The 53,180-nt window shown below is 37.9% G+C and carries 52 protein-coding genes, 2 tRNA genes and 3 pseudogenes; 12 read left to right on the top strand and 45 right to left on the bottom strand.

Translation table 11 applies throughout. The annotated features are described in order from the left end of the window. A partial coding sequence (locus BHECKSOX2_RS05575; RefSeq protein ID WP_139682826.1) for a helix-turn-helix domain-containing protein occupies positions 1-371 on the bottom strand: 371 nt, incomplete at its 3' end. Between the two features lie 223 nt (positions 372-594). Between BHECKSOX2_RS05575 and BHECKSOX2_RS05570 the strand changes: the two genes are divergently transcribed. The 7 genes from BHECKSOX2_RS05570 (at position 595) to BHECKSOX2_RS05545 (ending at position 3,934) form a co-directional block, all read left to right on the top strand. Beyond that, the gene (locus BHECKSOX2_RS05570) at positions 595-789 is read left to right on the top strand and encodes an NAD-dependent epimerase/dehydratase family protein (RefSeq protein WP_139682809.1); all 195 of its coding nucleotides are present in this window, start codon (positions 595-597) and stop codon (positions 787-789) included. 27 nt (positions 790-816) lie between these two features. Next, a complete protein-coding gene (locus BHECKSOX2_RS05565) occupies positions 817-1,713 on the top strand; it encodes a TIGR01777 family oxidoreductase (protein WP_139682808.1) in 897 nt (298 codons plus the stop codon). Positions 1,714-1,767: 54 nt separating this feature from the next. Further along, the gene (locus tag BHECKSOX2_RS10440; RefSeq protein ID WP_280953236.1) at positions 1,768-1,896 is read left to right on the top strand and encodes a hypothetical protein; all 129 of its coding nucleotides are present in this window, start codon (positions 1,768-1,770) and stop codon (positions 1,894-1,896) included. A 474-nt stretch (positions 1,897-2,370) separates the two neighbouring features. After that, on the top strand, positions 2,371-2,586 hold the full coding sequence (locus BHECKSOX2_RS05560; RefSeq protein ID WP_245391327.1) for a hypothetical protein: 216 nt from the start codon (positions 2,371-2,373) through the stop codon (positions 2,584-2,586). Between the two features lie 472 nt (positions 2,587-3,058). Next, positions 3,059-3,280, top strand: a complete 222-nt coding sequence (locus tag BHECKSOX2_RS05555) for a hypothetical protein (RefSeq protein WP_139682807.1) — start codon at positions 3,059-3,061, stop codon at positions 3,278-3,280. Beyond that, positions 3,277-3,471: a hypothetical protein gene (locus tag BHECKSOX2_RS05550; RefSeq protein ID WP_139682806.1), complete on the top strand. Its 195-nt coding sequence runs from the start codon at positions 3,277-3,279 to the stop codon at positions 3,469-3,471. Before BHECKSOX2_RS05555 ends, BHECKSOX2_RS05550 begins: the two co-directional genes overlap by 4 nt. Positions 3,472-3,481: 10 nt before the next feature. Further along, positions 3,482-3,934, top strand: coding sequence for an MORN repeat-containing protein (locus BHECKSOX2_RS05545; RefSeq protein ID WP_180323679.1), 453 nt, complete (start codon positions 3,482-3,484; stop codon positions 3,932-3,934). Between the two features lie 314 nt (positions 3,935-4,248). On the opposite strand, the gene tpx is transcribed toward BHECKSOX2_RS05545, so the two are convergent. From tpx to lptC, 10 genes are all read right to left on the bottom strand, one after another. Further along, positions 4,249-4,836: a thiol peroxidase gene (tpx, locus tag BHECKSOX2_RS05540; protein WP_139682804.1), complete on the bottom strand. Its 588-nt coding sequence runs from the start codon at positions 4,834-4,836 to the stop codon at positions 4,249-4,251. A gap of 153 nt (positions 4,837-4,989) precedes the next feature. Continuing rightward, complete coding sequence (locus BHECKSOX2_RS05535; protein ID WP_139682803.1) at positions 4,990-5,334, bottom strand: hypothetical protein; 345 nt, start codon at positions 5,332-5,334, stop codon at positions 4,990-4,992. Between the two features lie 20 nt (positions 5,335-5,354). Continuing rightward, the gene (locus BHECKSOX2_RS05530) at positions 5,355-5,870 is read right to left on the bottom strand and encodes an FKBP-type peptidyl-prolyl cis-trans isomerase (RefSeq protein ID WP_139682802.1); all 516 of its coding nucleotides are present in this window, start codon (positions 5,868-5,870) and stop codon (positions 5,355-5,357) included. Positions 5,871-5,872: 2 nt separating this feature from the next. After that, positions 5,873-6,229: a hypothetical protein gene (locus BHECKSOX2_RS05525; RefSeq protein ID WP_139682801.1), complete on the bottom strand. Its 357-nt coding sequence runs from the start codon at positions 6,227-6,229 to the stop codon at positions 5,873-5,875. 336 nt (positions 6,230-6,565) lie between these two features. Beyond that, complete coding sequence (gene aprA / locus BHECKSOX2_RS05520; protein ID WP_090715530.1) at positions 6,566-8,443, bottom strand: adenylyl-sulfate reductase subunit alpha; 1,878 nt, start codon at positions 8,441-8,443, stop codon at positions 6,566-6,568. Further along, positions 8,443-8,922, bottom strand: a complete 480-nt coding sequence (gene aprB, locus BHECKSOX2_RS05515; protein WP_090715528.1) for an adenylyl-sulfate reductase subunit beta — start codon at positions 8,920-8,922, stop codon at positions 8,443-8,445. Before aprB ends, aprA begins: the two co-directional genes overlap by 1 nt. 35 nt (positions 8,923-8,957) lie before the next feature. Continuing rightward, entirely contained in the window at positions 8,958-9,722 is a 765-nt protein-coding gene (locus BHECKSOX2_RS05510; RefSeq protein ID WP_090715544.1) for an adenylyl-sulfate reductase, read from the bottom strand. A gap of 185 nt (positions 9,723-9,907) precedes the next feature. Then, a complete protein-coding gene (gene sat / locus BHECKSOX2_RS05505) occupies positions 9,908-11,116 on the bottom strand; it encodes a sulfate adenylyltransferase (RefSeq protein WP_139682800.1) in 1,209 nt (402 codons plus the stop codon). A 108-nt stretch (positions 11,117-11,224) separates the two neighbouring features. Next, positions 11,225-11,710 (bottom strand): lipopolysaccharide transport periplasmic protein LptA, encoded by a 486-nt coding sequence (gene lptA, locus BHECKSOX2_RS05500; RefSeq protein WP_139682799.1) that lies wholly within the window; start codon positions 11,708-11,710, stop codon positions 11,225-11,227. Beyond that, positions 11,703-12,635, bottom strand: a complete 933-nt coding sequence (lptC, locus tag BHECKSOX2_RS05495) for an LPS export ABC transporter periplasmic protein LptC (RefSeq protein WP_139682798.1) — start codon at positions 12,633-12,635, stop codon at positions 11,703-11,705. The genes lptA and lptC overlap by 8 nt, the downstream gene beginning before the upstream one ends. Between lptC and thiE the strand changes: the two genes are divergently transcribed. Beyond that, positions 12,621-13,199, top strand: coding sequence for a thiamine phosphate synthase (gene thiE / locus BHECKSOX2_RS05490; protein WP_280953235.1), 579 nt, complete (start codon positions 12,621-12,623; stop codon positions 13,197-13,199). The two genes, lptC and thiE, sit on opposite strands and share 15 nt — an antisense overlap. Here the strand turns inward: thiE and BHECKSOX2_RS05485 are convergent. The 7 genes from BHECKSOX2_RS05485 to polA all read right to left on the bottom strand — a co-directional run bounded on the left by BHECKSOX2_RS05485 (position 13,196) and on the right by polA (position 24,486). Beyond that, entirely contained in the window at positions 13,196-16,318 is a 3,123-nt protein-coding gene (locus BHECKSOX2_RS05485; protein WP_139682797.1) for a UvrD-helicase domain-containing protein, read from the bottom strand. The two genes, thiE and BHECKSOX2_RS05485, sit on opposite strands and share 4 nt — an antisense overlap. 2 nt (positions 16,319-16,320) lie before the next feature. Then, on the bottom strand, positions 16,321-16,917 hold the full coding sequence (locus tag BHECKSOX2_RS05480; protein ID WP_139682796.1) for an RloB family protein: 597 nt from the start codon (positions 16,915-16,917) through the stop codon (positions 16,321-16,323). Positions 16,918-16,921: 4 nt separating this feature from the next. Next, positions 16,922-18,163 carry an AAA family ATPase gene (locus tag BHECKSOX2_RS05475; RefSeq protein WP_139682795.1) on the bottom strand — a complete coding sequence of 414 codons (1,242 nt, stop codon included), beginning with the start codon at positions 18,161-18,163 and terminating at the stop codon, positions 16,922-16,924. Positions 18,164-18,215: 52 nt separating this feature from the next. Further along, a complete protein-coding gene (locus BHECKSOX2_RS05470; RefSeq protein WP_139682794.1) occupies positions 18,216-18,815 on the bottom strand; it encodes a DUF4276 family protein in 600 nt (199 codons plus the stop codon). Beyond that, positions 18,809-19,897: an AAA family ATPase gene (locus BHECKSOX2_RS05465; RefSeq protein WP_139682793.1), complete on the bottom strand. Its 1,089-nt coding sequence runs from the start codon at positions 19,895-19,897 to the stop codon at positions 18,809-18,811. The genes BHECKSOX2_RS05470 and BHECKSOX2_RS05465 overlap by 7 nt, the downstream gene beginning before the upstream one ends. Positions 19,898-19,906: 9 nt before the next feature. Next, positions 19,907-21,607 (bottom strand): arginine--tRNA ligase, encoded by a 1,701-nt coding sequence (gene argS, locus BHECKSOX2_RS05460; RefSeq protein WP_139682792.1) that lies wholly within the window; start codon positions 21,605-21,607, stop codon positions 19,907-19,909. Positions 21,608-21,720: 113 nt separating this feature from the next. After that, positions 21,721-24,486 (bottom strand): DNA polymerase I, encoded by a 2,766-nt coding sequence (gene polA, locus BHECKSOX2_RS05455; protein ID WP_139682791.1) that lies wholly within the window; start codon positions 24,484-24,486, stop codon positions 21,721-21,723. 53 nt (positions 24,487-24,539) lie between these two features. Between polA and BHECKSOX2_RS05450 the strand changes: the two genes are divergently transcribed. Together BHECKSOX2_RS05450 and dapD are read left to right on the top strand one after the other, a co-directional pair. Beyond that, on the top strand, positions 24,540-25,268 hold the full coding sequence (locus BHECKSOX2_RS05450) for an ATP-binding cassette domain-containing protein (RefSeq protein ID WP_139682790.1): 729 nt from the start codon (positions 24,540-24,542) through the stop codon (positions 25,266-25,268). A 46-nt stretch (positions 25,269-25,314) separates the two neighbouring features. Then, complete coding sequence (gene dapD / locus BHECKSOX2_RS05445) at positions 25,315-26,130, top strand: 2,3,4,5-tetrahydropyridine-2,6-dicarboxylate N-succinyltransferase (RefSeq protein ID WP_139682789.1); 816 nt, start codon at positions 25,315-25,317, stop codon at positions 26,128-26,130. Between the two features lie 61 nt (positions 26,131-26,191). On the opposite strand, the gene BHECKSOX2_RS05440 is transcribed toward dapD, so the two are convergent. The 27 genes and pseudogenes from BHECKSOX2_RS05440 to BHECKSOX2_RS05310 all read right to left on the bottom strand — a co-directional run bounded on the left by BHECKSOX2_RS05440 (position 26,192) and on the right by BHECKSOX2_RS05310 (position 51,893). Next, complete coding sequence (locus BHECKSOX2_RS05440) at positions 26,192-27,427, bottom strand: metallophosphoesterase (protein WP_139682788.1); 1,236 nt, start codon at positions 27,425-27,427, stop codon at positions 26,192-26,194. 12 nt (positions 27,428-27,439) lie between these two features. Next, on the bottom strand, positions 27,440-28,276 hold the full coding sequence (gene ubiA / locus BHECKSOX2_RS05435; RefSeq protein ID WP_139682787.1) for a 4-hydroxybenzoate octaprenyltransferase: 837 nt from the start codon (positions 28,274-28,276) through the stop codon (positions 27,440-27,442). Then, a complete protein-coding gene (locus tag BHECKSOX2_RS05430; RefSeq protein ID WP_139682786.1) occupies positions 28,273-29,178 on the bottom strand; it encodes an RluA family pseudouridine synthase in 906 nt (301 codons plus the stop codon). Before BHECKSOX2_RS05430 ends, ubiA begins: the two co-directional genes overlap by 4 nt. Then, positions 29,178-29,945: a TatD family hydrolase gene (locus tag BHECKSOX2_RS05425; RefSeq protein ID WP_139682785.1), complete on the bottom strand. Its 768-nt coding sequence runs from the start codon at positions 29,943-29,945 to the stop codon at positions 29,178-29,180. Before BHECKSOX2_RS05425 ends, BHECKSOX2_RS05430 begins: the two co-directional genes overlap by 1 nt. 9 nt (positions 29,946-29,954) lie before the next feature. After that, a complete protein-coding gene (locus BHECKSOX2_RS05420; protein ID WP_139682784.1) occupies positions 29,955-30,227 on the bottom strand; it encodes a TatD family hydrolase in 273 nt (90 codons plus the stop codon). Between the two features lie 57 nt (positions 30,228-30,284). Continuing rightward, complete coding sequence (locus BHECKSOX2_RS05415; protein ID WP_139682783.1) at positions 30,285-31,178, bottom strand: HNH endonuclease; 894 nt, start codon at positions 31,176-31,178, stop codon at positions 30,285-30,287. Between the two features lie 599 nt (positions 31,179-31,777). Beyond that, positions 31,778-33,430, bottom strand: coding sequence for an ATP-binding protein (locus BHECKSOX2_RS05410; RefSeq protein WP_139682781.1), 1,653 nt, complete (start codon positions 33,428-33,430; stop codon positions 31,778-31,780). Beyond that, entirely contained in the window at positions 33,427-34,473 is a 1,047-nt protein-coding gene (locus tag BHECKSOX2_RS05405) for a DNA cytosine methyltransferase (RefSeq protein WP_139682780.1), read from the bottom strand. The genes BHECKSOX2_RS05410 and BHECKSOX2_RS05405 overlap by 4 nt, the downstream gene beginning before the upstream one ends. 560 nt (positions 34,474-35,033) lie before the next feature. Then, positions 35,034-36,854: a coiled-coil domain-containing protein gene (locus BHECKSOX2_RS05400; RefSeq protein ID WP_139682779.1), complete on the bottom strand. Its 1,821-nt coding sequence runs from the start codon at positions 36,852-36,854 to the stop codon at positions 35,034-35,036. Positions 36,855-37,433: 579 nt separating this feature from the next. Next, entirely contained in the window at positions 37,434-38,186 is a 753-nt protein-coding gene (locus BHECKSOX2_RS05395) for a hypothetical protein (RefSeq protein WP_139682778.1), read from the bottom strand. After that, the gene (rsmG, locus tag BHECKSOX2_RS05390; protein ID WP_180323678.1) at positions 38,183-38,794 is read right to left on the bottom strand and encodes a 16S rRNA (guanine(527)-N(7))-methyltransferase RsmG; all 612 of its coding nucleotides are present in this window, start codon (positions 38,792-38,794) and stop codon (positions 38,183-38,185) included. Before rsmG ends, BHECKSOX2_RS05395 begins: the two co-directional genes overlap by 4 nt. Beyond that, positions 38,791-40,659: a tRNA uridine-5-carboxymethylaminomethyl(34) synthesis enzyme MnmG gene (mnmG, locus tag BHECKSOX2_RS05385; RefSeq protein ID WP_139682776.1), complete on the bottom strand. Its 1,869-nt coding sequence runs from the start codon at positions 40,657-40,659 to the stop codon at positions 38,791-38,793. The genes rsmG and mnmG overlap by 4 nt, the downstream gene beginning before the upstream one ends. Before the next feature lie 10 nt (positions 40,660-40,669). Beyond that, positions 40,670-41,161: a DUF2207 domain-containing protein gene (locus tag BHECKSOX2_RS05380; RefSeq protein ID WP_139682775.1), complete on the bottom strand. Its 492-nt coding sequence runs from the start codon at positions 41,159-41,161 to the stop codon at positions 40,670-40,672. Positions 41,162-41,163: 2 nt separating this feature from the next. Beyond that, the gene (locus BHECKSOX2_RS05375; RefSeq protein ID WP_139682774.1) at positions 41,164-41,646 is read right to left on the bottom strand and encodes a hypothetical protein; all 483 of its coding nucleotides are present in this window, start codon (positions 41,644-41,646) and stop codon (positions 41,164-41,166) included. Positions 41,647-41,723: 77 nt separating this feature from the next. Further along, positions 41,724-41,978 (bottom strand): annotated as a pseudogene (locus BHECKSOX2_RS05370) (class II fructose-bisphosphate aldolase); the annotation flags it as partial. A 5-nt stretch (positions 41,979-41,983) separates the two neighbouring features. Continuing rightward, a pseudogene (locus BHECKSOX2_RS05365) lies at positions 41,984-42,376 on the bottom strand (FAD-dependent oxidoreductase); the annotation flags it as partial. Between the two features lie 198 nt (positions 42,377-42,574). Further along, entirely contained in the window at positions 42,575-42,928 is a 354-nt protein-coding gene (locus tag BHECKSOX2_RS05360) for a hypothetical protein (protein ID WP_139682773.1), read from the bottom strand. Positions 42,929-42,937: 9 nt separating this feature from the next. Further along, entirely contained in the window at positions 42,938-43,378 is a 441-nt protein-coding gene (locus BHECKSOX2_RS05355; RefSeq protein ID WP_139682772.1) for a Panacea domain-containing protein, read from the bottom strand. A gap of 262 nt (positions 43,379-43,640) precedes the next feature. After that, positions 43,641-43,805, bottom strand: a pseudogene (locus BHECKSOX2_RS05350) (fructose-1,6-bisphosphate aldolase); the annotation flags it as partial. Between the two features lie 22 nt (positions 43,806-43,827). Further along, positions 43,828-44,889 carry a class II fructose-bisphosphate aldolase gene (gene fba, locus BHECKSOX2_RS05345; RefSeq protein WP_139682771.1) on the bottom strand — a complete coding sequence of 354 codons (1,062 nt, stop codon included), beginning with the start codon at positions 44,887-44,889 and terminating at the stop codon, positions 43,828-43,830. 180 nt (positions 44,890-45,069) lie between these two features. Further along, entirely contained in the window at positions 45,070-46,521 is a 1,452-nt protein-coding gene (pyk, locus tag BHECKSOX2_RS05340; protein ID WP_139682770.1) for a pyruvate kinase, read from the bottom strand. Positions 46,522-46,524: 3 nt separating this feature from the next. Then, a complete protein-coding gene (locus tag BHECKSOX2_RS05335; RefSeq protein WP_139682769.1) occupies positions 46,525-47,688 on the bottom strand; it encodes a phosphoglycerate kinase in 1,164 nt (387 codons plus the stop codon). Continuing rightward, complete coding sequence (locus BHECKSOX2_RS05330) at positions 47,685-48,488, bottom strand: HNH endonuclease signature motif containing protein (RefSeq protein ID WP_180323677.1); 804 nt, start codon at positions 48,486-48,488, stop codon at positions 47,685-47,687. The genes BHECKSOX2_RS05335 and BHECKSOX2_RS05330 overlap by 4 nt, the downstream gene beginning before the upstream one ends. Before the next feature lie 4 nt (positions 48,489-48,492). Continuing rightward, positions 48,493-49,488: a type I glyceraldehyde-3-phosphate dehydrogenase gene (gene gap, locus BHECKSOX2_RS05325; RefSeq protein ID WP_139682768.1), complete on the bottom strand. Its 996-nt coding sequence runs from the start codon at positions 49,486-49,488 to the stop codon at positions 48,493-48,495. A gap of 32 nt (positions 49,489-49,520) precedes the next feature. After that, on the bottom strand, positions 49,521-51,506 hold the full coding sequence (tkt, locus tag BHECKSOX2_RS05320) for a transketolase (RefSeq protein ID WP_139682767.1): 1,986 nt from the start codon (positions 51,504-51,506) through the stop codon (positions 49,521-49,523). A gap of 157 nt (positions 51,507-51,663) precedes the next feature. Next, positions 51,664-51,739, bottom strand: a tRNA-Thr gene (locus BHECKSOX2_RS05315). A 77-nt stretch (positions 51,740-51,816) separates the two neighbouring features. After that, positions 51,817-51,893, bottom strand: a tRNA-Met gene (locus tag BHECKSOX2_RS05310). A gap of 85 nt (positions 51,894-51,978) precedes the next feature. Between BHECKSOX2_RS05310 and coaE the strand changes: the two genes are divergently transcribed. Both coaE and BHECKSOX2_RS05300 read left to right on the top strand, forming a co-directional pair. After that, complete coding sequence (gene coaE / locus BHECKSOX2_RS05305; protein ID WP_139682766.1) at positions 51,979-52,593, top strand: dephospho-CoA kinase; 615 nt, start codon at positions 51,979-51,981, stop codon at positions 52,591-52,593. Positions 52,594-52,747: 154 nt separating this feature from the next. Further along, positions 52,748-53,180, top strand: a 433-nt coding sequence (locus BHECKSOX2_RS05300; RefSeq protein WP_139682531.1) for a transposase, incomplete at its 3' end; no start/stop codon positions are given.

Below are 53,180 nucleotides of genomic sequence, written 5' to 3'. Positions count from 1 at the left end.
CCGCCTACCGCTTTGTCTTGCAAGACAAAGCGGTAGGCGGTTTCAGTGCTAATTTTAATCTTTTTATCTAATTCCAAGCGTCCCATGATTTGTTCAGGACTCCAATATTCTTTTAGCTTTTCACTAATGTAATTTTTAACACAATCTGTGAGTTTAATGGCTTTATTTTTCTTTTGATGTCGTTCGTCAGCAAGCCTGTTGGCTTGCTTATGGCGATAGCCTCTTTTGCCAGTGTTGCGAGATAATTCTCTAGAAATAGTTGATTTGTTTCTACCCATTGATTTGGCAATAAAAGTTTGGTTGAATCCTTGTTTGTTTAGCAGGTAAATATGGTATCTTTGTTCGTAGGTCAATTGTGTATATTTTTGCATGTTTCACTCCTTTTTCTTGTCGGATTAAAGAGTGGTTAATATACCCTTTGGCCGACTAATTGAGTGTTGCACTTATGATGTGAATCTAAGTAATATTAGGTGTTATTAACAGTTTTTATTAAAAACTAAGCGATTGTACTTGGTATTATTTTTAATACAGCGTATCAAGGCAATAATGCCTTATACTAATAGTTAAATTTTTCAATAACATTAAGGAGGAAAAATGAACATACTAATTACTGGTGGCACTGGCTTTATTGGCTCTGCTCTGTGTTCTCGTTTATTAGAAGAAGAAAATAATAAAATTGTAATACTTAGTAGACATCCTGAAAAAATCAAATCTCCCATTCAAGCAATTGCTGACTTAAGCGATCTAAAAGNGCGTATCAAGGCAATAATGCCTTATACTAATAGTTAAATTTTTCAATAACATTAAGGAGGAAAAATGAACATACTAATTACTGGTGGCACTGGCTTTATTGGCTCTGCTCTGTGTTCTCGTTTATTAGAAGAAGAAAATAATAAAATTGTAATACTTAGTAGACATCCTGAAAAAATCAAATCTCCCATTCAAGCAATTGCTGACTTAAGCGATCTAAAAGATAATGATGCATTTGATGTTGTCATTAATTTAGCTGGCGAACCTATTGCGAATAAACGGTGGAATGATAAGCAAAAACATCAAATTTTTAGTAGTCGCATTGACATCACAGAAAAACTTATTTCATACTTTGAAACATTAGAAAATAAACCTAAATTGTTAATTAGTGGTTCAGCTATTGGCTACTACGGTATTGATAAAACGGATAATGCTATCGAAGAAAAAGACAATGGCGACAATAGCTTTTCTAGTGAGTTATGTCAAAAGTGGGAAGATGTTGCTTTAAAAGCAGAAAAGCTTGGTATTCGTACTTGCTTACTACGAACAGGGATCGTTTTAGGTAAAAACGGTGGAGCATTAAACAAAATGTTACCGCTTTTTAAAATGTATCTTGGGGGAAGAATCGGTAATGGTAAGCAATGGATGTCTTGGATTCATATTAATGATTTAATTGGAATTATTTTGTACTGTATAAACCATGATAATTTAAAAGGGGCTGTTAATGGAACATCGCCTAACCCAGTAACAAATCAAGTGTTCACCAAAACCCTTGGTATGATCTTAAAGCGACCCACTATTTTTCCAATGCCTGCATTGGCTGTAAAACTATTAATGGGAAAGATGGGAGAAGAACTATTATTAGCAGGTAAGAAAATTAGACCCAAAAAGGCTTTAGATGCAGGCTATATTTTCAAGTATAAAACACTAGAAGAAGCTTTAATAAATGTAGTATGGAAATAAGGGGGCGCCTGAGATTCAACTTTCAAGCGCAACACATTCATGGAGAATGTGCTTATGAACAACTACCACTGCCTAAGTCCAGAAGAGCGTGCATTAATTATGATTGAGCGTGACCAAGGATCGTCTATTTGCTCCATTAGCTCTTTACTTAATCATTCACTATCTATCGTCTATAGAGGATAAAACGCAATTTAGGCGCTGAAATATCAAGATATTGTGCCACTACTGTAGCAAGGCAATACAAAGACAGGCGTAAGCATTTGTATAAAACCTCAAAAATATCAAGTTAAATACACTACTGTATAATCAAATCAAGGAATGGATTATTCACAAACAATGGTCGCTTGAACAAATATTAGGCGCATTAAAGCGGTATTACCCAAAACAAAAATACATGCAGGTTAGTCATGAAACAATCTATAGTTATATTTATACCCACCCTAAAGGTGGACTTAAAAAAATAATAATTCATTCTTTACGACAAAGTAAATCTAAGCGTGGACCACGAGGATCAAAAAATAGCAACTACCATACTATGCAACCAGAACAAAGCCAGCTGTTCATCATTGACCAGAGGATATCAATGGCAGGAAGATTGCTGGCCATTAGGAGGGTGATTTAATTGTAGGTGCTCAAAATAAGTCTTGTGTTGGAACTTTGGTTGAGCGTAAAACTGGCTACCTAATACCAAGTAAAATGAAAAGTAAATCAACACTTGATGTACGCCAAGGTTTTGAACAAAGAATGAGAAAAATATCTGAGTTTTTACGTCTGTCTATGACTTATGATAGGGGTTCTGAGATGGCGCAACACACTACTATGTCAGACAACTTAAAGATGAATATATATTTTGTAGGCCTTCATGCATCCTAGCAACGAGGCTCTAATGAAAACACCAGCGGTTTAATATATCAGTATTCACAGATTTATCTCATTACATACAGAATGATTTAGATGATATCGCGCAGCCACTTAATGCTCGACCTAGAAAAAGGTTTGACTTTAAAATCCCTCAAGATATAATGAGAGAAATTTTAACTGAGAATATTAAATAGTATTGCATTTGGATTTTGAGTCTAAGGCGTTCCCTTTTTTTCTTTATTCTTATTCTGGTGGTAACTTTAAAGAAGGGTTTTAGAGGGCATTCTCTTCATATGCTGGGGATGCTTGGTTAGACACAAATTCAGGTGATGTGTTTACCAATACAATGATTAGTTCAGTGTTAGGCGGTATTGCCGCAAAACTGAGTGGGGTAAGTTTGCGAATGGGGCAAGGAGTGCGGCGTTTGTGAGTTTGTATAAGTAGGTATGGAAGAAGATTTTTTAACTCTAGAGTAACTGGAAATGTGGATTTTTTAGGCAGAAACAAACAACAACAAGCACATGAGAAATATTTGTTTAGGGAAAACCAAATGAGGTGGAATAAATTTAGAAATTTTAGAAGAGACATTTTAAATATTGATACGAGGCAGTTGCATAATACTATGGAAAATTTAATAGATTATCGGGATTTATTTCCAGTTCGTCCTGCTGAGTGTTATTTTTATGAAGGTGATAAATACCAATGAAAAATACAGCGCCAATATTATTCCTGTCTTCCCTATTATTCTCTTCATTTTTGATGGCATCTGATTTAAATATTAATGTTGGACTTCCTGATGGATCGGTTTATTATGGAAAGATTAAAAATAATAAATTTAACGATACTCAGGGTTTTTTAAATTGGACTAATGGTGCGGCATATGTTGGGGGGGTTTAAAAACGGTTTAATGTGTGGCGTTGGAAAAATGAGATTTGCCAATGGTGTAGAATACAAAGGACAATTTGAGAATGGTATGGCCAATGGCTTAGGGTTTCTTAAATTTATTAATGGTGATAAATATGAGGGAGGTTTTAAAAATGATCTTTTTGACGGAGATGGAAAATTAACTTATAAGAACTCAGATTTTTATCGTGGAAAGTTTAAAAAAGACAATTTTCATGGAAAAGGTCTTTTGTATTTTTCTTCTGGAGGGATTATTGCATTTGAAGGGGAATTTATAAATAATGACGCTAAATTTGGAACGATAACCTTTGTAAATGGAGATATATATAATGGTGAAGTTGATAAGGCGTTATTTCCTCACGGAAAAGGAGAGTATATTTTCAAAGATGAAAGTGAAAAATTAAGAAAAGGACTTTTTAAACATGGAAGATACCAGGAATTAAAGGAATTGAATTAGAATAAGGTGATAGGCACAAAACCTTATTCACAAGTTTAAAAACTTATTGGGACGCACTGTGTCACTATCTCCTTATCCAATCGCCATTGGATAGTGTAATCAAAAACGGTTTTGGTGTTGATGATTGACACGATTGTTATGATACGAGGCGAGGGGACGCTACCCTTTATTATTCTATAGGGGGTTTATTCTTTTTAGAGGCCTAGTACGCCCATTCAAATTCTAAGTGCAACCTTTACCCCTAAAAAGAACCAACACAAACACCTCGCTCAAGAGCGAAGATACCATATTTACCAATGCTTACAACAGTGGGTCTACTTAATGTCTTTAAGTGCTGCAAGAATGTCCTTGTAATTAGGCTCTTTTTCTATATGACCAATAACTTGCTTGTAGGCAATTTTCCCCTTTGTATTCACTATATATACAGTTCTAGCAAAAAATCCTTCTAAGAATTTAGGTGAAACAATAACAGAACCATATTTTCTTGCATTGCTTGCTCCTTTGTAGTCTGAAAGTGTGTTGATATTTTTTATATCATTTGCCTTACAAAACCTAGAGAATGCAAAAGGAGTGTCCTTAGAAATAATATTTATTTCAACATTGTTCATTTTGGCAACGCGCTTATTAAAATAAACTGTTTCTAATGCGCAAGTATCGGTATCAATAGAAGGAACAAATGCAATAATTTGAACCTTGTCTTTGGTGCCACCAACCGTAACTTCTTTAAGATCATTTGACACTACAACAAATGCTGGTGCGTTATCTCCAATCTTCAACCCTTGACTATTTGTAACGACCTTATGCTCTAAAAACATTGTTTCTAAGCCTTTAGAAGCATAGCTTCCAGTAACACTTAAGATTGCCAGTAGTGCCAAAAGTATTGATTTGTTTAATGATTTCATTTTTTTGTCCTTTGCTCTAATTTTAATAAAAAGCGATTATACCTTGTATTTTTTTAAAAACAACCTACTAATTGTCGCCGGTTGTTTTTTTTGATTTTCAGGATATTGCTACACCTTATCAAGGCTATTTTTTTACATTAAAAATATAGTCAATTATTCTTTATTGATTTCTACTTTTAAGCCTTTGGTGTTTTTTGAAAGTGAAAAATCAGCCTGCGCTTTCATAAGAGAATCAACGCACTCATCCAAATCACTATATTCGTCAGTGCCTGTGTCAAAACGCTTGTCACGCATAAAATAAAACATATTTTTATACTTATCCTTTGCTATTTTGAGCACAACAAAAGTGTAGTAACCGTCTTCCCAAACTGCCGCTGGTTTCTCTTCGCCCCCCACTTCAATATCCCCCATATGCACGCCATGGTCTTTCTTTTGCCAGCGCCCATCAATGTGTTTTTTAATGATGTCAATTTCAGATTGAGTAAAGTCTATTGCCATAATAATTAAATGCCTTAAAATTAGTGAATTTTACGAGTATTTGGCATATCAAACACTGGCGTATCTTCAATTGGGCCACCAGCACTGGCTTCTTCATCGGTTGGTTCGCGCACCGTAACAACTTGTAAAATAAAAACCACTTCTCTGCCACACATTGGATTGTTACCATCAACGGTAACTGAATTTGCATCAACACGAGTAACGATAAAATCTTTAGGCTCGCCGGCTTCATTTTCCATGGTAACGCTCATACCAATTTTTCTGTATTCCTCTGGCACATTATCAATGTGATCAGTGAAAACCAATGACTCGTCTCTAGGACCATAAATTTCATCACAATGAATGGGTAACTCAATCACATCGCCTTGCTCTTGACCTACTAATTCTGCTGTTACCTCAGATGACAAGACTTCGCTAATCCCTTGTATGTAACCAAGTGGAAACTCCACTTCAGATAAAACTTCTTTGGTTTTTTTATCAATGACTTTATAAGTCAATTCAACAAATTTACCATCTTCAATGACCATTTTACTCATTGCTAAAAAATAGTAGCACCAAAGATTTTAATCTCATTGTCTTCGTTATAGCCCAACACTAAACGACCGAGATATTCATTGCCCGTCATATTCTTATTGGTTTGCTTGTAAAGCACAGTGACATGCTCACCACGACGAATCATACCTAAATACTCAGGATCTTTTTCCAAGCCTTTGGTTAGCTTACTGCGAGCAAATTGTTTACCCATTTCAATTTCATTGGCGCCACGAAGCATTGCTTCAGAAAAATTTCGAGTGAACGCACTATAATTTTTATTGTTAGAGTATTTAACCAAATCATTCCAAAATGGATTAGCAACTGCCAATATCTCTTTATCTGTTTTTTCAATAATATTCATTTTTTTTATTTTTAGCTAAATTATTTTTTTTGAGACCGCTATATACACTGAGCATCCACTCAATGCATATAAAGGTCTCTTTTAAACAAAATAAAAAACCAACATAAAAATGTTGGTTTTTTATCGTTTCCAACAAAAACTTATTAAAAGAGACCTTTGCATAAATAGGAGTAATCATCAGAAACCCACTTTTCACCCACTTGACGATTTTTTAAACCCAGCCTTAGTTCTGGCTAGGACAAGGTTTAAAGAAATCGCCAATTGGGCAAAAATTGGGTTTTGCCAATCATCCCTATTTATACAAAGGTTTCTAAAAGTCTTTGTTAAGCAAGATTTCTACTTCTCGCTATCACCCACTAAGTGATACAAGGGTTGTTTCTCCATCTTGTATTCACCGGTAGTGCGATTACGCTGTGAAGTCGTCAAAACATGCCAATTTTTATCGTCAAGTTTCATCTTATCACCACGATAGTAGTAACCAGGCCAGCGAGTTTCCTCACGGAACAAAGTATGCTGAACCACACACTCAGAAGTACGGTGACGGTGCTTAAGCTCCCAAGCACGCAACAACTGGTGAATGTCTTCTGCACCCACTTTTTCTAAATCTTCTTCTAAAATCTTCAACTTATGAAGGCCCATATTTAAAAGCTTGTCATTGGTCATATACTGTACTGTTACGCCACCAGCATACTCGTCCATCAACTTCTGTAGACGCTGTAAGCCAGGCATTGGTAATATATAACTTGGAGACACAGTGCCACCAACGATTTCGTTACGACCCACTGTGTAAGTCTCTAATGGTTTATAAATTTCAGCTTTACGGTCATCAATTTGCTTCTGTGAAATGCCAATACCTTCTGCCTTACCATCATCAATATATTTACAAGCAGCTTTCGCAGACAAACGACCTTCAGTAAATGAACCTGAAGAGAATGCGTGTGGCGTACCACCAACTGCATCACCTGCACCAAATAAACCATTCACAGTCATCATGCGGTTATAGCCCCAGAAATACTCAGGAATATTACCTGAAATATCCTCAGGACCTGAACACCATGCACCACAGCCTGTAGCATGTGAACCCATTACATACGGCTCAGATGTTGTTAATTCAGGGTTGATGTATTTAGGGTCAATGTCTGTTGCAGCCCATAATACCGCTTGACCAACAGTCATACCTAGGAAGTTTTCCCATCCTACTTCTTCTAAATGAGGGTCTTGGAAAGCTTCTACAGTTACCATATGAATCGGACCACGACCAGCAGCTACTTCTGAAATAAAGGCATGGTTACGCAAACAAGTTGGAATTGGCTTATGAGAGAAATGTTGATTTTCAGTATCAAGATACGCCTTGCCTACTCTTTCTGCTAATTCTGGGAACCACTTTGACTCATACTCATCGCCATAGGCATTTTGCGTATAAGTCTTAAGGTGTAAGAAATATGCACCAACGGGGCCATAACCGTCTTTGAATCGAGCAAGAACGATACGGTTTTCCATTTGTGTCATCTTAGCACCAGCCTCAATGAGCAATGCATAAGCAGAACCTGAAGACCATGGCGCATACCATACACGACCTGCACCTTCACCCACTGAACGCGGTTTAAAGATGTTAGACGCACCACCAGCACCAACGATTACTGTTTTAGATTTGAATACATGGTAGTTACCTGTACGCACATTAAAACCAACAGCGCCTGCAACACGATTTTCTTGAACATCGTCCATTAATAAGTGTGTTACCATGATACGGTTAAATGTCTTGTCAGCATTCACTTTTGCAGCTTCTGCAACGATAGGCTTATAAGATTCACCATGAATCATAATCTGCCAGCGACCTTCACGCATATATGAGCCTGTTTCAGGATTTTTCATTAGTGGTAAACCCCACTCTTCAAACTTATGTACTGCAGAGTCAACATGACGCGCCATATCAAAAGCTAAGTCTTCACGAACCATACCCATCAAGTCCATACGCGCATAGCGCACATGGTCTTCAGGATTGTTTTCACCCCAACGAGTACCCATATAACAGTTAATCGCATATAGACCTTGAGCAACCGCACCAGAACGGTCAATGTTTGCTTTCTCAGCAATTATAACCTTCTTGTCACGACCCCAGTATCTTGCTTCATAAGCGGCACCTGTACCACCTAAACCTGCACCAACAACTAAAATATCAATGTTGTCTTCAATAATTGTCTTGTAGCTCATTAGTAGTACACTCCTTCTTTAAGTTTCAAACCGTTAGACTCTAACGTGTGTAAGCCACCATCATCCAAACGAATTGACTCCGGCTCAAATGATAATAACTCTGAGCGTCGCATTTCATCGCTAGGCTCTGCTTCGTTTCTGAAGTCAGGAATTGCTGAACCCCATGGCTTAGTCGTGATTGGTGATAAGAAGTTCTTCTCACGACCATCTCTAAATTTAATCTTCCATGCAATCGTGCCTTTTTCTTCATCACGGATTACACGAACACTGTGTCCTAGCGGTGCAAAATCTGCATAGCCACGAACATCAATCGCTTGGTGTGGACATGCTTTAACACATGAGTAGCACTCCCAACACATATTAGGTTCAATGTTTAGTGCACGACGATATTTCTTATCGATATGCATAATGTCAGATGGGCAGATATCTACACAATGTCCACAACCATCACAACGAGTCATATATACAAAAGTTGGCATATTATTTCTCCTTTCTTTTAAGTTAGTTTATAAAATTAGTAATGGTTTGGCTTTTCGCGCTTAATGCCAAGACCCATATCCATTGGAGCGTCTACTAACAACTCCATAGAATGTCTTTTTTGTTGTTCAGGCTCATCTCTGCTCAACGTTGGTAAGTTCTCAGCAGAACCGTCTGCCTTTCTAATACGCTTATCATAAGCAGCAAATGGCTTGAAGAACATGTGTGAAAACTTAGACCAGTAAACACCACCAAATAACGAAACAGTAGAAAGGATAACGAGTAAAAACTCCCAACCCACTGAATTACCATTGTAAGACCAAATTAACGCAGTAATAGAAGTTGCCATTAATGACAAACTAAATGCGTCTCTTTTAAGGTCAATGTTAAAGGGTGAGTTACCTTCGGCGGCAACATCAACTTTAAATACAAACCAAAACCAAACGCTACCAACAGCTAGCATAATCGCACCAATATGCCATACTTGTGTCAATGTTGCATCAGCGCCATTTGCGCCAAAGATCATGACAGCTGTTGCTGCATTGAATAAAATAAAACCATACATAGTCAACAAGTGAACAAGACGGCGTACTGGATTTTTAAATTCACCAGCTGAAACAACATCTGTTACGATTGTTGAAGTTGCAATGCCGATTTTATCGCCAGCACTCAACTTATTTACTGCATCTGCTTTTGCTTTATTTGCACTTTCAAAGAAGAACTTTGCGCTCTTTTTGTGCAACATATCCATTATTGTCATAACGATGACAAGTGCAACCATTATCATGACATAAGTTTGCATTGTTTCGTACGGCATACCGGCCGCATTTAGCGCGGCGATTGGTGTGTTGGTGATCATAGTTTCATTCCTCCTTTAGGTTTGTATAATCAGTTGTGTAATCACATTAAAAAATCATCAAGTTTAAAACTCAACAAGCAAACAATTATATACTAATATTTACTTATTTTAAAAAATAAATTTATTTCTTACTTCGCTGAGTGTCCACTCAATTTAATTTCTACCTTATCTTCATCCTTAATGCTAGCATAGTAAGCTTGCAGAACCTTAGCCACTTCAGGACGCGAAAACTCTTCTGGTAAATCTTCACCATCTGAAAGCATCTTACGAACTTTAGTGCCCGACAATAAAACACGATCCTTCGCTTCATGTGGGCAAGTCTTCATTGAAGACATACCGCCACATTCATGACACCAAAAAGTCCAGTCAATTTTAAGTGGTTGTGTCACCAATGCATCACTTGGAATCTCGTCAAAGATATTATGCGCATCAAATGGACCATAGTAGTCATCAACACCTGCGTGGTCACGACCCACAATTAGATGTGAACAGCCATAGTTTTGTCTAAATAATGCATGTAATAACGCTTCACGCGGACCTGCATAACGCATATCTAATGGATAGCCAGATTGTAATATCGTGTTATCAACAAAATAGTTATCAATTAATACTGAAATTGCTTCTGAACGCACATCGGCTGGAATATCGCCTGCCTTAAGTCCGCCTAACACTGAATGAATCATGACGCCATCACAAATCTCTACAGCAATTTTCGCTAAGTATTCGTGTGAACGGTGCATTGGGTTGCGCGTTTGAAAGGCTGCGATTGTTTTCCAACCCTTGTTATCAAAATAAGCACGCGTCTCAGCGGGTGTCATATATAAGTCACCAAATTTTGCTGGGAAGCCACCGTCTGACAATACTTTAATCGGTCCTGCAAGGTTGTATTCACCCTGTGCCATAACCATTACAACACCTGGGTGTGCATCTTCAGTTGTTTTAAAAACTGTTTCACACTCATGCGCCTTGTCAATTGAATACTTCTCAGTTACCTGCATTGTTGCAAGAATATCGCCAGACTTACCACTTACAATAGCGACCTCATCACCAGCTTTTACATTTTCATCGTTAGTAGACAAAGTCACAGGGATTGGCCAAAATAAACCATTTGTCATTGTCATATTGTCACAAACACCTTTCCAATCGGCTTTACCCATAAAACCATCTAATGGATTGAAACCGCCAATACCCAACATAACAATATCACCTTCCTCTCTAGAAGAGCAAGTAATTTTTGGTAGTGACTGCGCTCTTGCTAACTCTGCTGTTAAAGCATCGCCTGATAGTGCTAATTCGTTGATTGTATCGCTACCATGTGGTGGGACTAATTTTGACATGTCTAATCCTATATTGAATTTAAAAAGAGAATTATACCAATAGCGATTTTTAACGCTTTCGTTTATAGTAATATTACTTCATACCTCCTAAGAGGTATATGAAAAGCATTACAACTTAATTTTAAATTTAACGCGCTGAGTGCCGTTCTTAGATTTCTTGGCAACTATTTTATCTTTCTTAATGTCGTAACTCAAAGTGCCGCCACTAAAAGAATCAAAGCCTTGAACGAAATGTGCATTACCCTCAAGGCGCACAAGTTGCTTGTCGATAAAATAGGTAATAGTCTGGGCATTCGCCTCAACAGAACGCGCTTGATTAGGTTGGTTCTGTTTGTAATGCGCCAATTTTTGCTTATTGCCTCTAGCAATTATCTTACTGATTACTTGTTTAACACTAAAAATTTGTATTTCTTCAGCGCTTAGCGCTAAAGAACCTTTTGTTACTTTAGCATTGCCTGTATAAGTACTAAACCCACGGGGTTCATCAATGAGCACAGTTTGTGCTTTCACATCAACAGGCGCTTTATAGTCACCAATTAATGCATGCAATGCAAAAGACAGCAATGACAAAAATAGGAAAATGAGCTTATTCATAATGTCCTATTACGCCACCTGTTAACTTAACTTTTTTAGCTTTGGCATTAAAATGCATCCCTGTTGAATGAATATCTACTGTCCTAGATTGATAATGTACCTTTTCTTTGGTGCTATAAATTTCTTTATTATTTGATTGGTTAATGACTAAATTTTTAGTGTTAATTATTGACCCCGATTTTTGCAAGATTTTTACCGTGTTAAGCAACTTCACAAGATTCTTATTCATATCCATATCAACGCCCTGTGCATGAATTTTATTACCATCTGCTACATAGGTAGTATCTCTTTTAGAGTAATAATGCTTTTGAGCGTTTGACTGGTCAATCGTTAAATCACGAGTAAATATCTCTTGCCCGCCGTCCTGACTGATACTGATTTTTCCCCACAACTGCATTTTATCTTTTGTCTCTATCATAGTCATACCTTCTGCAAGAACTTTGCTATGTTCATCAAAATAAGTGATTTCTCTTTGACTAATCAAGTCACTGGTTTTGGTGTTTACCGACAGTTCTTTAGCATGCATTTTATAAACAATCCCTGTATTGGATTTAATATCAACTTTGCCCTTAAACTTGATGTCACCATTGCCTAGATAATTAGCGCGCTTGGAAGTCATGGTGTAGGATTCTTCACCTTTTTCATTATAGGTGGTAACTGTTGGCTCTATTAGTAAGGCAGGGGCTTGTTTAAAATTAAAATAGTTTTTGGCTTCAACAAAATGCACAAGTTGTTGTTTGCTATTAAATTCTTGCAAGGCAAAATTATCAATTTTTTCAATATAGTTAGTGATTTTATCTGTGTTTATATTATCATCAGATGTGAACATAGATGAAACCAGCGTTATAAAAAGCCAGACAATACCAATAGGCACTATAATAAAAACCACAACTAATAAATTTCGTCTTAAGTGAAAATTAATCATAACAATAAAATAAGTGGTGTCTACGCCATAACACCAAACCATGCCTTGAACATTGAAACTGTTGAAAAAATTATCGTGCAACATAATATTAAACTATTGCAATACCGACACAAAACAGCTGATGTACAAACACAACTTAACGAAAGCGTACAACTACAACAACTCTGCTTAAAACATCATACTTTATTTATCATCAATGATGATATTAACCTAGCGAAAAAAATCTCTGCCGATGGCGTGCATTTAGGTAAAAACGATGACTCAATCCAGCAAGCACGCGAACAATTAGGGGTAAACGCTGTTATTGGTGTGTCATGCTACAACGATATTAACTTAGCACAAAGCGCACAAAATCAAGGTGCAAACTATGTGGCGTTTGGTGCATTATTCCCATCAGCCACCAAACCTGATGCCCCGCAATGTATGCTAAACATTATCACCCAAGCAAAACAACAGTTAAATATTCCCATTGTTGGCATTGGTGGTATTGACTTTGATAATCAACAACAAGCTTTCAACGCAGGCTGCAATGCAGTGGCCATGATTGCTGCTTTGTGGGATTAGGCTATTTCAATCAACTGACTAACACTAGGGCAATACAAAGCACAACGCACTGGACAGGCATAAATCTCAGACATTGCTTGTTTGTAAAATAGCAATTGCTTTGCGTGTTGTTTTTGTTGGCGTTTAATAAAACTTGCTAACGGTTCATTCTGCGCAGGTTCGGCGATTTTATAATCAATTACCCATAAAACATCATCATCTATAAACAATCTATCTATAACGATTGTACGCCCGTCCAAAAAAAACTCGGCTTCATTTAGTGATAATGCCCTTTGCTTAAAAAGCCAATCAAATTTTTCATCATTTTTAGTGTTATCCAACAGTTTGATAATAAACATCTGCCAACGCTCAATATCTTTAGGTGATGCGCCAATCTCAATCAGACGATTACGAATATTTTCAATACTCGGTGTGAATAATTCCTGCTCATAATATTGATGCACCAAAGTACCTAAAGCACTCTTAAATAAGCGTTCAAAGTTTTGTTGGTATTCAATAAATTCGCCTTGTTCTGGTGTTTTATTGATTGGTGTTTTCATTTGAGAAAATCGTTCTAATAAAGGCGCTTGGACACCTTCAAGCATATCAGGTGTCTTGTCAATACCTCCAAAAAGGTTTTTATAAAATGGCATTAATAAATGCAAAAAAGCGCCTTTAATACTATTGCCAGATTTATTGACTGCACCTAACAAATGCAAGTTTGACTTAGCACGGGTCATTGCCACATACAACAAGCGCATGGTTTCAAACTTATCTTGTTGTGACTCAATAAACTTTAGATAGATGTAGGTCGCACTTTCATTCATATCAACAGCTGGCTTGATAGGGGCTAATAGCAAAGATTTATTAGAAAACTCACGCAGTTGCATTATCGCATTATCATTACTTTGAGAGCCCTTACCTAGACTAGGAATAATGACACTATCAAATTCCAGTCCCTTTGATTGGTGGATAGTCATTAACTTAACTAATGCCTTGTCACTTGGCGCATATAAGTTTTTCATCGCACTCTCAATGGTTTTTATATTGAGCATTTGTTGCGTTTCACAGTTGTGAATAATTTTTAAAAACTCATTTTTAATTTCTAGTTTGGTATTTGATAATACATCATTGATCAATCCTAACTGATTAAGCGCATAACTCAACAATTCAACAAAATTAAATCGCCCCTGATTGTTAATAACATCTTGCAAACAGTGATGCAAATGTTTGGCTCGTTTTTGTCCATCTTCGCTGAGTTGTGCCAAGATGCTCTCATCACTCAGTTGCTGATAAATAATACAATCATCATTTTCAGACAATACCAACAAATCGTTTAAAACAAGTCCACACCAAGGTGCGCGTAAGACACTTAGCCATGCCAACTTATCGCCTAAATGTAATAGCGCTTTAGTGAGTGAAAATAAATCACGCGTTAATAAATGGTTTTGCAATTTGGTAATCTCAACTGACTCAAAATCGATATTGTCGCCTTTAAGTTGTTGTGCAATATTTTCTAAATGTGAGCGAGCACGCACTAAGATGGCTATCGTGCCGCTCTTATTATTCTGCAAAGAAGTTTGAACAATCTCACTAACTGATTTTGCCTCTAGCAAAGATTGACCATGTGCAAAAGGATGAAAAACAATGGCATTTTTATCCTCTTCATTTGAATTTGATTGCGACCTAGAATACGAAATTGCGCCTTGGTGCACATCATTATTTTCTGGAAATATTTTACTAAAGAGTCTGTTGTTGCCCTCAACAACACTTTTTGAAGAACGAAAATTAGTGCTCAATATTAACGATCTTGGTTGAATATTAGCAATACCTTCTTCCCTTACCTGCAAAAATAAACCCACTTGTGACTCTCTAAATCGATAGATTGATTGCATCGGGTCGCCCACTAAAAATAGCGTTTTGCCATCACCCTCTTGCCATTGGTTAATCAATTTTTCAATGGTATTAAATTGCGATGCTGAGGTGTCTTGAAACTCATCAATCAATAAATGCTGAATTTTGTAATCCAAAAACAAAGCAATATCGCTTACGCCTTTTTCTTCATCTAACGCCTGAGCGGCATTCAGTGCTACTTCAATAAAATCATGCGCTTGTTCCTGCTCAAAATACACATTCAAATGCGCCACACTCAACTTTAGCACCTTGGCAATTGCTAGTAAAATATTGGACTGCGCTTGAGAGAATTCTACATCCGGCAAAGAGCTCAACTGTTGCAAGGCTGCTTGTAATTCTTGGTTAAACAATGCTGATGGTAATTTTTCCTCCAAAGCCTTGCGCCAAGTGCCCTTTTTGGTTAGACAAAATTCAGCAATTGTGTGCCACGCTTCCAAATTCTCATAACCAGTACACGGCAACAACTTAACCTTATTGTATTCTAAGTTATTACTAGCTAACATTAACGCAAAGAAATTCGCGTCAAAATGTGGCTCTGCTAACGCTTGTAAATATTCAAGATGCGCCGCAACAATTTCTTTGGCGTTATTTTGCAATACTTCTTGGTTTAACGCACCGTCTCTATACAAACGCGTTAGCCATTGGTCACGCTTAGACAACATTTGCATGACTAACTTTTGAAAGCTGACAACATTGTTATCCAAATGCAATAACAAATCGGCAATTGCTCTGCCTTGCTGCTTATCATCAATCATCAGTAATACTTGCTCAGTCGCATATCGATAAGCATTATCACGCGCCCAGTTTTCAGCCATAATTTGGCGTGGCACGAGTTGTAATGGCAAAGGATAACGATTGTTAATCAGATTGTACAACCCATCAATGGTAGATATTTTTAATCGCTTTGGATTTTGTAATAACCCCCATTCTTTCTCATCCGAGCGTTGCATCACTTGCAATGCTAATTCGTAAGTTATTTGCTTGTGTGGCGCTTTTGGCTTGGTGTCAAAACTAGACTGTAATGCAGATAAAACACGCTGAGTCATCTCGTCAACCGCCTTATTGGTGAATGTCATTGCCATGATATTCTCAGGCTCATCACAAGCTGACAACAACTTTAAATAGCGTTGCGTTAATAACTCTGTTTTGCCTGAGCCCGCTGGGGCTTGAACGATAAAAGACTGGCTAATATCCAGGGCTTGATCTCTTTGTGCTTGGTCATTCACCGTTACTTGATGTTTTGTAAATAGTTTACTAATTCATTGACATTAGTATGCGGGTTATTTTTCGCATTTTGGCACGCGGTTGGTATTTTAGCTTTTAAATCATTAAAGGTAATTTCTGATTTTTTGTAATTTGGAAAATATTCTTTAAAATATTTGTCTTTTCTAAGTTCGTCAAAATTAGTAAACGGTCTATCAGTTTTTGTAAAATAAAGTAATAGCCAAAACTCAAAACAAGGCTCTGAAAAAGCATAGTAATACACGCCTTTTGGCTTTTTTATTTGCTCAATTGTGTTTTTAGTCTCTTGATATTTTGTATGTCCATCTTTATCAAAAACACAATAAACTCTATCAAAAGGGTTTCCTTTTCCTATAGAACCCTCATAAAGTTCTTTTGCTTTTCTTAACAAACTGTCTGGTGTTGTCTGCTTAATATCTAATATCTCAATATTAACGGTACTCAATTTTAAATCTTCAATCAATTTGTTAAAATAATTGATTTCAGTTTCTTTACCCTCACAAACAATCAAAACTCTATCATAAGATTCCCTTGTCGCATTCTTCCTACAGTTATAACCAGATTTTGTTTTGCGTTTTGCCATATCGTTATTTTAAATACGGGACTGCGCCATAACGACCAGAAAGATAGGCGCTTTCTAAATTATCCACACCTTTTCTAACTTTGAAATCAGCAAGTGAAAACAACTCAGTAGCATTGTTTTCTTTTTCACAAAACCACACCTGATCTTTTCTAAATGTATCTTGATTAAGTAGTGATGTCTCATGAGTAACAAAAATAAGTTGCGCACCGTGTTTGTTAATCTCTGGATTATGAAACATACTCACTAAATGTGCCATCAACTTTGGATGTAAACTGTTATGCAACTCATCCATTACCAAGCAATAGCCTTTTTTTAATACTTCCAACCATGGACCTGAAAGTTTAAATAATCTTTGTGTTCCCTCTGATTCTTGTTTTCTAAAATCAAAAGACACCACACTGCCATCATCAGATGTATGTTGAGATTCTACTTTAAAACGCTTAATTTTTGATAAACCCTCACCTTGTTTTACTGAAAACCTCTTCACTTCATCAGAAATTTTTGCTTCCTCTGCTGTTTCCTTAGATACAACAAAATCCTCAATACCTATATCAGCTGTTTTCATAAATTCTAAAATTTCTTCTTTACTTTCCTTGTTTTCATTCGCTTGATGACAAGTAAAGTAAAAACCTGGTGAATCATCAGATAAACCTTTTAACTTATCAATAGCAGAAAAAATAGTTGCTAATGATTCACTATTTAACTGCACGGCTGTTGACAAAAACAATGAGTTATCTTTGGTGCTTTCTTGCCAAATCTTTTTCTTGCCTTTAAGTGCGCTCATTGCCCCCCATTGGCTTGTTGATTGTCTATCAATTAGGTTTTGTGGACTACCTTTCGGATATTGATACAACCATTCGTCAATAATTTTATCTTGCGTTGCTGAAAAACCATAGACATAGCGCACCCCCTCATCAATCAAATCTAATTCAAACTCTGTAGGTTGATTTACACTTTCTTTAGCAAGCAAAAAAGGCTCAATGTATTTCACACCCTTGTTTGCTTGATAACTAAAAGAGTTTTCAATAATTCTTAACATAGCCCCTAAAGTCTTTATCAAATTAGACTTTCCGCTCGCATTAGCGCCATAAATAACAGCACTATTAAGCACATCAAGGGTTTTTCCTGTAGATAAAGTAATGGTAGTAAAATTATTTTCTAATTCGTTCTTTTTAGTTTTTAACAAACTGAGTGTTTGTTTTTCCTTAATTGAACGAAAATTAGTAACACTAAATTCAAGCAACATAATCAATAAAAAGTATAATAAAACTAATATTTTGACAGTTTTTGTCAAAAAGTCAAATTTGTTTAGATAGATTTTCTAATTGTGTTAGCCAAGTGTCAAAACCTTGGCATTTGCTTCTAATATTTGCCAACCCTATTTGTTTTAAAATTAAGGGCGCATGCTGAGTTTTTATGTACTGTGCATGCTTTCCAATGCGCTTAGATGGCGCGGTTTCTTTAGAATTGTTAATTTTTTCTATATCGTAAAACTCACTTAAAACAGCGTCAATCCAATCTTTCTGTGTACCTAACCCCGCTGCCATTTTTTCATTATCGCTAAACAATAACGCTTCAAATTCATACATTTGAATGTAGGGAATAATTTTATTTCGTTGATCTTTTTTAATGCTTTGTTTGATTTTTTCCTCTAAAGTTTGTTTGGTTTCATCACCACTTGCCCTCTTAAAGCCATAAAAATCATATAGGGTTGTTGTAAAATCGTGATTGTGTATTAAGCTATTTAACTTTTGACGGATCTTATCAATACTAATACTGCCCCTCATGTTTTGTGTTTCCGCAAAAACACCATGATGCTCTGCCAAATGCGGAACAATCACCTCATTTGTAAATTTATATTCCGAATGCCCTTCTACTGAAATTAACAGTCTTACCATTTCGGCTCACCACCCAGCAAACCCTCACTCCAAGCCTCCCCCACTTGATAAGTGTCAATCCAATCTCCCAAAACTTCTTTATCCAGTCTTTTAAATTCTGATTTGCCGTTGTCATAATTCACCACAATAAAGTCATCGGGCTCAAAATAATTAGCAAGTTCAACCGATTGGGTGGAAATAATCACTTGCGAACCATCGTTTGCTACTGCCTGAATAATTTCTGACAAGACAGCAAGTGCTGTTGGATGCAAGCCGATTTCTGGTTCATCCAGCACAATGGTTGCAGGGCGCAGGTCTTTGGGTTGTAAAAATAGCGTTGCCATGCAAATAAAACGCGCTGTACCATCAGACAAAGTTTGTGCCGAGAACCCAGATCCTTCTAAATCATTTTTATGATGCCATCTTAAAATAACCTCGTTTTCATCTTTTTTTAAATCAAAATCATGGAAATAAGGAGCAACTGTTTGCACCGCTTGGACAATTTTTTGATAATCACCCTGAAAGTCTTTTTTCAATTTCAATAAAAACGGTGCAAGATTACCCGCATCACTCCACAAAAAACTATTGGCATTAATCTCTTGAAATGATTTAAATTTTGCAGTATCAGAGGTATCATGAAAATGATACAACTTGCATTGCCTTAAATATGTTCTGGAATAATCAACAATTGGCTCTTTGTTATTTTTAATATCGCTTTCTAAAGCGTTTGAAGTTATTGAACGATAAGGCCTTTCAACTTTATCACCATAAAAATACCCTTCATCATGTTGAATCAACAGACTGTCATTATCCTTATCCTTAATTAACTCAACACAATAACCGTTATTTTTTAATTTTAAATCAATGGTTATCTTATCGGTATTTTTACTGCCAAAATGTAGGAACCTTTCCGCCTTGCCATTAGTCAAAACATAGGTCTGTAATTTTTGCTTATAAATAAGATCCAACAACTTAAAAACTGAAATAAAATTACTCTTCCCCGCACCATTCGCACCAATCAAAACATTAATCGGTTTCATTTCTAAATCCAGCGCTTTAATAGATTTAAAGCCTTTGATTTTAATGTGCGATAAATTTTCCATTGTTTGATTTTACATTTTTTCAGGGGCGGAGACACCCAATAAGCCCAACCCATTTTGAAGTATTTGCTGTACGGCAATAACAAGTTGTAGACGAGAGGCTTGCAAAGTTTTATTATCAATCAAGAACTCGCTATTGTTGTAATAACTGTGGAAATCACCCGCCAAATCACGCAAATAATAAGCCAAAACATGTGGCTCATAATTTAGTGCTGCATTCTTAAGCGTGTCTGCGTAACGACTAAGTTGTTTGATAAGTGCTTGCTCATATTCATTATCAAGTAACGCTAAATCTGGCACTTGATTGCCATCTGCTTTAGCAAGCACTGAACAAATGCGTGCATGGGCATATTGAATATAAAACACAGGATTTTCATTGGTTTTAGACTTTGCCAAATCCAAGTCAAAATCCATATGCTGGTCGGCTTTACGCAAAATATAGAAAAAACGCGCCGCATCATTACCGACTTCATCACGCAATTCTTCCAAAGTGATAAACGAGCCACTGCGAGTGGACATAGAAACTTTTTCACCCTTTCTAATCAGATTAACAAACTGTACTAGTAAAATTTCTAACTTGTCAGGATTGTAGCCAAGTGCCTGAATTGATGCCTTTACTCTAGCGATATAACCATGGTGGTCGGCACCCCAAATATTGATGATTTTGTCATAGCCTCGCCCAAACTTCTCAAGATGATAAGCAATATCAGAAGCAAAATAAGTATGCATACCATTATCACGCACTACGACACGGTCTAAGTCATCGCCAAAATCTGTGGTTTTAAACCAAAGCGCCCCTTCTTTCTCAACAATATGCCCTGAGTCTTGTAATTTTTTCACCGTTTTTTTACTCAGTCCGCTATTCACTAAAGACTGTTCAGAAAACCATTGTTGGTACTGAACACCAAACTCAGCCAAATCAATTTTAATATCGCCCAAAATACTATCAATCGCTAAATCAAAGATTTTTTTGTAATCGTGTCCCAATTGAGACTTGCAATTAGCAATTAAATCATCAATATGTTTTTCTTTATCGCCGCCATCTTTTTCGTCTTTACAAGCACCATTAAAAATATCAAATTTTTCAATGCCCTTAATTGTTTTGGCAATATCAAAAATATAATCCCCTTTGTAGCCGTTATCAGGGAATTGTTGCGTTTCAACATAGCGCAAATAAACCGATGTTGCCAAAATATCCATCTGCCGACCCGCATCATTCACATAATATTCATTGTCAACTTCAAACCCTACGCCGCGCAAAAGATTAGCAACCGTTGCCCCATACGCTGCACCTCGCCCATGACCTACATGAAGTGGACCTGTTGGATTAGCAGAGACAAATTCTAACAAAACTCGTTGCCCCGCACCCACATCTGATAAACCATAATTTTTACCTTGTTTAATGATATTCTCCAGCACTAAGGCATTTGAGCCTTGAGACATAAAGAAATTAATAAAACCTGGGCCTGCAATTTCAATCTTTTCCACCTCAGCAGAATCTGGGAAGTTGGCAATAATCATCGAAGCCAATTCTCTCGGTGCGCACCCTGCCTGCTTAGACAACATCATCGCAATATTCGAGGCAAAGTCCCCTTGGATTTTATCCTTTGAATGGTCAAGTCGAATATTTTCAGGTATATTCTCCAACACGCCCTTCGCTTTCAACGACACCAACGATTCCATTAATAATACTTGTAATTGTTCTTTATTCATTTTTTTACCTTTATTTTTGATTAATCCAATCCCCAAGCATTTGTTATCTTTTCAAAGTCCTTGTGGTCGGTTATTTTCATATGCGTTATTTTATTCTATCACTAAATTCCATATTAATGTGCTTCTTGCCAAGACTGCCCGACACCCACATCAACTTTAAGTGGAATGTCTAGCTGGTAAGCATTCTGCATCAAGTTCTGTATTTTTTTAGAAAACTCATCGGCTTTTAGCGCATTCACTTCAAACACCAATTCATCATGGACTTGCATTATCATTTTAATGTCGGGATTATTTCTGCCAATCCACGCATCAACATCAAGCATGGCTTTTTTAATGATATCCGCTGAAGATCCTTGCATTGGTGCATTGATGGCTGTTCGTAGGGCATGCTGTTGTAGCATTTTGTTCTTAGCGTTGATTTGTGGCAAATATAAACGCCTACCTATCACCGTTTCAACATACCCTTGCGCCTTGGCTAATTCTTTGGTGCGCTCCATATAGTTAGCTACATTTGGATAGTTCTCAAAATACGCATCAATATATTGCTTGGCTTCGGTGCGTGAGACATCAATTTGCTTCGCCAAACCAAAGGCACTCATACCATAAATCAAACCAAAGTTAATCGCTTTGGCTTTGCGACGGTGCTCTTTAGTCACAGCGTCAAGTGGCACATTAAACATAGTGGATGCAGTGGCGCTGTGCACATCTTTGTCTTCATTGAATGCACTTAAAAGGTTTTGGTCTTTAGAGATATGCGCCATAATTCTAAGCTCAATCTGCGAATAATCTGCTGCAATAATAACTTTGCCTTCGCTGGCGATAAAAGCCGAACGAATTCTTGCGCCTTGCTCGCTACGAATGGGGATATTTTGTAGATTTGGGTTACTAGATGACAAGCGGCCTGTGGCAGTAACTGCTTGATGATAAGAAGTGTGCAGCCTTTTAGTGTGCAGGTCAATTTGCTTAGGTAGCGCCTCCAAATAAGTAGAATTGAGCTTGGTTAGCATACGATAACTGAGTATCAAGTCCACTAAGGGATGGTCTAATAATTTCAGGGCTTCTTCATTGGTTGATGGTGCGCCTTTCGGGGTTTTCTTTTTTGATTCCAACCCTAAACCTTCTTCTGAGAACAAAATTTGCTGAATTTGTTTCGGCGATTCTAAATTAAACGCATTGCCTGCTAATTCAAATGCCTGCGTCTGAATGGCTTCCATCTGCACAATAACATCAAATTGCTGCTTACCCAAGGCATTAGCATCTAATTCTACGCCATTGCGCTCCATGGTTACCAAAACAGCAATCAGGGGTAATTCTATCGTTTGATACAGTTTGTAAAGTTTGGCATAATTCACCAATTCTTGCGCCAAAACTTCGTTGAGTTTATGTGTCACAATAACATCTTCACAAGCATACGGAGCACCGTTATCAATACTCACTTGATTGAAGGTGATTTGCTTTTTACCCTTGCCTGCAATATCGGTAAAATGAATAGTGGTATGCCCTAGATAATACTCGGATAGGTCGTCCATATTATGTCTTGATGCAACTGAATTCAAACAATAGGATTTGAGCATAGTATCATCAACAATGCCGTTGAGTGTAACGCCATAATTTGCTAGGATATGGCTGTCGTATTTGAGGTTTTGTCCGATTTTTCCAATGCTTGAATTCTCTAAAATTACCCGTAATTTTGATAACACTTCATCAAAGCTCAGTTGTGCTGGTGCGTCTAAATAATCATGAGCAACAGGAACATAGAAACTGTCTTTGTCTACCAAAAATACCCAGCCGACAATTTTGCCGTTCATATAATCTAGCGAATCGGTTTCTAAATCAAAAACAAAACGTTTACATGTGCTCAGACGTTTTACCAAAGCTTCAAAATTATCTTGTGTGAATACTGTGTTTTGTGTGTATTCTTTTAACCAATCAGACTGACGCACCTCAGTCTGTGACACTTCAGGGCTTAACTCAACTATGGGCGAGGTCGTTGACTTTACGACCGGAGTTGTCACGCTTGACTCAACACCGCCAAGTTGTTTAAACCATACTTTAAAACCGTATTTTTGATAAAGGTGCATCAACTTTTCGTTGTCTGCACCTGGTTCATTATCCAAAATATCACAAGGCAACTCCACATCAAACTTGAGTTTCACTAATTTATAAGACAAATCTAGTAGGTCAAAATTCTCTCGCAATTTCTCACCCACTTTGCCACCGATTTGCTCAGCATTGACCTTGATACCTTCAATAGATTTAAACTGCCCTAGCCACTTAATCGCGGTTTTAGGCCCTACACTTGGTACTCCAGGAATATTATCGGCACTATCGCCAGTGAGTGCCAAAAGGTCCAAGATTTGCTCAGGACTAACGCCTATTTTTTCCACAACACCGTCATAATCCAACAAGTTACCTTTCATATCCAGCTGGTGTATATGCTCGTTAACCAATTGCATTAAATCTTTATCGCCACTGGCAATAATCGTATCTAGCTTATGCTCCTTGGCACAAAGCGTTAGCGTAGCAATCACATCGTCTGCTTCCACGCCATCAACACACATAAAATGAAACCCCATCGCACGAATAATTTCATACAGTGGTTCAATTTGCATAACCAACTCTTCATCAGCAGGTTTTCGATGTGCTTTGTACTGAGGGTAAATCTCATGACGGTGGTTATTGCCTTTGGCATCAAAAATTGCAATGAGTTTTGCTTCAGGGTATTGATTCTGTAGACGCTTCAACGCATTAATGACGCCAAACATTGCCCCTGTTGGAAAACCCTCATCATTGGTTAAATTTTGTGCAATAGTAGAAAAATAAGCCCTAAATAAAAAGGCTGATCCGTCTAATAGAATAAGTTGATGAGGGTTTGACATAAGGGTGAATTTTACCGATTTTTTAGACATCAAGATTAGTATAAAATACACCTATGACAATCTCATCTCAAGCCCTTATTAGCGCTCACGATATCAGTCTCACGCGCCGTGGAAAAAGCGTTTTGGATAAGGTGAGTTTTGAGCTACAGCAGGGAGAGTTTCTTACTATCATCGGTCCAAATGGTGCAGGGAAAAGCTCACTTATCAAGGTTTTATTGGGTTTGATTAAAGCCGATAGTGGCAATATTAAGCGTGCGAAAAAATTCAAATTGGGTTATATGCCACAAGCTTTTAGCCCCAATCCATTTATGCCACTAAAGGTGCTTGATTTTTGCAATCTGAATCAAAAAGTTGCACCTAGTTTCTTGCAAGAAACCGCTGAATTAATGGGGATTCAAAACTTGCTAGACTCACCTTTAAAAATCCTATCAGGTGGTGAATTACAACGCGTATTACTAACGCGTGCGCTACTCAATAAACCCAATGTATTGATCTTGGACGAACCTGCACAAAATCTTGATGTTGATGGACAAATGCAGCTCTATAAACTCATTCAAAACATTCACCAACAACAAGGCTGTGCGGTGTTGATGATCTCTCACGACCTACATCGGGTAATGAAAGAATCCACCCAAGTACTGTGCCTATATCACCATATTTGTTGCATGGGAAAACCTGAGGCGCTTATTAAAGATGCTCAATTTAATGATTTATACGCCGACCAGATGGATGAACTAATGACAACTTATGAGCATCATCACAATCATTGTCACGAAGATTAGTGGCTTGCCCTGATATAATATCTGTTTTTTGAACGATGGATACCTTATGAAAGATATTATTGAAGCGGCTTTTGAAGACAGGGCTAACATCAACCCACAAACTGCCAGTAGCGAAGTTAAACAAGCCGTTGCTGAGGCGATCCATCTGCTCGATTCAGGTCAAGCGCGTGTTGCCGAACAACAAGGTGTGGGCGATTGGACAGTTAACGAATGGCTAAAAAAAGCAGTGTTACTTTCTTTTAGATTAGAAGACAACACGCCAACGCCAGGCGGATTTACCCAATACTACGATAAAGTGCCTTCAAAATTTGCCGAACTATCAGCAGATGAATTTGCAGCAGCAGGTGTTCGTGTCGTGCCACCAGCGAGTGCGCGTCGTGGCTCGTTCATCGCCAAAGACACAGTGCTTATGCCGTCGTATGTCAATATTGGCGCTTATGTTGGCTCTGGCACAATGGTAGATACTTGGGCAACCGTTGGTTCTTGCGCACAAATTGGCAAGAATGTACACCTCTCAGGTGGTGTTGGTATCGGTGGTGTTTTAGAGCCATTACAAGCCAGCCCAACTATTATTGAAGATAACTGCTTTATTGGTGCTCGTTCAGAGGTAGTTGAAGGCGTGATTGTTGAAGAGGGTGCGGTGATTTCAATGGGTGTTTATATAGGGCAATCTACTAAGATCTTCAATCGAGAAACTGGCGAAATAACTTATGGTCGTGTACCAGCAGGCTCAGTTGTTGTATCTGGCAATCTACCTTCAAAAGATGGTAGTTATTCACTCTACTGCGCAGTGATTGTCAAACAAGTAGACGCTAAAACTCGTTCTAAAGTAGGTATCAACGAACTCCTAAGAGGCATTTAATAAAACTCGCCTTAAAAGATATTGGACACAATTAGATCAATATCTTTACCAGCTTCTTTAGCTATTGACAGATTAAAGAGGGATGTTGCTTGTCAGATAACCATATGCATTCTCCAGTATGGGCGCCATTTTGCTTATAAAATTTAAGGGTTTTACTTGACTCTGTCAAAATTCCGTAACCAAAACCAGAGCGAGAATAAACAAAATTAGCCATATGTTTGTTTATATCAACATTTTTTTGCGTGGTATTGCCAACTTTTACCAACTCTGTGCCACTATTGCCAATAATCACTTGATCATAATCAGTTTGCATATCCAGTACTTGCAGATAATGGGCATGTCCGGAAACAAATAGCGTGCGCTTGGGTAGTAAGTTCTTAAAAGCAATTTGTTGGGTTAGATTGCCATAATAATAAGTAGATTTAATTTTGTTATAAGTCCACATAGGTCGATGCGTTAGGAATATATTGGTTGAATCTTTATCAATTTTTAATTGCGCTATTGCCTTTTTATAAAGTGCCAATTGTGGCTCAGAAGTACGATCATCCTGACCAGAACTACTGTCAAACATAATATAATTAACCCCTTTCAACTTCAATATATAAGGCTTTTCCATCTCTGCACAAGCTTGCCCCGCCTTTGGATACGCCCATGGCGATAAATAGCGCGACCAGCCGTTTTGTGCTCTGCCACATTCCTCATGATTACCCCTAGAAAGAGCGATTACTGAGGATTGAAATAATGAGTTTGCAGGTGCAAACCAATCGGCATTCCAAGTATCCCAGTTGTATCCACTAGGCGAGCCTTTGCAACCTTTATCACCTTCAGGACAAGGGGTTTCTCGGTAAAAATAATCGCCTACATGCAAAATTATATCGGGGGTTTGGGCGCCAATACTGGCACTCAATTCACGCAACGGCCAAGCTTGAGCATCATTACACGCTTGTGCATTAATTTTATTAATGCGACATCCTGTATCGCCTAATATAGCAATACGATCTACCACACTGGGCAAAGTCGGCAACGCCTGCTGTTTAATTTTAATTGAACGGGTATCACGACTGACCAACAATTCACATACTGCGGGGAAATCCACTACCTTAGCAGCTCTTAAGTGCATAGCCGTAGGGACATTATCAACACTCACTTTTGGACATTGCGTATCATTTAATAAGACAACTCTGACGCTAAGCTGGTCATTTGCCACCATTTGAACCCATTGAGGATTAGACTGCGCATTACTCAAAAACGCTAATGCCAACAACGAAATACCCGTCACAAATTTAAAAAATCTCATAAAAACCTCCAATCATAATCCAGAAATAATACCCAACAGCACACTCATCCCAATATAGTGATTGTGCAAAAATGCCTCAAAACAAGCGCCTTTCTCCCGCTTTTTAATTAAAAACTGATGATAAAACATCAACCCCAACACTACAAACAACATAAGAAAATACGCTAATTTTAACTCAAACACCCACCCAATTTTAATCAAAATACCAATTAACATTAATTGCAACAAAGCAATAATGAGCCGATCAAACCGAGCAAATAAAATGGCACTGGATTTAACCCCAATCTTTAAATCTTCCTCTCTATCCGCCATGGCATACATAGTATCGTAAATCACCGTCCACACAACAGTCGCCAAAAAAACCCACCACGCACCCGCAAGCACGCTGCCATTGGTGGCAGCAAAAGCCATCGGCACACTCATTGCAAATGCACAGCCAAGCACGAACTGTGGCAGGTGCGTCCAACGCTTAGTAAACGGATAGAGTGTCGCCAAAAAAGCTGCAATCACTGCTAATTGAATGGTCAAAGTATTGGTCATCAATACCAAACCAAAGGCGATCATCATCAGCACAAAAAATAAAATAAGTGCTGATTTTGGATGAATTTCCCCTGTGGTGATGGGACGGTTTTGCGTGCGTTTGATCAATTTATCAATCCCTCTATCTGCATAATCATTAATCACACAACCTGCTGAACGCATTAAAACCACCCCTGCAACAAAAATCAAGCATAACTTTAAATCAGGCACTCTCTCTGCCGCCAAAAACAACGCCCACAAAGCAGGATAAAGTAACAAATAAATCCCAATCGGCTTGTGTAAACGCATCAGGCGAAAATAAGCCTTCATAAGGTCGCCAAAAATGCCTGTAATTCCGCTGACAACGGCGCCTTAATGGTTTGGATTTCTCCCGTACTTGGATTGGTAAAAGTCAGTTGATGCGCATGCAGGAATAAACGCCTCAAACCTTGAGCATGTAATTTTCGATCAAATTCTCTGTCACCATATTTATCATCGCACGCCAAAGGATGCCCTGCATATTGTCCATGCACACGGATCTGATGCATACGCCCAGTTTCAATGAGCACTTCAACCAAAGAAGCATCAATACTCTCAAAATTCTTTATTGGTTGAAAGTGACTAAGCGCATCTTTGCCTTTCGCATCAACCACTGTGCAGCGTGAATTCTGATATAAAGGTGCGTCAATACTATGGCGTTTTTTTGACCATGTGCCTTTAACCAGAGCCGTATAGCGTTTCTCCATTTGATGTTGAATCAGTTGCTCATGTAGATTTTTCAATACACTGCGTTTTTTGGCAATCAACAAAACGCCTGAAGTCGCACGGTCAATGCGATGCACCAACTCCACCGGCGTGTTAAACATATCTCTGAATGCCTCAATCACCCCAATATCAATACCACTACCACCATGCACTGCCAATCCACTCGGCTTATTAATCACCAACAGCCCTTTATCCTCATACAAAATACTCTCAGTCAACAACTTTTTAAGACTATCTGAGGCTTTACTCGGCTTTGATTCAGCCACCCGAATCGGTGGGATACGCACCACATCATCGACTTGTAATTTGTAATCGGCTTTTTTCCTGCCCTTATTGACCCGCACTTCACCTTTACGAATCACTCGATAGATGTGTGATTTTGGCACACCTTTAAGTATTTTAAGTAAATAATTATCTAGTCGTTGTCCTGTGGAAAACTCATCAACTGTCTTAAATTGAACGCTCATCAGAAAAACAAGGTCTTAAAATTATTGGTGGTGGCATTAGCAATTGCTTCAATACTCTCGCCCCGAATTTCGGCTAATTTTTCAACTGTATAATAAGTGTAGGCGGGCGAGTTAGGCTTGCCACGGTAGGGCACAGGGGTTAAATAAGGTGCATCTGTTTCCACCAAAATCCTATCCAACGGCACTTTTTTAGCAACCTCGCGCAAATCATCCGCACTCTTAAAAGTGATAATGCCTGAAAATGAAATATAAAACCCCAAGTCCAACGCCGCTTTAGCTGTGTCCCAATCCTCAGAAAAACAATGCATTACCCCTTGTTCCGCCTGCTCTTCTTGCATGATTTGAATGGTATCGTGCTTGGCATTGCGTGTGTGAATAATCAGCGGTTTGCCCGATTGATTGGAGGCTTGAATATGCCGCCTAAAGCGGTCTCGTTGCCAATCTGCTGTGTCTTTTTCCACATGAAAATAATCCAACCCTGTCTCGCCAATGGCAATAATATTATCCTCATCCGCCAACGCCAACAATTCTGCCACACTCGGATCTTGACCTTCCAACTCACAAGGATGTACCCCCACCGACGCATAAATCTGCGAGTATTTCTTCGCCAAAGAAAACACATCCTCGAAATGCTCTAAATCAATACAAACGCATAAAAATTCCTCCACCGACAGTGTTTTGGCATGCGCCAATAAACTGTCCATACTGCCACCAAAAGCCGCTAAATCTACTCTGTCTAAATGACAATGTGAATCAATGATTTTCATATTAATACCTCAAGTTATTGTTAAAAATTGGNACGCCAACAATTCTGCCACACTCGGATCTTGACCTTCCAACTCACAAGGATGTACCCCCACCGACGCATAAATCTGCGAGTATTTCTTCGCCAAAGAAAACACATCCTCGAAATGCTCTAAATCAATACAAACGCATAAAAATTCCTCCACCGACAGTGTTTTGGCATGCGCCAATAAACTGTCCATACTGCCACCAAAAGCCGCTAAATCTACTCTGTCTAAATGACAATGTGAATCAATGATTTTCATATTAATACCTCAAGTTATTGTTAAAAATTGGTCGTTGTTGTATCTAAATTTAGCATCTTATTGCCTATAAGGCAAGGGACGAAAATCAAGCGCCTCACGACTCGGTCTTTGACTTTTTTCCTTTGGTAGAAAAATATTTGATGCATGGTGTTGCGCATATTCTGTATTACTAAGTGACGAGGAAACAACTACTTTATAAGCATTGTTTATGCCGATAAGCCCAAGATCAAACAACAGATGAAAATCAGATCTTAATAAAATACCGTTTGTAATGTTATTTGTATTCTCTCCTTGATAAGGAACAATATGAGCTGCTTCGAGAATAGGTGGTAAGTTTGTTGCCGAAATAGCACACTTTCCATCATATATTTTCAATAATTTTTTTCTGAATTTAGCCTGTCCTCGTCTATTCGCAATAGAACGAATTATTTTTTCTTTGACCTTTTCTGCGTCTTTTGGGTCAAATGCCTTTTCACTTATTTCATCTTCTGAAATTATATGGGCTGGCGTACGACCCAACCCCACAAATTCCCATTGCCTAGGGTCGTCTAAATTTGCACTAATAAATTTTTTTTTTGTTGGATTTCCTCCTTGGCTATTGGGGTTTTTTTTCTTATCCTTTTGTGCTTTACAAATTAATTTTTTTAACTCTTTTGTATTTGGGGATAGTTTTATATCAGTAGATCCTTCTACCTCAAGCGCTCTCTGCGCCATGGATGGCCATATTTTCAAGGCATTTTTAGAAACCAAAAACACCTTGATCGTCCTTATGTTCAATTTAAAAATCCTCGACAATATCACCTCTAACGCAAGCAAATAATCAGTATTTCTTTCATTTACACCGCCTTTAGCACCGCCTCTTGACTCCATCACAAGCCCAGAATACCCCTCTATCGTTTGCACCGACACAGAAGCATTAAAGACTTCGTTATTTTCAGAAACAACATTCATAAATCAACCTCTCTATTAAAAACTAAAATCTTTTAACAATTTTTTAGCATTGCTTTTAATTTTATCAGATTTTCAAAGCTGCCTAAGTCGCCCTCAATGCCAAGTTTTGGCTCAATGGCGCCAAAAAAAACCAGTGCGATTTAGGGAGTGCAGAAAGTGGATGGAGTTAGTTTGGTTATTTTTATAAATGGTACGCCAAAAACCAAAAATAGAAATTACAAACCTAACGCCATGCCCGATTAAGTGCAATAAAAAAGCCCTGAATAATCAGGGCTTTTTTATTATTTGCAGTGCCCATAGAGGCGAACGACTGCTATCATGTGTTACTAGAACTTTAAAGAAAAATTCACACTTGACTTGTTATCGCTACCACTTGCTCTGTGCTCAAACCCGATACTTTTGCCATCCTCAACAGCGTATTTGGTTGCGACTGTTACAGCGTTGTTATTTATCCCATTAAATGANAAATCAATACAAACGCATAAAAATTCCTCCACCGACAGTGTTTTGGCATGCGCCAATAAACTGTCCATACTGCCACCAAAAGCCGCTAAATCTACTCTGTCTAAATGACAATGTGAATCAATGATTTTCATTATTCAATTATCAAAGAGTGTTTCTAACCTTTCTTTAATGTTTATATAAACTGAGGCTAGTCTCAATTGTGCTTCTTCAGTTAATCTGCCTGTATGTGCAACAGCATTCCTCATAGGCTTATATTCTATTGCGTCTCTTGCTAAGGACGCTGAATTACTATTTTTACTCTTATCAAGTAAATTTGCCAAACCATCCATGGATAAATAACTTAAACCTTCATTATTTTTCATAATGTCAATACTGATATTTCCGTTATTTGTGTTATTTTCCTCTGCTGCTTTATATTTCCTTATGTTTTTTTCTGCTTCTTCAGATAATTCTATCTTTTTATCTTTTATGTATTTCCTAATCAAATTTTCAGACATAAAACAATCCACATAAGAAAGAACATTAAATTGTGCATCGTCATTTAAATCATTTAACCATCCATTAATCTTAGTTTTACTTTCTGAGTCTTTTGGTGGTGTATATTCATCGGCAGTTTTATTAACCAAAGACATAGCGGCTCTTTGTTTTGGCGTTTTTCTTTTATCATATTCAATGTCCCCCTCTTGCCTATGTTTTATCCTCCATTCGTCCCATTGATTGGATATTTTGTTAAGTATTGTTTCTAATTCATCTAATAAGATTTTAAAATCAGCATCCCCTTCTTTTACCCCCTCTCTGGAAGTGGTAAATTTATCATCATCTTCTGAGTCTAATTGATCAAAGTGAATTTGTCCATACAAATAACTCGCCACTACTCGAGTTGAAAAAGTTGAAAAATGACTTAAAATATTTTTTTCTCTTAATCGCCCATTAACAAAAAGATCAACACCAATCTTTTCGTCAGAATTACGAATTTTCAAGTGACTTGGTTTTACAACTGATACAATAAACCCTTTAATTTTTACTTCGGAACTTATGTTTTCATTTTCTTTTAACTCACCTAATAAATTAATATAAGGATCTTCTAATTCATTTATTTTCCACAAAAATTCTGTTTTTTTCGCCAAATCTGTAAGGATATTTACCGTAATTTTTTCATCATTGATATAAATATTAAATTTTGTATCTACAAGAGAAAATCGAAAATATAAAGCTACTAATATTTTAATGTAATCTAATCTGTTTTTTATACCCTCATGAATATCTTCAAAATAAACAATTGTTCCTTTTGCGTGATCTTTTTTATACTTTGAAAAAATTTCATTATCTAGTTGACCGAGTTTTGAATTCTGCGCATTTACATCGTCATTAATGTCTTGGTCTAATTGATTATTATCAATAACACCGCCCACATAGTCTGTTTCAAGCGTTTTAGTAATAATGTTAATCTTCTTTGCACAAGATAATAGTGCTAATTTTCCAATACCTTTTCTGCCAATAAAAGGACGCCCGCCTGATGATTTCTGATCACCGTTCTTTCTTTTTGTATAGCCAATTTTCAAAAACTTATCTTGAAAATCTTGCTCTGACATACCTATACCATCATCCTTGATAACAAAATAATTTTCTTCTCTCTCGATAGTAATCCATACATTTTCCGCATCAGCATCCCATGAATTGGAGATTGCCTCGCCAATCACTGTAATAAAACTACGGTATAGATTTCTACCCAAATGGTCTAGTACACTAAGAGAAATATTGAAATTAAATCCTGATCCGTTAGTCATGGTTTTCCTTTATGTGTTCTACAATCTATATGCTCTACAATCGTTTTACCAATTACCAACCCCAACTGTGGCGGAACGGCATTGCCGATATGCCTGCTTGCCTCAACAGTACGAATTTCTTTGCCAAAATCATAACTAGCGGGAAATGTTTGCAATAACGCACCTTCTCGAATAGATATAGCTCTGTCTTGCTCAGGATGTCCAAACCTGCCTGAACCATAACTGCTAAATTGTGTTGTTATTGTGGGGGAAACTTTACTCCAACTCATGCGACCATAAACAGTTGCGTAACTTTGACCACTCTCCTTTTTGTAACAATCTGGCAATAGTGCTTTATCCCAATCCTTCCAAGTACCTCCAGGTTTTGACTGTTGTATTCTCTTTATATTTAATTCAGAAAGATTTCTAGTTTTATGTACTTTGTCTTTTTTGCAAACTTCACCACTTTTTAACACAGGCAACGATTTAATAATTTTTTCAATCGAAATGTGTTCGTTTTTTTTGTGGGTTTTTTGTGGCACTGAGATATCACCTAATTTTGAGGCTAAAAAAACCAGTCTGTTTCTATTTTGTGGGATGCCATAATCAGCACAATTGACAACTTCATAGGAAACTTGATATTTCATTTTTTTTATTTGTTCAACAAACTTGCTAAACACTTGGGTTTTAACTATCCCTCGCACATTCTCCATAGAGATAATATCAGGCTTTATAGTCTTAATTCCCCGTAGAAAATGGTCAATCATATTCCAACGGACATCTTTTTCTCTGTCTTTAACTTTAAAAGTATGAGATGAAAATGTTTGACAAGGTGCACAACCTGCTAAGACTTTAATGCTACCTTTAGAATACATATTTTTCATGGCTTTAAAATCATAACTAGAAACATCTTTGCAAATAAATTTAACGCCATTGTTTCTTTTATAGGCGTATTCACACGATTTATCATTATCAAGGCCAGCGAGCACTTTTATATTGGCTTTCTGTAACCCGTGTGTTAGACCGCCAATACCACAAAATAAATCAATTGCCTCGATTTTCATAACGCCTCCTATTGAAGCCTAAAATTCTTCGGCTTTATTTTTTTAATTTTATCAGAATTAAACTGCTTTCAATACCAAGTTTTTGCTCAGTATTGCGATGTGAATCCTTGTTTGATTGCGGTTACACCTTGCCCCTCTAGTACATTTTTGAGTTTGTGTAGGATTTCTTTAAATACTTTTTTGCCAATTTTATTCTAATGCGTGTTACGATTTTGGGTTAGATTAATTACTCGGCAATTGAGACTCCTGGATTAATACAGAGACCTCTAATTGGGTTAGTTGATTGTGCCAACTAAATTCTCTACCATTATCAAAAGTTAGGATTTCAACCCAATGTTTGATTAACTCAAGGACACCAAAAAAACCAGTGCGATTTAGGAAATGCAGATAATGTATAGAGTTAGTTTGGTTATTTTTATAAATGGTACGCCAAAAACCAAAAATAGAAATTACAAACCTAACGCCATGCCCGATTAAGTGCAATAAAAAAGCCCTGAATAATCAGGGCTTTTTTATTATTTGCAGTGCCCATAGAGGCGAACGACTGCTATCATGTGTTACTAGAACTTTAAAGAGAAATTCACACTTGACTTGTTATCGCTACCACTTGCTCTGTGCTCAAACCCGATACTTTTGCCATCCTCAACAGCGTATTTGGTTGCGACTGTTACAGCGTTGTTATTTATCCCATTAAATGATTCTTTGCGGATACCAACTACAAAACCATCACGCACTAGATATTGTACTTCAAGTGAGTTAATCGACTCTGATTTGCTCTTCGTTTTAAGAGTAATATGCTTGGCTAACACCGAGATACCACTACCGAACGAATAACTGCCATGTAGTGAAACCCCCGTATACCTCGTGCTTTCAATATAACTTATTGCTTCACCCTTAATAGCACTCAGTCTGTTGTTGATACCAGCGTTTGATGGCTTGATAGCATTGTTATGATCAATTCCTGGAGGTGCATTTACAGCATTTCCATTGTTACGATCAATTCCTGAAGGTGCATCTACAGCATTTTCATTATTACGATCAATTCCTGGAGGTGCATCTACAGCATTTTCATTGTTATGATCAGTTCTTGAAGGTGTATCTACAGTACCTTCATTGTTATGCACTGACTGCTCTATGTGTTTATATTTTGAAACTTCAACTTCTTCAATTGCTTTGTTGAGCTTCATGTAGGCTTTTTCGCTTGCCCAGCGTGCTTTTCTCAACGGTATACGAATTTTCTCAATTTTGCTAACAAGTTGTGCTTGCTTGCTGGCTATTTTGAGTTTAGTAGCAAGGGCTTTGTCTAACTGAGACTTGATAGCCTTCAATCTTAGTGCTATGTTTTTCACTATGGATCTTTGAAGCACAATTTTTGCTTGATAAGTAGCAAGTTTTTTTTGCTCTTGTTCCTTCCGGTAATTAGCCATTCCTGCCGCATTCAGGTACGCAGAAAACCAAGTCTGGCTATACTTTGCTTTGTATTCATCATGCAATCGTTGATATTCTTTAATCTTATCTTTTGTTGCTGCAATTAATTGCTTAAGCGAGTTAAGCGCATTCGTTTCATTTTTCTGCTGAATAAGCATATTGTTGTAAACGCCGTTAGTCGCAGCCCATATATCCTGAGCCACGATCAAAGACACGCCTAGACTTTGGCTATCGGCATTCATGCTGTCATATTCTGTCTTTAACCTGTCATATTCTACCCTTAATCTTTGATACTCTGCTCGAGCTGCACGCATTTTCAAAACAGCAGCAGCGTCAACCTTTTGATGAAGTTGCTCTTTATCCACCTCTTGTCGGGGTTTGTCTTTAGCCACCTCTTGTTGGGGTTTGTCTTTAGCCACCTCTTGTTGAGGTTTGTCTTTAGCCACCTCTTGTTGAGGTTTATCTTTAGCCACCTCTTGTTGAGGTTTATCAACTCTTTTCCATGGGATAAGTGGGTCAAATTGGCTTGATGGAGTGTTTGCACTTGATGTCCCGAGATCTATCATTGTTGATACGGTGCGTTCTGTTGTATATTGCATTGCACTCGCTCCTAGCTGCCAATTACTGCCTGCGTAACTAGCAGAAAGTCCTCTTGATTTACTGCCTCCTAGCCATACATTAAAGTTTGTAGCGCCGAATTGTTTGCTAGCGACAATGCTATTGTATGACTTCTCTGCGAGTGCTCTACTAGCACTATTGGTCATCATTGTATCATTATTACCAAAGGGCACTACTTGCTTACCGACTGAGATGTTGGCGCCTCCGAATTGGGCGATCACCGCTAGATCGTTAAGTCCTGTGCGAGTAATCTGTAAGTCGTTGCTCGCTATTGATTGGGCTGTTGCCAGCGTCAATGCCACTGCCACAACTATAGTTATGTTGTTTTTTTGCATTTATTCATCCTTTTTATAGTCACAAAATTGTAACCAACACTTTATTATAATAGAGTTGAGCATTTAAGTCTATAAGTTTATTTCATCCAAAAAAAATCAAACAATTTTTCTTCTAAATTTTAATTCTGTTCTTACTTGTTTTTTCTTTTTCATTAGAGTTACACTGCATGCCACTTTATTTTACTGTTATTGGTCTTTTGTAATTCAATGTGGTTTCAATATCAATTAAAGGACGCCTCAGAAGCCTTACCACTTTTTAACACGGACAATGATTTAATGATTGAAACATACTTATCTTTTGCGTGGGTTTGCCTAATTTTTAGAGACCTTTGCATAAATAGGGATGATTAGCAAAATCCAATTTTTGCCCAATTGGTGATTTCTTTAAACCTTGTCCTAGCAGGGCTAAGGCTGGGTTTAAAAAATCGCCAAGTGGGTGAAAAGTGGGTTTCTGATGATTGTTCCTATTTATCCTCAAGGGAGGCTACGCACTGCAAAGGTCTCTTTTAGACTAAAAAACCAATCTATTTATATCTTGTGAAATACCGCAGAATAAATCAATCGCCTCTACTTTTACAATTAAAAATCGAAATTTTTAAACAAATCTTTTACCGTGTCCTTTAGTTCATCACTTGCAACACCGAGCTGTTGTGCAATTTTTCGACGCAAGCTAGCTTCAATTTCTTTTTTACCAGCCTCAATACCCTTTTCCTCTAATGCTTTTCTCAAATTATTCATAATCTTTTTGGTAACTTCTTTGCCAATTTTATCAATTCTAATACCTGAATCTCCACCAAAATTACTGATGGAAATATTAGGAACTTTAAGTGTGGTTCTTAGCCACTCAGAATCCACTTTAAGGCTAATATTGCTAACTTTAAAATACTTTATCTTGATGCGTTTTTCATTGGCGTTACTATTATCACTACTAGACACATCAGAGGACTGTGATGGCGCTTGATCTAAATTATCAATGAGTTGTGTCAAATTCACATTAGAATCGTTTTGCTCCAAGGTGAATGCCAACCCATCAAGAAATATCTCATCAAGAACAATCAAATTGTTATCGCTATCGCCTACTTTTAAAGAAAAATGATCCAAAGAGAAGGCATTTTCATTCTTAAAGTTAGGTGGGTTTTTCACCTCAATAAAATCAATATTAATACTCTTGTCTAAAAAATCAGAACTAAATTGACTGATTTTGACCGGTGTTTTTAATAACTCAGTAGCATATTGTTGGCTGATTTTCTTTCCTATCGGGTCAAGCAGAGTAATAATAACAATTGTTACAGTAACAATTAAACCCAGTAATGTGTAGATTATTTTTTTCATATTTTTTTCCTAATTTCTAATAAGAACCGTTCATTTGAAACATTTGATACGCACAGTTGATGGATTTTTGTACCTTCGGGCAAACTCTCTTGTCCAATATTTGCACCCTTCATTAATAAGTAACGCCCATTATCGCATAATAGATGTTGTGTTAATTTCAATGTTTTGTTGACCTTAGCAAATGCTCTGGAAGTAATCTGACCAAAACACCTCTGAGATTCAAACACCTCAACACGCTCATTCAATACGGTTAAATTTTTAAGCCCTAATTGAGATTTTACAAACTGCATAAAACGACATTTTTTACCCACTGTATCTAGCACATTAACAAAAAGCTCAGGTCGCATAATACTAATCACAATCCCTGGCAATCCTGCACCTGCGCCCACATCAAGTAGTGGTGACTTGTCAATAAACGGCATAATAGACAAGCTGTCTAATAAATGCTTTTTAACGCCTTCTTCCATTGTGCGAATCGCACTGAGGTTATAAGTTTTGTTCCATTTTGTGATTAATGTTAAATATTCAAGCAACTTAGATAGTTGCTCTTCATCAAGCTTGATGTTCATCTTTTTGGCGCCACCAAGTAATAAAGTTTCATGATTCATGATTTACTATAAGTCTTTAAATACACCAATAAAATAGAAATAGACGCAGGAGTAACACCTTGAAGTCGGCTTGCTTGACCGATAGTCTCTGGACGATGGTCGCTAAGTTTTTGTATCACTTCACTTGACAATGCCCTAATAGAATCGTAGTCTATATCGCTCGGTAAAACGGTGTCTTCATTCTTGCGATATTTTTCAATTTCTTCTAGTTGGCGTTTGATATAACCCTCATATTTAATCTGATTTTCCACCACACCGATTAAAGTTGTATCCGTTAAAAAAGGCTGCCCCGATTCAATCTGAGATAAAACTTGATAATTCACTTTTGGTCGTTTTAACAATTCTAGCAACGAATACTCGTGACTCAACGCCTGACCTAAGACTTCGCTTGCCTGCGTATCACTGGCTTGAATCCAAGTGGTTTTTAAGCGTTCTTTTTCTTGCGCTGCTACTTCATATTTAATTTTAAACGCTGCCCAACGCTCATCATCCACCAAACCTAACTCTCTACCCTTGGGTGTTAAGCGCGCGTCTGCATTGTCTTCTCTGAGTAACAAGCGATATTCAGCACGCGAAGTAAACATACGATAAGGCTCATTTGTGCCTTTGGTAATCAAATCATCTACCATCACCCCAATATAAGACTCATCGCGTTTTGGCAACCAAGGATTTTTTTCTAATACAGCGCACCCCGCATTCACACCTGCCAGTAATCCTTGTGCTGCTGCTTCTTCATAACCCGTTGTACCGTTAATTTGTCCAGCAAAATACAGTCCTGATATTTTTTTTACTTCCAGTGTTTGTCTCAAGCCTCTCGGGTCGAAAAAATCATACTCAATGGCATAACCAGGACGCACAATATCAACATTTTCAAAACCTTTGATTGAGCGAATAAAATCTTGCTGCACTTCATACGGCAAAGAAGTCGAGACACCATTTGGATAGACCTCATTGGTCATCAAACCTTCAGGCTCAACAAAAATTTGGTGTGAATCACGCTCACTAAAACGCACGACTTTGTCTTCAATTGATGGGCAATATCTTGGGCCAGTACCTTCAATATTGCCTGTAACCATTGGTGAGTCTTTTAAACCATCACGGATAAAATCATGCGTTTGCTCATTAGTATGCGTGATGTAGCAAGGGATTTGCTGTGGGTGATCGCTCGCCTTTCCCATAAAAGAAAAAGTCGGTAATGGCGTATCACCTGGCTGTTTTTGCAATACACTAAAATCAATAGTGCGCCCATCAAGCCTTGGTGGTGTACCTGTTTTTAATCGTCCCACACCTAAATCATAGGAACGAAGCCGCCTGGACAATGCATTGGATGGCGCATCGCCAGCACGGCCACCTTCGTAATTAGACTGCCCAATATGAATCACACCACCCAAAAAAGTACCAGAAGTTAAAATTACTTTATCGGCCGTAAAACGCAAACCCATTTGTGTTTTCACACCCTTAATGACATCATTCTCAATGATTAAATCTTCAACTGCCTGCTGAAACAATGATAAGTTTTCCTGATTTTCTAATTTGTGGCGAATGGCCGCTTTATACAAAACCCTATCTGCTTGAGCACGAGTAGCACGCACTGCTGGACCCTTAGAAGCATTAAGTGTGCGGAATTGAATGCCCGCCTTGTCAATCGCGTGTGCCATAGCACCACCCATCGCATCAATCTCTTTCACCAAGTGCCCTTTACCAATCCCACCAATCGCAGGATTGCAGCTCATCTGCCCAAGTGTCTCAATATTATGCGTAATCAACAGTGTCTTAACACCCATGCGTGCAGGCGCAAGCGCTGCTTCAGTGCCTGCATGCCCGCCACCGATGACGATGATTGAATAATGTTGTGAATATCCCATAATTTTCGGGCTATCCTTTGTTGTTTAGAACTTTATCAACCAATTGATGTTGTTTTTCTATTTCATCAAATTCAGCTTTAATCGTGCTTTCTTTTTTGAACATTAGTCTTAAAATAAGCAAATTTGCTATCAGCCATATGAACAATACTATTGCAAATATACAACACATAATAAATAAAATTATATCCATATTAACAAAGTTACTGACGACAATATTCAATAAAAAAATGAATACCAAGCTTATTATTAATAAGAACCCAACTAAAATTGAATTATTTGGATTGATAAAATAAGTGTGTTTTCTGCACTCAGTAACGGCACTTTCCCATTGTTCCTCAAGTTGTGAATCATATTTATTATCTTTATCAAAATCAATTTTTACCAAAGAAGTAATAAAATCTTTTAAATGCGTCTGATGATTAGTAAAAAGATATTGCACAACCGCAACCGAAACACCAGTTAAAACTACCAGTATATTTAACTGAGATAAAATCTCCTGCATTATTATGCTAGCGTAATGTCTCTATCTATCTTATCAAATAAATTAGATACAAACATGCCCATACTCTTATGGTTAAAGTTGGCAATAGCTTTAGTGCTATTTTTATCAGTTTCGTAACGGAAAGCATTGTTACCCACAACAATAAAATTAGGCAATTCATCAAAATTTGAAGCAATCTTTAAATTCTCCTTAGACTGTTGGTAGAAAGTATTATGCACTTGATCATCAATCTCTTTTTCAACAATAACACTTACCGTGTTGCCATTTTCAAGCACTTTTTGCAGTCGAGTGGTTAATTGATCGTAAAAACGCCTCAATAATTGATTAGAGATAATTTTTACATCTTCTTTATCTCTAATCGCCTTATCAAAGAGTGTACTGAAAAGCAACAAAGCATTCTCTTCGCTGGCATTGTGAATTTCTTGATCTTTCTTGCCCTCATAACACTCGTTTACAAACTCCTTATAATCAAAATCTTTGCTCATAATACTCACCTATTTATTAACAAATTTAAAATATTCCATCTTTAATGCAACGACCAGCAACATTGAAATAGTGTCACTTACTTAATTTGTGCGTCTAACTCGCCAGACAAATATCTTTGACTCATCGTATCTAATGAAGAAACTTTGATTTTATCGGCATTGCCAGCTGAGCCAAAAGCCTCAAACCTAGCGGCACAAATATCACTCATGGCATTGGTGGCTTCTTTTAAGAATTTACGCGGGTCAAAATTAGCAGTATTTTCAATCAAATGCTTACGCACTGCGCCTGTTGATGCCATACGCAAGTCAGTATCAATGTTAACTTTACGCACANGACATCATTCTCAATGATTAAATCTTCAACTGCCTGCTGAAACAATGATAAGTTTTCCTGATTTTCTAATTTGTGGCGAATGGCCGCTTTATACAAAACCCTATCTGCTTGAGCACGAGTAGCACGCACTGCTGGACCCTTAGAAGCATTAAGTGTGCGGAATTGAATGCCCGCCTTGTCAATCGCATGTGCCATAGCACCACCCATCACATCAATCTCTTTCACCAAGTGCCCTTTACCAATCCCGCCAATCGCAGGATTGCAGCTCATCTGCCCAAGTGTCTCAATATTATGCGTAATCAACAGTGTCTTAACACCCATGCGTGCAGGCGCAAGCGCTGCTTCAGTGCCTGCATGCCCGCCACCGATGACGATGATTGAATAATGTTTATTCATATTAACAATTCAAATAATGTATATTGAGTGGATCTTTTATCAAAAGTTAAAATACTACTTATGCCAGATGTTTTGACAGTATGTGCAATTAATAAATCCGATAAATCAAAAGTTGTTACTTTTACCTCTAAGTAATGGGCTTTATGCAAACACACTTAACGAAACAGTTTTCGCATCTACGCCCACCCGTTGCAATTACTATTTATCTGTTTCATAAAGCCACTTGGAGGCTATATAAAACACACCAAGAATATTGGCAGTAGTGGTACTTAACAAAGCAATCAAAACTAAACTTTCAAGTTGAAAATAATGCTTATTTCCAGTCAATAGCAATAGCACCAAAATAATATAAGCGCAAATAGCCCGAAACAATTTTTTGTATGTTCCAACTGCAAGTTGATGTTTGTTGTCTTTGTGAGATAGTTCTTGATTTTTCTTTTTAGACTCTAAAGACTCTAAAGGATCTTCCTCTTCTAACGGTGTACTCAAGTTATCTATAATCGGTTTATCTTTATTTCCTCTTTTTAGAATAAATTCACTGATTCCACCCATAACTATAAATTAAAGTTGATTGTCTTTATAAAATTTATATATATCATCAGCAGGAATGACACCATATTTATTGCTTTCCCAAGTTTTACTCCAAGGCGTATTCTTTTGATGAGTTAAACCTGATAATTGCGGACCACTATATTGCTTATAGTTTTTATATACCTCTTCAATGATCTCTGAACTATCCTTATCAATTTCTTCTTTAGGTGAGGAACTTATCTTATTTTTTACTTGATTAGAGCCATGCTCTCTCAACTTTTCATAAAGTTCTGGCACCACAGGTCCAAAATTCCAAGCTCTTGTATCTTCATAATATAATTTAGTGTCCCTAAGTGCTAAACTAAACCCATGTGCAATATAGACCATCTTTTGTAATTGCATATTAGTTAAAGGTTCGTTTTTAGCCAAATCAATAAATTTATTAGCAATAGTTATTACCGAATAAACCATACGCCCTCCTTAAAATATATTTTTGTTGTAAGAGGCCTTTGCAGTGCGTAGCCTCCCTTGCGGATAAATAGGAACAATCATCAGAAACCCACTTTTCACCCACTTGGCGATTTTTTAAACCCAGCCTTAGCCCTGCTAGGACAAGGTTTAAAGAAATCACCAATTGGGCAAAAATTGGATTTTGCTAATCATCCCTATTTATGCAAAGGTCTCTGTAAATATAATCCAATTGCTTGCAACAAATCCTGCAATCTAAGTTCAACTATTTAATCTTTGCGTCTAACTCGCCAGACAAATATCTTTGACTCATCGTATCTAATGAAGAAACTTTGATTTTATCGGCATTGCCAGCTGAGCCAAAAGCCTCAAACCTAGCGGCACAAATATCACTCATGGCATTGGTGGCTTCTTTTAAGAATTTACGCGGGNATCCTGCAATCTAAGTTCAACTATTTAATCTTTGCGTCTAACTCGCCAGACAAATATCTTTGACTCATCGTATCTAATGAAGAAACTTTGATTTTATCGGCATTGCCAGCTGAGCCAAAAGCCTCAAACCTAGCGGCACAAATATCACTCATGGCATTGGTGGCTTCTTTTAAGAATTTACGCGGGTCAAAATTAGCAGTATTTTCAATCAAATGCTTACGCACTGCGCCTGTTGATGCCATACGCAAGTCAGTATCAATGTTAACTTTACGCACACCGTGCTTAATACCTTCAACGATTTCATTCACTGGCACCCCATAAGTTTGACCCATATCACCACCATGATTGTTGATGATTTCTAACCAATCTTGTGGCACTGAAGACGAACCATGCATAACCAAATGCGTGTCTGGGATGCGTGCGTGAATTTCTTTAATGCGGTCAATACGCAGCACATCACCTGTTGGTTCTGCGGTAAATTTGTACGCACCGTGTGAAGTGCCAATCGCGATTGCTAAAGCATCCACATTGGTGGCCTTAACAAAATCAGCCGCTTCTTCCACTGAGGTAAGCAACATATCTAAATCTAGCTTACCTTCCGCACCATGGCCATCTTCTTCGCCCATCATGCCAGTTTCAAGTGAACCTAAACAACCTAATTCGCCTTCTACAGAAACACCACCTGCGTGTGCCATTTTTACCACTTCAGCGGTAACATTAACATTGTACTCAAAGCTGGCTGGGGTTTTCATATCAGCCTCTAAAGAACCATCCATCATCACCGATGAAAAACCCGATTGAATTGAACGCAAGCAAATAGCCGGCTCAGAACCGTGGTCCTGATGCATCACCACTGGAATATGGGGATACATTTCAGTCGCCGCAATAATAAGATGACGCAAGAATGGCTCACCTGCATAAGAGCGTGCACCTGCAGAGCCCTGCATGATAACTGGACTATTTGTCCTGTCTGCAGCCTGCATAATCGCGTGCACCTGCTCCATATTGTTAACATTGAATGCTGGCATACCATAGCTATTATCTGCCGCATGGTCTAATAATTCTCTTAGTGAAATTAACATATTTTTACTCCTTTTTTTATTTTGAATTAAATACTTACTAAAGTTTAACACTACTCGTTTATTTAGTAACGAACACACATATTTTTACTTTTTTTATTTTTAATTAAATACCTTCTAAAATTTAATATTGCTCATTCGTTTAGCAACGAAGACACCTATTTTCTTGCTATTTTAGCTTACTTACTCATATTCAGTATCACCAACACAAAGAATTTTCATTAGGTTAGTTCCGCCTGACTCTCCTTTATGCATACCCTTGGTTAATACCACCAAATCTCCATTTCCTACAATATCTTTTTCTGTTAATATTTTAATCACTCTGGCATTGACCTTGCTCCAATCTAAATTAGACATATCCTCAATACCGCAAGGATAAACACCACGATAAAGTGTCGTTTTACGCAAAGTAGCAATACTATCACTCATCGCATAAATTGAGATATCAGAACTCATACGCGACATCCACAATGGTGTTTTACCACTCTCAGTAAGTGTCGCTACGACTTTAACACCCAGATGATTTGCCGCATACATAGTACTCATGGCAATGGTTTCATCAATATGTGTAAAATTTTCATATAGGCGATGATGTGAAGTTTTTGCAATTGGATTTTTCTCGGCCTCTATACAAACATCGTGCATGGTCTTCACTGCATTCTCTGGATAATCACCTGCTGCCGTTTCTGCAGATAGCATCACTGCATCTGTACCATCCAATACCGCATTTGCCACATCAAAAACTTCTGCACGCGTTGGAATTGGATTGCTAATCATTGACTCTAACATCTGCGTTGCAGTAATCACAATACGGTCATTTGACCTAGCTAATTTAATCAATCTCTTTTGCTGTGCTGGTAATTGTGGATCACCAATTTCAACACCCAAATCACCACGCGCTACCATGATGCCGGCTGACTCCTGAATAATATCAGCAATAATATCATCTACCAAAGATTCAGCGCGTTCAATTTTTGAAATCACGCCTGCATCAGAACCCGCTTCTTTTAATAACTTCTTGGTAAGTCGCACATCATCACCACTCACTGGAAAGGAAAGTGCAACATAATCTGCATTTGCCTTAGCAGCAGTTAGTATGTCTTTCTTGTCTTTTTCAGTTAGTGCATCAGCCGACAAGCCACCGCCACGAAGGTTAATACCCTTCTTATCAGATAAAATGCCGCCCTGCGTTACCACGGTATTAATTTTATTGCCTTCAATGCTAGTAACCTCTAGAACAATCTTACCATCATCAAGTATTAAAACATTGCCTGTTTTAACCTCTTGTGGCAAGGTTTTGTAAGCAATACCAACACCATCTTGATTACCAGAAGTCTCGTCCATATCGCCGTCAAGTGCAAACTTATCACCGATATTTAATTCAATCTTTTTTTCATCTTTAAAGCCAGCAACACGAATCTTTGGACCTTGTAAATCCATCAAAACGCCCACATAGGTATTGTTATCATGTGCCCAATTGCGCACGGCTTTCACTCTAGCCAAGTGTTCTTCTGCACTACCGTGAGAAAAGTTAATACGCACAACATTCACGCCTGCTTTTAGAATACCTTCTAAAACACCTTGCTTATCCGTTGCTGGACCGAGTGTTGCTAATATTTTGGTTCTTCTAGGCAAGAGTTACTCCGCTGCTCGAAGTTCTAAAATCTCTACAGCTGGTAATTTCTTACCTTCTAAGAATTCTAAGAACGCACCGCCACCAGTAGAAATGTAGCTTACTTTGTCTTCAATATTGTACTTATCAACCGCTGCTAAAGTATCACCGCCACCTGCAATTGAGAATGCATCAGAATTAGCAATTGCCATTGCAACTGTCTTAGTGCCACCTTCAAATTGGTCAAATTCAAACACACCAACTGGACCATTCCATACGATAGTACCTGCATTTTTCATAATCTCAGCCAGTTCTTGCGCAGAATCAGGACCAATGTCAAAAATCATATCGTCATCTACCACCTCTGATGACGCCTTGGTTTCAGCTGCTGTAGATTCTGAAAATTCCTTGCCGCAAACTACATCATTTGGCACCGGAATTTCACAATCTTCCATCAATTTTTTAGCCGTTGGAATTAAGTCATTTTCGCACAATGATTGTCCAACATTGTGCCCCTGCGCTGCAATAAAGGTATTGGCAATACCGCCACCAACCACTAATTGGTCAACAATTTTAGATAAAGACTCTAATACTGTTAATTTGGTTGATACTTTAGAACCACCAACAATTGCTACCATCGGGCGCTTAGGGTTATCTAATGCCTTACCTAATGCCTCTAATTCACCTGATAACAACGGGCCAGAACAAGCAATCGGTGCATACTTAGCCACACCATGGGTTGAGGCTTGTGCACGGTGTGCTGTACCAAATGCATCCATCGCAAAGATGTCACACATGGCTGCCATACGCTTAGATAAAGCATCGTCGTTTGCCATTTCGCCCACATTAAAACGCACATTCTCGCAAAGCACAACTTCGCCATCATTCATCTCAATACCATCTAACCAATCTTTTTCTAAGCGTACTGTAATGTTTAATAATTCACTGAGGCGATCGGCAACGGGTTGCAAGGTAAACTCATCACTCGCTTCACCTTCTGTAGGGCGACCACGGTGTGACATCAACATGACTTTAGCGCCTTGTTTCATTGCCATTTCGATGGTTGGCAATGACGCTTTAATGCGCTTATCGCTTGTTACCACCCCTGCTTTAATAGGCACATTTAAATCCTGACGAATCAGAACTCTTTTACCACTCAATTCTAACGCTTCTAAATTTATAATCATCATTTATCCTTCCATATTTTTCCAACTAATTTAGGGTTTACAATAAAGGGATTGTAATTGCCTTGTATTGCCATAATTTGCTTGTTGCGTTTTCTTTCTTTGTCGCTCACTGGGTCGTTCTTGTGCCACCTAAGCAATATCTTTTGTGCCCATGGCGTAAAGTTATTGCCTTTTAATATCGGTGAAGACCAATTCTGAACTCTGTCATAATAAGCAGTTAGCAAGTAAAAATACCCCCTAGCAAGATCTCCTTTAAACTCATCAACAGGCTCAAAATATTTTCCTTTTAAGCTTTTATCTTTTGCCTTACCCAGTTTAGATCCATTCAAAGAAAATTTTGCCCCCTTTGGATCAACTTCTGCATAAGGGTAAGAGGCGCGCATATTATTCACATACCCATCTACTGGATATATATGATATAGATCCTTCGCCATTGGCTTTCCTAAGTCGTCACCCCACCAAGCCTTTGGAAAAGAATGCTCCCTGTTATAACAGTCACCTTCTTTTTTGTAGTGACCGCATTGATTGACAAAAAACTCATAAACATACGGCAACTTGTTCTTCTTATATGAATAAATATCAAACACTTTATTCGGTTTGTTAGGCAACGCATCCGTTTTCTTAAATGTCTTCCATAAATCTTTATAACTCAAAACCTTGTGTTTGCTTATTTTATCAAATAATTGCTTTCTTAATGACTCTCCTTGTTGTTGAGTGTCAACTGTATTTCCAACTACAGGGGCAGACGAACAACCATATAGCGTTACGCTAAATAAGACACCAATAAAAAAGTAAATTCTCATGCGACTAAGCAATATGTTGAACCAAACGAAGCATATTACAAGTGTAGCCATACTCATTATCATACCAAGACACTAACTTCACAAATGTATCGTCAAGTGCGATACCAGCATTCGCATCAAAAATTGATGAAGCACTGATGCCACGGAAATCAGACGATACAACCATATCTTCTGTGTACTGTAGTGTACCTTTCATTGCACCCTCTGAAGTTGCTTTGATGGTTGCACAAATTTCTTCATAACTGGCAGGCTTGTCTAACTCACAAGTCAAGTCAACCACTGAAACATCGACCGATGGAATGCGAAAAGCCATACCCGTTAATTTACCGTTTAATTCTGGCAATACAACGCCTACCGCTTTAGCGGCACCTGTTGATGAAGGAATGATGTTCTCAAATACTGCACGACCCCCTCTCCAATCCTTCATTGAAGGACCATCAACTGTTTTTTGTGTTGCAGTAGAAGCGTGAACCGTTGTCATTAAGCCACGCTTAAGTCCCCAGTTGTCATCAATGATTTTAGCAATTGGCGCTAAACAGTTAGTGGTACAAGACGCCGCAGAAACAATCGCTTGAGCGTTGTAAGAATCGTGGTTAACACCGTATACAAACATTGGTGTGTTGTCTTTAGCAGGTGCCGATTGAACGACTTTCTTAGCACCAGCATCAATGTGTGCTTGACAAGATTCTTCAGTTAAAAAGAAACCCGTACAGTCAATGACAACATCTACATCAATATCGCCCCATTTAAGGTCGGCTGGGTTACGCTCAGCGCTAAGGCGAACCTTCTTACCATCAATTATAAAATTGTCGCCTTCAACAGCAATATCACCATCAAAACGACCTTGTGCTGTGTCATACTTAAGCATATATGCTAAATAATCATTTTCCAGTAAGTCGTTAATGCCAACCACTTCTAACCCTGAAAAGTCCTTTTTAATTGCACGAAACACCATACGACCGATACGGCCAAAACCATTGATACCTATTTTAATTCCCATTTTCCTACTCCTTTTTTATATTTTTTTTAAAATTATGCCAAAACTTCATTTACAGTTTTAACCACATTATCTACTGTGAAACCAAATTCTTTAAATAACTGATCTGCTGGTGCGCTCTCACCGAAGCTCGTCATACAAACCACATCACCTTCTAGACCAACATACTTGTACCAAGCATCACCAACACCTGCTTCAATCGCAACACGCTTTACGCCTGGCGTTAACACAGAATCTTGATACGCCTTATCTTGTGTGTCAAATGCATCTGTTGAAGGCATTGAAACCACACGAACTTTTTTGTCACGCATTGCCGCAGCGCTTTCCACTGCTAAACCAACTTCAGAGCCTGTTGCAATTAAAATGATGTCTGGCGTGTCTTCACAATCCTGCAATACATAACCCCCTTTTTCAATATTTGCCACTTGCTCAGCCGTTCTTTCCATTGGCGTCAAATTTTGTCTTGAGAATACCAATGCAGTCGGCGCATCGCATCGAAGCATCGCCATCTTCCAAGAAACTGCTGATTCAACTGCATCACAACCTCTCCAAGTTTGAAAGTTTGGAATCATTCTCATGGTTGCCAATTGCTCAACAGGCTGATGTGTCGGACCATCTTCGCCCAAGCCGATAGAGTCGTGTGTATAAACATAAATCGTACCAATTTTCATTAGTGCCGACATACGCAATGCGTTACGCATGAATTCCATAAACATAAAGAAGGTTGCACCATAAACTTTGAAACCACCATGTAAGACCATACCATTCATCATATGTGCCATACCAAATTCACGCACACCCCATGAAATATAATTGCCGTTAGCGTTTTCTTTGTTGACTTTAACGGTGCCTGACCAGTTAGTAAGGTTAGAACCTGTTAAATCCGCACTACCACCAAACATTTCTGGTAATAATGGTCCCATTGCTTCAATTGCGTTTTGACTTGCTTTGCGTGATGCAATATTCGGCATTTCACCTTGAGTCTTAGCGATGAACTTATCCATCTCAACTGCAAAATTCGCTGGCAACTCACCCGCCATACGACGCTCGAACTCAGCTGCTTCCGCTGGAAACTCTGCCTTATAAGTAGAAAATTTATCATTCCAAGTGCTTTCATCTGTCACGCCTTGTGCTTTGTGGTCCCAACCTTCGTAAACATCAGCAGGGATTTCAAATGCTACATGGCCCCAGCCCAGTTGCTTGCGTGTTGCTGCGATTTCTTCGTCTCCCAAAGGGGCGCCATGGCAATCATGGGTACCTGCAAGGTTTGGCGAGCCAAAACCAATGGTTGTTTTGCAACAAATCAAACTTGGCTTGTCGGTAACCGCTTTCGCTTCTTCAATCGCTTTATTAATTGCCTTAGCATCATGACCATCAACAGCAACCACATGCCAATCATAAGACTTAAAACGACCCGGAACGCCTTTCTCCATCCAATCACCGATATGTCCATCAATTGAAATGTCATTATCATCCCAAAAAGCCATCAACTTGCCCAACCCTAATGTACCTGCCATTGCGCAAGACTCGTGCGACAAACCTTCCATCAAACAACCATCGCCCATAAATACATAGGTGTTATGATCAACAATCTCATGACCTGGTTTGTTAAATTGTGCGCCTAATGTACGCTCTGCAATCGCCATACCTACAGCATTAGTGATACCTTGACCTAATGGACCTGTTGTTGTTTCAATACCATCTATATAGCCATACTCAGGATGTCCTGCAGTCTTTGCATGCAATTGGCGAAAATCCTTAATGTCATCAATTGACAAATCAAAGCCTGTTAAATGCAGCAATGAGTAAATCAACATTGAACCGTGTCCATTAGATAAAACAAACCTATCTCTATCTGCCCAGTTAGCATTAGTTGGATTATACTTCATGTGGTCGTTCCAAAGCACTTCGGCAATATCTGCCATTCCCATTGGCGCACCTGGATGACCTGAATTGGCTTTCTGAACCGCATCCATACTTAAAGCACGAATCGCATTTGCTAAATTTCTGCGTGATGACATATTAAATTTCCTTGATGAAAAATTGAATAATTATACGCAAAAACTCTAAATTTATCAACACTGCCCGCAAACACCTGCCCTATCAACAAATCAACAATGAACAGTTTTTTTATAGGCGAAAAAAAAGGTCATCGCAAAATAACCTTTTTTTAAAAAATGGTGCCGAAGGCCGGACTCGAACTGGCGACCTACTGATTACAAATCAGTTGCACTACCAACTGTGCTACTTCGGCGTAATGAATTTGAAAATTATACAATCTTATCTAAAATACATTGCGCTTTTTATTACGATTGTATAAATTCTCAAATATGGTGGTTATAGGTGGACTTGAACCACCGACCCCAGCATTATGAATGCTGTGCTCTAACCAGCTGAGCTACATAACCATGAAGAGCAATATTATCGGGACTTTTGCCATAAAAGTCAATAGATAATTACAGGTGAAGATTTGTGGTGCTAAAATCAACACCTATGACAACACTTAAAATTGCACTGACGGGTGGCATTGCTTGCGGAAAATCACAGATGGCTCATATTTTTGCTGAGTTAGGTGCTGATGTTGTTCGGCTTGATGATGTTTCTAAACAAGTAACTACGCCTGAATCAGATGGCCTTAGAGAGCTGGTAGATGTCTTTGGCAAAAGGATTCTTAATCAAGATAACAGCCTTGATCGACAAGTGTTGCGAACCCTCTTATTAGAAAACAAAAGCAATAAAAATCGTATTGAAGTCATTTTGCATCCAAAAATATTGAAAATAATGCAAGAATGGCAAAAAAATTCACAAAAATCCTTAAATATTGTAGAAATTCCACTACTTATGGAGAAAAACTTAACTTATCTGTTTGATAGAGCTATTATTTTGACCTGTAATGAAGAAAAACAGCTAAAAAGACTGAAAAATCGTGCAAATATTGACGAAAAACAAGCAAAAAATATGATTTCTATGCAAACTAGTCACGAAAATAGGTTAAAAATTTCTGCAGAATTGCCCTGTGATGTTATTGAAAACAATGGCACGATTGCCGATTTAAAAAAGCAGACTCAACAGTTATATCAAAAGCTCAATCAATCTGTAGGCATTTGACGGGCTTACTTACCGCTAAATATTACGCTATGCTAAAACCTAAAATGAGACCGTTGAATTTAAATAATTTTTTAGAGACCTTTGCATAACCCAACCAAAAACCCACCAATCTGATAAAACAACACCCATCTAAAACACCCATAAAACACCCAAAATGTCTTGGAAAAACACCCAACAAAATTCATTTGCAGATTCTCTTGTTATTGAACATAAATCTCTATCAGAACTAGACGATGTGCATAACATCATTAACTGGGGCGAGATAGAACAAACACTATCAAATCTTTATACCTCCAAAACAGCTGCAAGCGCCTATCCACCCATAATGATGTTTAAAATCCTAATTCTTCAGGCTTGGTATGCGCTTAGCGATGAAGCCTTAGAAAAACAAATTGCTAGAGATTTAATGTTCAGACGCTTCATTGATTTAAGTTTAAGCGAAGCAGTGCCAGACCATTCCACCATTTGGCGTTTTAGACAATTACTCAATACTGAAAATTTGCTAGAAGCACTACTAGAACAAATCAATCATCATTTAGAACAAAACAGTATTATTGTTTCTCTAGGTTCAATCAACATTATTGATG

This window comes from thiotrophic endosymbiont of Bathymodiolus puteoserpentis (Logatchev), from assembly GCF_900127505.1.
Lineage (GTDB): Bacteria > Pseudomonadota > Gammaproteobacteria > PS1 > Pseudothioglobaceae > Thiodubiliella.
Note: the sequence above shows the minus strand (reverse complement) of the source record. Positions and strands in the feature narration are given on the sequence as shown.

Coding starts and splice junctions, on each gene's coding strand:
- BHECKSOX2_RS10440 (WP_280953236.1), top strand. CDS start 1,768: ATGAACAACTACCACTGCCTAAGTCCAGAAGAGCGTGCATTAATTATG.
- polA (WP_139682791.1), bottom strand. CDS start 24,486: ATGTCAAACCCTCATCAACTTATTCTATTAGACGGATCAGCCTTTTTA.
- BHECKSOX2_RS05535 (WP_139682803.1), bottom strand. CDS start 5,334: ATGGCAATAGACTTTACTCAATCTGAAATTGACATCATTAAAAAACAC.
- tkt (WP_139682767.1), bottom strand. CDS start 51,506: ATGTCATCACGCAGAAATTTAGCAAATGCGATTCGTGCTTTAAGTATG.
- BHECKSOX2_RS05395 (WP_139682778.1), bottom strand. CDS start 38,186: ATGAAAAAAATAATCTACACATTACTGGGTTTAATTGTTACTGTAACA.
- BHECKSOX2_RS05510 (WP_090715544.1), bottom strand. CDS start 9,722: ATGCAAACTTATGTCATGATAATGGTTGCACTTGTCATCGTTATGACA.
- sat (WP_139682800.1), bottom strand. CDS start 11,116: ATGTCAAAATTAGTCCCACCACATGGTAGCGATACAATCAACGAATTA.
- BHECKSOX2_RS05425 (WP_139682785.1), bottom strand. CDS start 29,945: ATGAAAATCATTGATTCACATTGTCATTTAGACAGAGTAGATTTAGCG.
- rsmG (WP_180323678.1), bottom strand. CDS start 38,794: ATGAATCATGAAACTTTATTACTTGGTGGCGCCAAAAAGATGAACATC.
- argS (WP_139682792.1), bottom strand. CDS start 21,607: ATGAATAAAGAACAATTACAAGTATTATTAATGGAATCGTTGGTGTCG.
- BHECKSOX2_RS05410 (WP_139682781.1), bottom strand. CDS start 33,430: ATGACTAACGGATCAGGATTTAATTTCAATATTTCTCTTAGTGTACTA.
- lptA (WP_139682799.1), bottom strand. CDS start 11,710: ATGAATAAGCTCATTTTCCTATTTTTGTCATTGCTGTCTTTTGCATTG.
- BHECKSOX2_RS05440 (WP_139682788.1), bottom strand. CDS start 27,427: ATGAGATTTTTTAAATTTGTGACGGGTATTTCGTTGTTGGCATTAGCG.
- BHECKSOX2_RS05360 (WP_139682773.1), bottom strand. CDS start 42,928: ATGGGTGGAATCAGTGAATTTATTCTAAAAAGAGGAAATAAAGATAAA.
- BHECKSOX2_RS05375 (WP_139682774.1), bottom strand. CDS start 41,646: ATGAGCAAAGATTTTGATTATAAGGAGTTTGTAAACGAGTGTTATGAG.
- aprB (WP_090715528.1), bottom strand. CDS start 8,922: ATGCCAACTTTTGTATATATGACTCGTTGTGATGGTTGTGGACATTGT.
- BHECKSOX2_RS05480 (WP_139682796.1), bottom strand. CDS start 16,917: ATGGCAAAACGCAAAACAAAATCTGGTTATAACTGTAGGAAGAATGCG.
- BHECKSOX2_RS05450 (WP_139682790.1), top strand. CDS start 24,540: ATGACAATCTCATCTCAAGCCCTTATTAGCGCTCACGATATCAGTCTC.
- BHECKSOX2_RS05545 (WP_180323679.1), top strand. CDS start 3,482: ATGTGTGGCGTTGGAAAAATGAGATTTGCCAATGGTGTAGAATACAAA.
- ubiA (WP_139682787.1), bottom strand. CDS start 28,276: ATGAAGGCTTATTTTCGCCTGATGCGTTTACACAAGCCGATTGGGATT.
- BHECKSOX2_RS05465 (WP_139682793.1), bottom strand. CDS start 19,897: ATGGAAAATTTATCGCACATTAAAATCAAAGGCTTTAAATCTATTAAA.
- BHECKSOX2_RS05475 (WP_139682795.1), bottom strand. CDS start 18,163: ATGTTGCTTGAATTTAGTGTTACTAATTTTCGTTCAATTAAGGAAAAA.
- coaE (WP_139682766.1), top strand. CDS start 51,979: ATGACAACACTTAAAATTGCACTGACGGGTGGCATTGCTTGCGGAAAA.
- fba (WP_139682771.1), bottom strand. CDS start 44,889: ATGTTAATTTCACTAAGAGAATTATTAGACCATGCGGCAGATAATAGC.
- BHECKSOX2_RS05530 (WP_139682802.1), bottom strand. CDS start 5,870: ATGAGTAAAATGGTCATTGAAGATGGTAAATTTGTTGAATTGACTTAT.
- BHECKSOX2_RS05430 (WP_139682786.1), bottom strand. CDS start 29,178: ATGAGCGTTCAATTTAAGACAGTTGATGAGTTTTCCACAGGACAACGA.
- BHECKSOX2_RS05565 (WP_139682808.1), top strand. CDS start 817: ATGAACATACTAATTACTGGTGGCACTGGCTTTATTGGCTCTGCTCTG.
- gap (WP_139682768.1), bottom strand. CDS start 49,488: ATGGGAATTAAAATAGGTATCAATGGTTTTGGCCGTATCGGTCGTATG.
- mnmG (WP_139682776.1), bottom strand. CDS start 40,659: ATGGGATATTCACAACATTATTCAATCATCGTCATCGGTGGCGGGCAT.
- BHECKSOX2_RS05470 (WP_139682794.1), bottom strand. CDS start 18,815: ATGGTAAGACTGTTAATTTCAGTAGAAGGGCATTCGGAATATAAATTT.
- BHECKSOX2_RS05405 (WP_139682780.1), bottom strand. CDS start 34,473: ATGAAAATCGAGGCAATTGATTTATTTTGTGGTATTGGCGGTCTAACA.
- dapD (WP_139682789.1), top strand. CDS start 25,315: ATGAAAGATATTATTGAAGCGGCTTTTGAAGACAGGGCTAACATCAAC.
- BHECKSOX2_RS05525 (WP_139682801.1), bottom strand. CDS start 6,229: ATGAATATTATTGAAAAAACAGATAAAGAGATATTGGCAGTTGCTAAT.
- BHECKSOX2_RS05550 (WP_139682806.1), top strand. CDS start 3,277: ATGAAAAATACAGCGCCAATATTATTCCTGTCTTCCCTATTATTCTCT.
- BHECKSOX2_RS05330 (WP_180323677.1), bottom strand. CDS start 48,488: ATGAGAATTTACTTTTTTATTGGTGTCTTATTTAGCGTAACGCTATAT.
- BHECKSOX2_RS05380 (WP_139682775.1), bottom strand. CDS start 41,161: ATGCAGGAGATTTTATCTCAGTTAAATATACTGGTAGTTTTAACTGGT.
- lptC (WP_139682798.1), bottom strand. CDS start 12,635: ATGATTAATTTTCACTTAAGACGAAATTTATTAGTTGTGGTTTTTATT.
- BHECKSOX2_RS05400 (WP_139682779.1), bottom strand. CDS start 36,854: ATGCAAAAAAACAACATAACTATAGTTGTGGCAGTGGCATTGACGCTG.
- BHECKSOX2_RS05335 (WP_139682769.1), bottom strand. CDS start 47,688: ATGATGATTATAAATTTAGAAGCGTTAGAATTGAGTGGTAAAAGAGTT.
- BHECKSOX2_RS05415 (WP_139682783.1), bottom strand. CDS start 31,178: ATGAATGTTGTTTCTGAAAATAACGAAGTCTTTAATGCTTCTGTGTCG.
- BHECKSOX2_RS05355 (WP_139682772.1), bottom strand. CDS start 43,378: ATGGTTTATTCGGTAATAACTATTGCTAATAAATTTATTGATTTGGCT.
- aprA (WP_090715530.1), bottom strand. CDS start 8,443: ATGAGCTACAAGACAATTATTGAAGACAACATTGATATTTTAGTTGTT.
- tpx (WP_139682804.1), bottom strand. CDS start 4,836: ATGAAATCATTAAACAAATCAATACTTTTGGCACTACTGGCAATCTTA.